This is a genomic window from Salmonella sp. SAL04196 (assembly GCF_046550835.1).
Taxonomy (GTDB): domain Bacteria; phylum Pseudomonadota; class Gammaproteobacteria; order Enterobacterales; family Enterobacteriaceae; genus Salmonella; species Salmonella enterica.
The window spans coordinates 1719439-1775497 of sequence record NZ_JBGDXE010000001.1; the positions used below are offsets into that span (position 1 = coordinate 1719439).

Below are 56059 nucleotides of genomic sequence, written 5' to 3' on the forward strand. Positions count from 1 at the left end.
GCCGAAGGAAGCGACGCGCAAATCCATGGGCCAGATTCAGGGCGCATTGGTGGGTATCGCGATGGTACTGTCGGCGGTATTTATTCCGATGGCCTTCTTTGGCGGCTCAACCGGGGCAATTTATCGTCAGTTCTCTATCACCATCGTATCGGCGATGGCGCTGTCGGTGCTGGTCGCGCTGATCCTGACGCCCGCGCTGTGCGCGACGATGCTCAAACCCGTCGCCAAAGGCGATCATGGCGAAGGGAAAAAAGGCTTTTTCGGCTGGTTTAACCGCCTGTTTGATAAGAGCACGCATCACTACACCGATAGCGTAGGCAATATTCTGCGCAGCACCGGGCGTTATCTGCTGCTCTATCTCATTATCGTCGTCGGTATGGCTTATCTGTTCGTTCGTCTGCCAAGCTCTTTCTTGCCGGATGAAGACCAGGGCGTATTCCTGACAATGGTCCAGCTCCCCGCCGGCGCGACGCAAGAGCGCACGCAAAAAGTGCTGGATGAGGTCACGGATTACTATCTGAACAAAGAGAAAGCCAACGTTGAATCGGTATTCGCCGTCAACGGCTTCGGTTTTGCAGGGCGCGGTCAGAATACCGGTATTGCATTCGTGTCGTTGAAAGACTGGGCCGATCGTCCAGGCGAAAAAAACAAGGTTGAAGCGATTACCCAGCGGGCAACCGCAGCGTTTTCACAAATTAAAGATGCGATGGTCTTCGCCTTTAACCTGCCGGCGATTGTTGAACTGGGCACCGCAACCGGGTTTGACTTCGAGTTGATTGACCAGGCGGGACTTGGTCATGAAAAACTGACCCAGGCGCGTAATCAGTTGTTCGGCGAGGTAGCGAAATATCCTGATCTGCTGGTAGGCGTTCGACCTAACGGCCTGGAGGATACGCCGCAGTTTAAAATCGATATCGACCAGGAAAAAGCTCAGGCGCTGGGCGTGTCTATTAGCGACATCAATACCACGCTGGGCGCAGCATGGGGCGGCAGCTATGTAAACGACTTTATCGATCGCGGTCGTGTGAAGAAAGTTTACGTGATGTCCGAAGCGAAATACCGCATGTTGCCGGATGATATTAACGACTGGTACGTTCGTGGTAGCGATGGTCAGATGGTGCCGTTCTCCGCATTCTCCTCTTCCCGCTGGGAATATGGTTCGCCGCGTCTGGAACGCTATAACGGTCTGCCTTCGATGGAAATTCTGGGTCAGGCGGCGCCAGGCAAGAGTACCGGTGAAGCGATGGCGATGATGGAAAAACTGGCCAGCAAGCTGCCGTCAGGCATTGGGTATGACTGGACCGGGATGTCCTACCAGGAGCGGTTGTCCGGCAACCAGGCCCCTGCCCTGTATGCTATCTCGCTGATCGTCGTCTTCCTGTGTCTGGCGGCATTGTATGAGAGCTGGTCTATCCCGTTCTCCGTAATGCTGGTTGTTCCGCTTGGGGTTATCGGCGCGCTGCTGGCTGCGACCTTCCGCGGACTGACTAACGACGTTTACTTCCAGGTGGGCCTGCTCACAACCATTGGGTTGTCGGCGAAGAACGCGATACTTATCGTCGAATTCGCCAAAGACTTAATGGATAAAGAAGGGAAAGGTCTGGTAGAAGCGACGCTGGAGGCCGTCCGGATGCGTTTGCGCCCGATTCTGATGACCTCGTTAGCGTTCATGCTGGGGGTTATGCCGCTGGTTATCAGTTCCGGCGCGGGTTCCGGCGCGCAGAATGCGGTAGGTACTGGCGTACTGGGCGGGATGGTAACGGCAACCGTACTGGCTATTTTCTTCGTACCGGTCTTCTTCGTGGTGGTACGCCGCCGCTTTAGCCGTAAAAGCGAAGATATTGAGCATAGTCATTCGACAGAACATCGCTGATTTGCTCACTGTAGATAAGGCCGCGCAAGCGGCCTTTTTTACGCAAAAATCATAAAATACGCTTATTGTTAGATTGATTATTTTTTGCCATATTAATAAAAGGTATAATCCTTACTGCGTTAAAGGCTTTTCTTAGGAAAGTTGGCCATTTCTTAATTCAGCCATTAATTAAGAAATATTAAGAATATTCCTGGCTATTTTCTCCTGTCAGAGTCTATTGTTTTAGCCTGAAAAGCTAAAAAACGTTAACCCAATGATTACACAAACAATAAAACTGGTTCCTTTTTAGGCGACCGACGATCACTGTTAAAATTCGAAAAAGTATGGCAACACGCGGCTTTCACGCAATTGTAATTTTTCGTAATATGACGATGAAAAGTTTTTTAGAGTAGATTATAGTTAAATCATAAGGTGACGTGGGAAGTACCAGGTTAGTTAGTTGTATCCATCCCGAAGGTGTTCGGTTAGTTTAAGCCACTAAAAAGGGGATGCATTATGGACGAATACTCACCCAAAAGACATGATATAGCACAGCTTAAATTTCTTTGCGAAACCCTGTATCATGACTGTCTTGCAAACCTTGAAGAAAGCAACCATGGCTGGGTTAATGACCCGACCTCAGCAGTCAACCTGCAGCTCAATGAGCTGATAGAGCATATTGCAACTTTCGCTCTTAATTATAAAATTAAGTACAATGAAGACAATAAATTGATTGCGCAGATAGATGAATATCTGGACGACACCTTTATGTTGTTCAGCAGCTATGGTATTAATACGCAGGATTTGCAAAAATGGCGTAAATCGGGCAACCGCCTGTTCCGTTGTTTCGTCAACGCCACCAGGGCTAATCCTGTTAGTTTGTCTTGTTAAAAATTATTACAATCATAGGTAGAATTTATGTCTGATAAACCATTAACTAAAACTGATTATTTGATGCGTTTACGGCGCTGTCAGACAATTGACACTCTGGAGCGCGTCATTGAGAAAAATAAATATGAATTGTCCGACAATGAGCTGGCTGTATTTTACTCAGCTGCGGATCACCGTCTTGCAGAATTGACAATGAACAAACTCTACGACAAGATCCCCTCTTCAGTATGGAAATTCATTCGTTAATCACGCTACATTACTTTTTAGAGAACACGCAGGTGTTATCTGCCTCCTCGTTCTGGCTAATAACACAACGGGCTATTATAAAACAGTGATATAGATCACATACCAATAGCAGGGAACGTTCCCTCTAATACTTTATTATTGCTTCTATTGCGATAATATCCACCAAGGGGAGCGCGCGATGAGTGACGAAAAACAAAAAATGATCGCTGGGGCACTGTATTGCCCGACCGATGAAACTTTATGCCAGGATCGACTGCGGGCGCGTCAACTCATCCATCAATACAATTATACTACGCCTGATGAAATAAATAAGCGTCAGGCGATTTTACGCGACCTGTTGGGTCGATGCGAAGACGCCTATATTGAACCTTCCTTTCGTTGCGACTACGGCTATAATATTTTTCTTGGTCACTCCTTTTACGCTAACTTCGACTGCGTCATGCTTGATGTTTGCCCAATTCATATTGGCGATAATTGTATGCTCGCGCCAGGGGTACATATCTATACCGCCACGCACCCGCTGGACGCCGTCGAACGCAACAGCGGCAGAGAATTCGGTAAACCCGTCACTATTGGAAATAACGTCTGGATAGGCGGACGAGCCGTCGTTAATCCTGGCGTAACCATCGGCGATAACGTCGTCGTCGCTTCAGGCGCTGTGGTGACAAAAAACGTACCGCCAGACGTCGTGGTAGGCGGAAACCCGGCGCGAATCATTAAAAAATTGTAGCCAAAATGATAACTGTTATGCTAATTCGGGGCTAATCTGTTACTTTTTTCACGTTACACCTCCCTTTAAAATGGGCTGTTATTACCTCCTATGTCGCAGAAATCATGAAGGCAAAAGATGACAGAGATACAGCGCCTGCTTAGCGAAACTATTGATGACTTAAACGTCCGTGAAAAACGCGATAACAGGCCGCGTTTTAGTATCAGTTTTATCCGCAAGCATCCTGGGTTATTTATCGCGATGTATGCGGCCTGGTTTGCGACGCTGGCGGTCATGCTGCAATCAGAAACGCTGGTGGGGTCAGTGTGGCTGTTAGTGGTGTTATTTATCGCATTTAATGGCTTCTTCTTTTTCGACATCGCCCCGCGTTATCACTATAACGACATCGATGTGCTGGACCTCCGGGTCTGTTACAACGGCGAATGGTACAACACCCGCTTTGTTCCCCCCACGCTCATTGAGACGATTCTTCAATCTCCACAGGTGGATAATGAACATAAAGTCCAGCTGCAAAAAATGGTTGCCCGTAAGGGCGAACTTTCCTTCTACGATATTTTTACGCTGGCCCGCGCAGAAGCCAGCCGGTAATAAAAAAGTGCGCACCCTCCCTGGTACGCACTGCTTTCCCTGAACTGTTGTTTTTTTAACGCCTTTTTTTACGCCCCTGAACCGCCTTAAAACGCGGATTTGTTTTACAAATCACGTATAAGCGTCCTTTGCGTTTGACTATCTGGCAATCCGGATGCCGTTGTTTTGCATTGCGAAGTGAGTTTAACACCTGCATTTCATTTACCCCCTTTTAGCGCCGATAAAATGACCGAAACGTTTCTGGAAGCGTGCGGCGCTACTTTCGCTATCAAACGTTTTCTGTCTACCGGTATAAAAAGGATGCGATTTTGATGACACATCAATAGTGACATACGGATATGTCACGCCGTCCAGTTCGATTTCACGTTCAGTTTTGATAGTTGATCCCACTTTCACATATTCATTTGCGCTGGTGTCGTGAAATACGACGGTGCGGTATACAGGATGAATATCAGGTTTCATTGCGCCCTCTCAATTATGTTATAACATAACAGTAAAATACGCTATCAACGCTCCTTTTTCAACCGGTAAACATTCACGATCTCTTCCTGGCGGCAAAAGCAATGTGGCGTAACGCGTTAGTCTGGCCCCTATATCTGTAAAATCGATAAAATAGCTTTATCATTCGAGGGCGCGATTTACGATCGGATATACTTTCTCTACGCTGTGTTTATAAGGACATCACTGTGACAACACGACATCTGGTCAGCCTGGTAACGGGAGTGCTTATCCTGTCTGTCCTTTTCCCGATAGGATTGAGTCTGTGGCTGGCGCACCGTCAAGTTGAAAAAAGGTTTAACGAAGAGCTGGATATCTTCTCGTCCCGGGTGGCGCTACGTACAGAAAGGGTCAGTGACCAGGCAAAAGCCGCGTTAACGCATATTGCCTCCTTTAAAGGCGAGCCCTGCAGCAGCGCCCATTTACTCGCCATGCGCCGCGTGTCTTATAGCTTTCGGTATGTCCAGGAAGTTCTGTATCTTAAAAATTCGATTCCCGTTTGCTCCTCACTTGAAAAAGAGAGCCATATTCCCGCTTTCCCTCCGCCCATGAAAATCACTCGCGACGGTTATCGCGCCTGGTTTACGGCGCAAAACGATCTGGGTATAAAACGCTATATGGCGGCACTCGGGAGCGACAGCTATATCGTGATGATCGACCCGGCGTCCTTTATCGATGTGATTCCGTTTGGCGCATGGCCGATTGACGTCGCTATTATTGGCCGGGAACGCAATACTGTGGTTGCCAGCAGCGGTAACCTTGACCTCGCTATTCTTCCGCTCATTCACCATGAGACGCCCCTGCGGCTGGAAAACCGAGGCATTCAGTATGCTATTCACCCCTTTCCGGAAATGGGCATTACTATCGTAAGCTGGGCACCGACCGCTCCGCTGGAAAGGAGCTGGTATCGACAGGCATTTATCTGGCTACCGGCGGGCATCGTAACGGGTCTGCTGGCTGCGGCCTTTATTCTGCGTATTTTGCGTCGGCTACAGTCGCCCCGCCACCGTCTCCAGGATGCGATAGACAATCGCGAAATTAACGTACACTATCAGCCTATTGTCTCCCTGAGCAGCGGAAAAATTGTCGGTGCCGAAGCTTTAGCTCGCTGGCAACAGGCGGACGGCACCTTCCTTTCGCCGGAAATTTTTATCGCGCTGGCTGAACAAACCGGGCTCACGGAGCCGCTAACCCGGCTAATCATCGAAACCGTTTTTGAAGACATGGGGAGTTGGTTAAAGTCCCATCCCGAACAACATATTTCAATCAATCTTGAGGCATCCGATCTGGCGTCGGAAACGTTGCCGACGCTGTTAAGCACGCTGCTGAACCGTAGCCAAATTTCTCCGTCGCAAATCGCGCTTGAATTAACGGAACGCGAGTTCGCCGATCCGAAAACCAGCGCGCCCATTGTCGCCAGATACCGTAACGCGGGACATTCAATTTATATTGATGACTTTGGCACCGGCTATTCCAGCCTCAGCTACTTACAAAATCTGGATGTGGATGTCCTTAAAATTGATAAATCTTTTGTCGATGCGCTGGAATATAAAAACGTCACGCCGCATATTATTGAAATGGCGAAAACGCTCAAACTTAAGATGGTCGCAGAAGGCATCGAAACGATCAGGCAAGAACAGTGGCTACGCCAGCATGGCGTGCATTATGGTCAGGGCTGGTTATACAGTAAACCCCTACCCGCTACGGCATTTATTCTTTGGGCGGAACAGCGGCTATAACGTCGCACAGCAGAAAAAAACAGTGTGGAGAGGCACAAATGGGTGGGGGCCCTGCCAGCTACATCCCGGCACACGCGTCATCTGCCTTGGCTGCTTCCTTCCGGACCTGACCTGGTAAACAGAGTAGCGTTGCGGGAGAACCAACAGAGCCCCCATTGAGAGCGTTGTGAACCAACGCGCAGGCGCATTATCACTGCTATATCGTGCAATTGCAACCCATCAGGCATCGGATGCTGGTTTCTTGCGCATCCGGGCTTTCCTCCCCCCTTATTCCAGATTATCCTGAAGCATTAACGCAGGATTCTATTATGGATATTCAGGACACTTTTCCTCAACGCGTCTGGCAAATCGTCGCCTCGATCCCGGAAGGATTTGTCACGACCTACGGTGATGTCGCCCGGCTTGCCGGTTCGCCTCGGGCGGCGCGTCAGGTCGGCGGAGTTTTAAAACGTCTGCCGGAAGGCAGCACTTTACCATGGCATCGGGTGGTGAACCGCCACGGCGCGATATCACTTACCGGGCCGGATCTACAGCGGCAACGTCAGGCATTACTGGCGGAAGGCGTGGTGGTGTCGGGAAGCGGACAAATCGATTTACAACGCTATCGCTGGGTGTATTAACCCTCTCCGTAACGGAGAGGGTTGGCGCAGGATTAATACTGGGTAGGCGCAGGAACGGCAGAAGACGGATTGACCTGGGTCGGTGAGGTCGATGGAACCGTCGTCGTCGCACCGCCGCTGGCCTGCACAGGCACCGCCGTTTGCTGTACCGGTACCAGCGTCAGATCCGCTTTAGTGCCGCCATTGTTAATCACCGGTTTCACGCTATCGGTAATAAATACCAGCTTATTATCAACGGTGATGGCCGCGCTCAGGAGAATGCGCGCGTTAGGTTGAATATCTGATGGGTTAAACGGCAACACAAAACTGAAAGGCGCCTGTTTACCTTCGGTACGTACCGCTTTTTGCGACAGCACCTTAGACGGCGCATCAGCCAGCGAAGCATCTGAAAGCGTCACGGTCAGCACCGCATCTGGCGGCAGAGCGACCTTCTGGCGGATCCAGACGGTACCGGAAACATTGGGTTGCTGAATAGTAGACTGGTTAGCTGTAATCGACATGTTAGGGTTTGGCGCAGGCGTCTGGATATCAGCGCTTTTATCAGCGCAGGCCGCCAGAGATATCGCAACCGCTAAACCACTTACGATGTGCACGAGTTTCATTCAATTCTCCTTATCATCAATGCACCAGCAGGCCTTTCCCCCCGCCGGAAGAGTGGTTAACAGAAACATAACGTGATTAAGTGTGGCACATGTCACTCATTTTTGCCTGGAATTGGTCTGTTATTCAGACTTTTGTACCCATCGGACCACTTGCAAAATTGCGTTATACTCTGCCCTACCTCGCTTCGGCATCGTTGTCACCTGGAGAGTATGTATGAGTCAGACACTGAATAATTTGCTGACATTATTGAATCTGGAAAAAATTGAAGAAGGACTCTTTCGGGGCCAAAGTGAAGACTTAGGGCTGCGCCAGGTATTTGGTGGTCAGGTGGTGGGCCAGGCACTCTATGCCGCCAAAGAAACGGTGCCGGAAGCACGACTGGTGCATTCATTCCACAGCTATTTTCTGCGGCCGGGCGATAGCCAAAAACCCATTATCTATGACGTAGAAGTGCTGCGCGATGGGAATAGCTTCAGCGCCCGCCGCGTTGCCGCTATTCAGAACGGGAAACCCATCTTTTACATGACCGCCTCATTCCAGGCGCCGGAACCGGGTTTCGAACATCAAAAAACCATGCCGACGGCAGTCGGGCCGGAAGGACTACCGTCAGAAACGGAAATCGCGCAATCGCTGGCGCATTTACTGCCGCCGATTCTGAAAGAAAAGTTTCTCTGCGATCGCCCGCTGGAAATTCGTCCCGTCGAATTTCACAATCCGTTGAAAGGTCACGTCGCCGCGCCTGTGCGTCAGGTATGGATTCGCGCCAACGGCACCGTTCCGGATGACATTCGCGTCCATCAATATTTACTGGGATACGCCTCGGATCTGAATTTCCTTCCCGTCGCGCTTCAGTCTCACGGCATCGGTTTTCTGGAAAAGGGCATTCAGATCGCCACTATCGATCACTCTATGTGGTTCCATCGTCCGTTCAATTTTAATGAATGGCTACTTTATAGCGTGGAGAGCACTTCCGCCTCCAGCGCCCGGGGCTTTGTTCGCGGCGAGTTTTATACTCAGGATGGCGCGCTGGTCGCTTCAACCGTGCAGGAAGGGGTAATGCGCAATCACAATTAAAAAACATGCCGCTATGCGGCGTTAATGGCCTGATGACGCTGCGCTTATCCGGCCTACGGTAAACTGGATAAGCGCAGCGCCATCAGGCATGTTGCGCAATCACGCGTTATACGCATTCTCGCCGTGACTGTTCACATCCAGCCCCTCGCGCTCCTGCTCTTCCGGTACACGCAGTCCAACAAGGATATCCGCCAGTTTGTAACCAACAAACGCGACAACGCCGGACCAGACGACCGTAATAGCAATACTTTCCAGCTGTACCATCACCTGATGTCCCATCGTAACGCCGTCGACAAAGCCAACGCCGCCCAGCGAACTGGCGGCAAAAACGCCGGTCAGGATACAGCCGACTATTCCGCAAACACCGTGAACGCCAAATACGTCGCACGGATCATCTACCCGTAACAGACGTTTAAGCATGGTGACTCCCCACAATCCCGCCAGACCCGCAATAACGCCGATAACCAGCGCGCCGCCAACGCCAACATAGCCACAGGCTGGCGTCACGCCGACCAGACCGGCAATCGCGCCGGAACACGCCCCTAGCAGGGAAGGCTTACCGCGTAGCGTCCACTCGCCGATAATCCACCCCAGAATCGCGGCGGCGGTCGCCACCACGGTGTTCACAAAGGCCAGCGCTGCTATCTCGTTTGCGCTCCCCGCAGAACCCGCGTTAAATCCAAACCAGCCGATATACAGAATCGCAGTACCGGTAAAGACCATCGGCAGGTTATGGGGTTTAAATGCTTCTTTCCCAAAGCCGACGCGTTTGCCAATTAAATAAGCCCCTACCAGCCCGGCGATAGCGGCGTTAATATGCACCACCGTACCACCGGCAAAATCCAGCGCGCCGTGAGCAGCCAGCAGGCCGCCGCCCCACACCATGTGCGCAATCGGGATATAAGAGAGCGTGAACCACACCACGACAAAAATCAGTACCGCCGAAAAACGAATACGCTCCGCCAGCGCGCCGACAATCAGCCCGACGGTAATACAGGCGAAAGATCCCTGAAACGCGACATGAATATACTGATAAATCGTACCCGTTACCGCCGTCAACGCGATATTCTTCAACATCGCCCCATCGGTATTACCGAAGAAATGATTCCCTTCGCCAAAAGCCAGCGAATAGCCGTACACCACCCATAAAATACAGACCAGCGCAAAGGTGACGGTCACTTGCGTTAACATTGACAGCACGTTCTTAGCGCGAATTAATCCGCCGTAAAACAGCGCGATACCCGGTATCGTCATGAACAGCACCAGCGCGGTGCAAATCATCATAAAAGCACTATCCGCTTTATCGGCAACCGCCGGCGCGGCTATCGTTAGCCCAGGCAGCAGCGCCAGTGAAGCCAGTGTGGTTTTTATCATCGCTATCTTCATTTTTTCATTTCCTGTTGCTGTGTGGCGGGTCTTACAGCGCTGCTTCGTCAGCTTCGCCGGTACGAATCCGAATAACGCGCATGAGCTCCGCGACGAAAATTTTGCCGTCGCCAATTTTTCCGGTGTAAGCCGCTTTACTGATGATATCGATCACCTCTTCCAGTTGGTCGTCGGCGATAGCCACATCAATTTTGACCTTCGGCAGGAAATTCACGCTGTACTCCGCGCCGCGATACAGTTCGGCGTGTCCTTTCTGACGGCCAAACCCTTTCACTTCGGTGACGGTCAGTCCCTGAATGCCAATGGAAGAAAGCGCCTCCCGCACGTCCTCCAGCTTGAACGGTTTGATAATTACGGTAACCAGCTTCATAGAACCCTCCAGTCAGAATTAGGTAACGGCTGCCGCCGCGCATGGACTCTTCAGAATGGATATTGCAAAGGATGTGCCAGAAGCTGGCGAGCGAGGAAAAGCGCAGTTAGCGGCGCGTCTTTATATTGACGCGCCCCAAAATCGAAGCAGGGAAAGAAAAACGCACCACAACGGTGCATAATGGGCGAGGCTTTGCCCTGTGGCGCCAAACCTTATGCCGCAGGGCCGGGTTCTTCGTGTACGCTGGCGGCTAACTCCTCGCCAACTAACTGTAATTGATACATTTGCCAGTAGCGCCCTTGCGCCGCCAGCAATTGTTGATGCGTCCCGCGCTCCACCGCCTGGCCGCGATGGAGAACCAGAATGGTATCCGCCTCCACGATTGTCGATAGCCGATGGGCAATAACCACCAGCGTGGTGCGCTCGCGAATCGCCGCCAGCGCCTGCTGTATCGCCTGCTCAGTGCCGGAATCGATGCTGGCCGTCGCTTCATCAAGAATTAATATTTGCGGGGCGTCAACCAGCACGCGCGCCAGCGCCAATAGCTGTTTTTGCCCGACGGACAGCGTATTTCCCTGCTCGCCGAGATGCGTATGCAGCCCGTCGCTCAGGCCGCGCGCCAGGTCCGCCAGTTGTACCGTTTCCAGCGCCTGCCACACCTGCGCCTCGGAGACATCGCGCCCCAGCGTCACATTAGCCAGAAAGGTATCCGCCATCACTACCGGGTCCTGTTGAACCATCGCCACGCCCTGGCGTAAAACGCGATGATTAAGAGAGGCGATTTCTCGTCCATCCAGCCGAATTTCGCCTTGTGTCAGGGGGTAATACCCCATTAATAAGCTGGCGAGCGTGCTCTTCCCGCTGCCGGTGTGCCCCACCAGAGCCACAAAGCTACGGGACGGTACTGAGAGCGTAATGTCCTGTAAAACAAGATTATCGTCGCGGTAAGCAAACGACAGATGATCAATATCAATCGCCCCGCTTTGTAACGGCCTGTCGTCGCTGCCATAGCGCTGGCGCGGGCGATCCATCAGTTCAAAAACACGTTCTCCCGCCACAACCGCCTGCTGTAGCATGGATTGCTGGGTGGTCAGTTCAATGAGCGGCTCGTTCAGACGTGACAAATAGCTAATGAACGCATACAGCACCCCGACCTCAATCGTGCCGGCAGACGTAAAGCTGAAAAGCATCAACAAACCGCATAAAATGAGCGCGGAAAAGAGGCTAAGCAGCGGACGCAATAAAAAGCCGTCTAAGCGTAGCGTCTGCATCCGCGCCATGTAGTGCGAGCGGCTGGCCTCGCCCATGCGTTCGCCGAAGCGCGCCTGCTGGCGAAACTGCTGGATTACGCTCATCCCGTTGATGATTTCGTTAAAGCCGTCGTTAATATCCGCCAGATATGCCCGCACGCGGCGTACAATCGGCGTGCTGTAGCGCTGATAAATGATCATCACGGTCAATACCGCCGGAAAAATCAAAATCGCCACCAGCGCCATCCGCCAGTCAAGGCTGAACATAGCGACCAGCATGGCGCCGATCAACGCCGCGCTACGTAATACCGTCGCGACGACCGTGACGTACAGATCGCGGATGACTTCCGTATCGTTGGTCACACGTGAAATTAATTGTCCGACAGGCTGCGTGTCGAAGGCGCTTAGCGGCTGGCGCAAGGCGGCATCCATGACGTCCGTGCGCAAGGACTGAACCACGCCAACGGCCGCCCGGTTAAATAATAAAGACTGGGCGTAATGCAGACCCGCCGCCAGAAATTGTAGCCCCACATAGGCGGCCGCCAGCCCCGCGACCTTGCCCAACGGTAAATGGTGGCGGGCCACCATGTTATCAATGAAATAGCTGATCAGCAGCGGACCGCTAACTTCCGCCGCCGCCGCAATCCACAGCATCATCACCGCGACAGAGAGCGGTTTTCGCCATGGCGAGCCATACGCCAGTAACCGTTTCAGCGTCGGCCATAGCTGTCCAAAACTACGCATTCGCCGCCTCCTCGCCGCGTTCCGGCGCGTCATCCAGCGCGGCCTCCAGTTGCTGATAGCGATACATATCGCGATACCAGCCAATCTGCTGCGCCAGTTGATCGTGATCGCCGCGCTGAACAACATGACCATGTTGCATAACGATAATTTCATTGGCGTCGGTCAGCGCGGATAAACGATGCGCGCTGATGATGACCGTACGCCCTTCGCCCCACTGGCGCAAATTATGCAAAATCTGATGCTCCGTGCGACCATCTACTGCTGAGAGCGCATCATCAAGAAGCAGAATTTCCGCATTCAACAGCAGCGCTCTGGCAATCGAGATACGCTGTTTTTGCCCTCCCGATAACATGACGCCACGTTCACCTACCTGCGTGTCGTAGCCCTGAGGCAAACGGAGAATATCCTCATGTACGCTGGCTAAACGCGCCACCTGTTCAATCTCTTCCTGGGTCGCCTCCGGGCGTCCGAGCGCAATATTATTGGCAATAGAGTCCGAGAACAAAAACGGCGTCTGGCTGACGACCGCCAGTCGGCTACGCCAGCTATCCAGTTGCAGATGCGTCAACGGCATGTCATGGAATCGGATTTCTCCCTGCGTCACATCAAAATGGCGCTGGATAAGCGACAAGATTGTGCTTTTCCCCGCGCCGGTCGGACCGCATATCCCCAGCATCTGACCCGGTTTAAGGCGAAAGTTCACATTCTCCAGCGCCGGATGCGTCGTTTGCGGATAGCAAAACTCACGAATGGCCGCCGTCAGTTCGCCGCGCCCCGCCGGGACCGGCTCTTCACCATCCTTAACTACCGGCGCTTCCGCCAGCATGGCGCGGATGCGGCTGTAAGCGGCGCTACCCCGCTCCACGATATTAAACATCCAGGCCAGCGCCAGCATCGGCCAAATCATCAACCCCAGATACATCATAAAGCTGGTGAGTTCGCCCAGCGTCAGGCTGCCGTTAACCACCATCCAGCTTCCGCCGCTAATCGCGAGCAGGTTCGCCATGCCAATGGCGATGTAAATGGTTGGATCAAAACGCGCGTCAATACGCGCCACGCGCATATTTTTCTTGCCGGTATCTTCGGCATCCGCCGCAAACAGCGAAGACTGGCGGTCCTCCAGACCAAACGCTTTGATCATGCGGATGCTGGTCAGACTCTCCTGCGTGCGGTCGTTCAGGCTGGAGAAGGCGGCCTGCGCCAGTTTGAAATAATCATGCAGCCGATCGCCGTAACGTTTGATCATCAGCGCCATAATCGGCATCGGCAACAGCGCTAATAGCGTTAGCTGCCAGCTAATTTGCGTCGACATGACAATCAGTACCGCGCAGCCCATTACCAGCGAGTCAACCAGCGTCAGAACGCCCTCACCCGCCGCAAATACGACGCGATCCACATCATTCGTCGCGCGCGCGATAAGATCGCCCGTTCGATGGCGCTGATAAAATTCAGGATGCTGACGGCTCAGCTGGCGATAATAATCTTCACGCAGTTCGACGGCTAATTGATAAGAAGCGCCAAATAGCAGCACGCGCCAGACATAGCGCAACAAATAGACCACTACGGCGATCAGGGCAATGGTGCCAATCCACATCGCTATTCGGCCTGGAGTAAAATGCTGTGCGGTTACGCCATCCACGACAATCCCCACCACTTTGGGCGGGATCAGCTGAAGCATCGCAATAAGCATAAGCAGGGCCACCGCGCCAAGATAGCGACGCCATTCCCGGCGAAAGTACCAGCTTAATTGAGCAAATAATCGCACGCGTTATTTCCTGATATGATTTCCGGCAATACCGGGAGAATTATTCAATGGGCAGAGATGTGGTGTACTTAATCTGTTCCATCGCAAAACTGGAGGTGACGTCTGACAGTCCCGGGACGCTATTGACCAGACGTTTATAGAAGTCGTCATACCGCTTCATGTCGGCCACCTGAACTCGCATCAGATAGTCGTATTCCCCCGCCATCCGCCAGAAGCCAAGCACTTCCGGCATCTCAGAGACGACGGTCACGAACCGACAGTACCATTCACTGCTGTGGTGCTGCGTTTTTATCAACACAAAAGCGGTTAACCCCAGCCCCAGTTTTTCCGGGTCCAGCAGCGCGACCCTGCCAAGCAGGATACCGTCATCTTCCAGGCGTTTAAGCCGCTTCCAGCAAGGTGTTGTCGTCAGATTAACGGCATCCGCCAGCGCCTGCAAAGAGAGGGTACAGTCCTGCTGCAATAAGCAAAGCAGTTTACGGTCAATTTTATCTAACATACCCACCCCATAGAGAATATTTTTCTCCTTACATTGTAATTTAAAGGTCAAATAGCAACAATTTTTTCCGTACTTTTCGCTACTCTTGGCACAAAATGATAAATGGATATTAATGATGAGTAGCAATTGGGTTAAAAATGCCATTAATGAAATTAACGCTGACCACCAGCGCTCGGCGGATACGCATCTTATTCGTTTGCCCCTGTCGGCATTTCCGGGTATCCAGCTTTACCTGAAAGACGAAAGCACGCATCCCACCGGTAGCCTCAAGCATCGTCTGGCGCGCTCGCTGTTCCTTTATGGGCTGTGCAATGGCTGGATTAAAGAAGGCACTCCGATTATTGAAGCGTCATCAGGCTCAACGGCGATTTCCGAAGCCTGGTTCGCGCGTTTACTGGGACTGCCGTTCATCGCCGTCATGCCCGCCTGTACCGCAAAACGTAAAATCGAACAGATTCAATTTTACGGCGGCCACTGTCATTTTGTGGAGAGCGCCTGCGAAATTTATGCCGCCTCCGAGCGGCTGGCGCATGAACTGAACGGTCACTATATGGACCAGTTTACCTACGCAGAACGAGCTACCGACTGGCGGGGCAACAATAATATTGCCGACAGTATTTTCCGCCAGATGCGCAACGAACCCCATCCGGTACCGCGATTTATCGTCATGAGCGCCGGAACGGGCGGAACCTCTGCGACGATTGGGCGCTATATTCGCTGCCAGGGCTATGATACTCAGCTCATGGTGGTGGATCCGGAAAATTCCGTCTTTTTACCTTACTGGCAGGATCGCGACGCTTCATTACGCAGCCCGGTGGGCAGTAAAATTGAAGGAATTGGTCGTCCGCGAGTAGAGCCTTCTTTTATTCCGGATGTCGTGGATGAGATGCTGCGCGTGCCGGACGCCGCCAGCGTTGCCACCGCACACTGGCTGGAAACGCAGCTAGGCCGTAAAGTCGGCGCCTCTACCGGCACGAATATGTGGGGAGCGCTGCAGCTTGCGGCCCGGATGCGCGAGGCTGGAGAAACCGGCGCTATCGTGACGTTATTGTGCGATAGCGGCGATCGCTATCTGGATACCTATTACCATCCGTCCTGGGTTAGCGACCATATCGGCGATTTGACGCCGTGGTCAGCGGCCATCGCAAAATTACTTACCGGCGACTAGAAACAAAAAAAAGCCAGACTGAATGTCTGGCTTGCTGGAAGAGATCTCTCATTCGGGGGAATAAGGTAGATGCGGATTGTCCAGCCAATGCGTCAAAAAGTGTGATACCGCTTGATTACCACAATGTCCGATAACCGAAAGGTGTGGCAGCGCGGCGATAAGCTGCGGCATGGCATTGCCCATAATGAGCCCCCGCCCGACGCTGCCCAGCATTTCCCGATCGTTCATCGCGTCGCCAAACGCCATGCAATCTGCCAGTGAAAGCCCTAAATGGTTGCTCAATACCGCCAGCGCCGATCCTTTATTGCACCCCAGCGGTAGCACTTCCAGGCAGTCGACGGCAGAGAAACAGAGGTGAGCGCGTTCTTCCAGCGCCTCATTGAGCTGAATGCGCAAACGGATCAGATCGTCATGATCGCCGCAAAAACAGATCTTCGTCACCTGATGGGCCGGAATGCTTTTTATATCGATAACCTGATAACGAAAGCCGCTGTAGACGTGCGCCTGGAGTAGCGCGGGGATCTCCTGGCCTGTAAACCAGCCGTTGTCATTAAACACATGCATACTGGCTCGGGTATCCCAGGCATGGTGCATCACCGTATCGGCAACCTGAGGATCGAGATCCTGACGATGCAGCACGTCGCCTTCCAGCGAGTGAATTCGCGTCCCGTTACCGGTAATAAGATAAGCATCCAGTGAAAGCGTCCCCAGAATATGCCGCATCTCCAGCACATGACGACCCGTAGCGAATGTCAGAGTGATATCGCGTTCGCGCAGACGCGCCAGCGTGGCGATCGTTTCTCTACCCAAATGGTGATCGGGCATTAATAACGTGCCATCCATATCAAATGCTGCCAGACGGGCCATCTCTTTCTCCACACTGTGACGCGGTTAACTTGTTGTTCAGTATTACCTGAGATATACGGAAGTAATAGTGAACAGATAAAAGGAAGTGTTCCGGGTTTTATGAGGCTACTGAATCGGCTTAATCAATATCAACGCCTCTGGCAGCCTTCCGCCGGGGAAACGCAACATGTCACCGTTAGCGAACTGGCCGAACGCTGTTTTTGTAGCGAGCGCCATCTTCGAACGCTGCTGCGTCAGGCCCAGCAGGCAGGTTGGCTAAGATGGGAGGCGCAGTCCGGGCGCGGGAAACGTGGACGGCTCCAGTTTCTGGTCACGCCGGAATCGCTCCGCACCGCCATGATGGAACAGGCGCTGGAAAAAGGGCAGCAGCTCAACGTACTGGAACTGGCGCAGCTGGCGCCTGGCGAGTTACGGGCGATGCTCCAGCCTTTTATGGGCGGCCAATGGCAAAACGATACGCCGACATTGCGTATTCCCTACTATCGTCCGCTTGATCCGCTGCAGCCGGGTTTCCTGCCAGGACGCGCGGAACAGCATCTCGCAGGGCAAGTTTTTTCCGGGTTAACGCGCTTCGACCGCGATAGCCAATATCCTTGCGGGGATCTGGCGCATCACTGGAAGGTTTCCGCCGACGGTTTACGCTGGGATTTTTATATTCGCTCCACGCTGCACTGGCATAATGGCGATGCGGTGGATACCGCGCAGCTACACGAACGCCTGGAAAGGCTGCTTACCCTACCCGCGCTAAGCAAATTGTTTATTAGCGTCGCACGGATCGAAGTAACGCATCCTCAGTGCCTGACCTTTCTCCTTCACCGACCTGATTACTGGCTGGCGCATCGTCTGGCGAGCTATTGTAGCGGTCTGGCGCATCCTGACCTGCCGCTTATCGGCACCGGTCCTTTTCGCCTGGCGTTGTTCACGCCGGAACTGGTGCGTCTGGAAAGTCATGACCATTATCACCTCAGCCATCCGCTGCTGAAAGCGATTGAATTCTGGATCACCCCGCAACTGTTTGCCCAGGATCTGGGCACCAGTTGCCGCCATCCGGTGCAGATTGCCATCGGCAAACCGGAAGAGCTGGCGACGCTGAGTCAGGTAAGTAGTGGTATCAGCCTTGGCTTTTGTTATTTAACCCTCAAAAAGGGCTCACGGCTCAACGTACAGCAGGCGCGGCGTCTGATACATATTATCCATCATACTTCGCTGCTAAAAACCTTGCCGGTAGATGAGAACTTGATTATGCCAAGTCAGGGGCTACTACCCGGCTGGACAATCCCGCAATGGCAGGACGTTGATGAAACGCCATTGCCGAAAAAACTTACCCTGGCGTACCACCTTCCCGTAGAGCTGCATACGATGGCGGAACAGCTTCGACATTACCTGGCGACGCTCGGCTGTGAGTTAACGTTGATTTTTCATAATGCCAAAAACTGGGATAACTGCCCTGCGTTGGCGCAAGCGGATCTGATGATGGGCGACAGGCTGATCGGCGAAGCGCCGGAATATACGCTGGAGCAGTGGCTACGTTGCGATCAGATCTGGTCACATGTCCTGGACGCGCCTGCGTTTTCCCATCTGCAGGCTACGCTTGACGCTCTACAAATTCAGCCCAATGAAAAAGATCGCCGCGCCGCGCTACAACAAGTTTTTGCCAACCTGATGGATGACGCCACACTTACGCCGCTGTTTAATTATCACTATCGCATCAGCGCCCCACCGGGCGTTAACGGCGTTCGACTCACCCCTCGCGGCTGGTTTGAATTTAGCGAAGCCTGGCTTCCGCCGCCTTCGCCGTGAAGAAGCTGGTCGGGATTATCCGTACGCGTTACCATATTGGCTTTCGTCATTGATCAGGATAACTATGAAACGCGCCGTTGTTGTATTTAGTGGAGGTCAGGACTCCACCACTTGTCTGGCGCAAGCGCGGCATCAGTATGATGAAGTGCATTGTGTCACGTTTGATTATGGTCAGCGCCACCGCGCAGAGATTGATGTCGCGCGCGCGCTGGCGTTAAAACTTGGCGCACGCGCGCATAAAGTGCTGGATGTCACTTTGCTGAACGAACTGGCGGTCAGCAGCCTGACGCGGGATAGCATTCCGGTGCCGGACTATGAACCGAACGCTGACGGTATCCCCAACACTTTCGTACCGGGACGCAATATTCTCTTTCTGACGCTGGCGGCGATTTACGCTTATCAGGTCAAAGCCGAGGCGGTGATCACCGGTGTTTGCGAGACCGATTTTTCCGGCTATCCAGACTGTCGCGATGAGTTCGTCAAAGCGCTGAATCACGCGGTGAATCTGGGCATGGCGAAAGATATCCGTTTCGAAACGCCCTTAATGTGGATTGATAAAGCTGAAACCTGGGCGCTGGCCGATTATTGGGGCCAACTGGATTTGGTTCGCGAAGAGACGCTGACCTGCTATAACGGCATTAAAGGCGATGGCTGTGGTCATTGCGCGGCCTGTAATCTGCGCGCTAACGGCCTGAATCATTATCTGTCGAATAAAGCGGCGGTGATGGCGGCGATGAAGCAAAAAACCGGGTTAAGGTGATTGTTTTGCCGGATGGCGGTGCATGCACCTTATCCGGCCTGGCGATATTCACCATGGTCAATATCGCCAGGCCGGATCAGTTCAACGCCATCAGACAGCGAGGGGCGTTATTGCACCATCTGTTCCAGCTTTTCACGCAATTCGCCTTCCAGCGGCAGCGCTTTTTGCGTTTTTAAATCAATACAAACAAACGTGATGAGCGCATCGGCCACCACCTGCCCTTCTGGCTCCAGCGTAATCGTCTGGCTTAATACGCCGCTTTTACCGTTAAGCTGTTGTACCTGGCTGGTCACGGTCAGTAGATCGCTCAATACCGCCGGGCGACGGTAATTTATGTTGATGTTTACCACCACAAAAGCAATATTGCGGGCCGTCATCCACTGAAAGCTGTCGCTGTTTTCCAGCCCATCCCAACGGGCCTCTTCCAGAAACTCCAGATAGCGGGCATTATTAACATGTTGATAAACATCAAGATGATATCCACGAACTTTGATTTGTGTTTGCATAGCGCAATAACCTTACGTTGTTGTTATAAGTAAACGACAAGTACAGAGGTCATAACTGGTATGACCTCTACAGTCTGGCAAATTTTTGCCACTGTGCAAGTGATTACAATGTTAAAACTGCCAGATTACGCTCCACCAGCGCGCTTCCCATTCCCGGCACCTGCTTTAAATCATCCACCGTTTTAAAAGGACCATACTCCTCCCGATAGCTCACAATAGCCTGCGCTTTTTTCAGCCCAACGCCGTTCATCACCCGCGCCAGATCCTCCGCAGACGCGGTATTAATGCTCACCCTGGTACCTTCATCATCGCTGGCTTTAGTAGGTAATGCCGCTTTGGCGGAGGATGAAGAAGGCGTATCCGCTTTTGTTTCCACCGCTGCATTTTTTGCGACAGGCGTCGCCGCCAGTGCGCTATGGGCCATGCCCGCGCAGGTTAAAGAAAGTGTAATAAGCAGTGCTTTAATTCCGTGTTTCATACTGTTTTCTCCTTGTTTGTTAACAGTGCAGCCACGATAGCGGGGCGGAGAAAAACGAACAAACGGCAATTCTCAGAAATGGAAAAGGCCGCGAAAGCGGCCTTTGTGGGATACAACGTTTTGCAATTTTTTGCGAAGCGCCTCGACGATTACTGCTGTTCCAGAGCGTCGCCGATTTTGATTTTCGCCTCTTTACGCAGATTACTCATCAGCGCTTCAAAGACAATTTGCGCATTGTTCTGCGTGATGCCCTGCACCATCGCTTTTTTCTGCGCTTCCGGCATGGCACCCGCTTTCACCTCGTCAAACGCCAGCAGAACGACGTTACCCTGCATATCGTTCGCCACGCCATAAACTGGCTTATCTTTCGTCGGAAGGCTTAATGCAAAGGCCGCCTGACTCACCGGATCCTGACTGGTACGACTTAACGTTTTAGGCTCGCCAAAACTCAGACCCGCCGCTTTCATCGCTTCCGCGCCTTTGCCCGCTTTCAGCTCGACCAGCAGTTTTTCCGCATCCAGCTTCGCCTGTTGTTCCGCTTTGTTATGCTTCACCAGGGCAGTGACCTGTTCTTTCACTTCTGCCAACGGCTTCACGGCTTCAGGTTTATGTTCGCTCACGCGTACAACAAAAGCCCGGTCGCCATCCACGGTGATAATGTCTGAATTCGGCCCCGGCGTACCGTTTTCGCCTACCAGACCGCCATTAAAGATAGCATCGGCTACCGGTTTGAAGTTCAGCTCTTCCGGTAAGGTGTCACGGCTAAACCAGCCGGTTTCAACGGCTTTTACGCCAGCGACCTGTTCAGCGCCTGCTAACGACTCATTGTCGTTGCTTGCCGCATCGCTCACTTTCTGCTGCAACGCATAGTAAGCATCCAGCGCTTTTTCTTGTTTCACTTTCGCGGCAATGTCGTCGCGAACCTCGCTTAACGGTTTCACTTTGGCAGGCTGAATATCATCCAGACGCGCCACCAGAAAACCGACAGACGACTTAATCACACCAGATATCTGGCCTTTTTCTTTTAATCCGGCGTTTTTCAGTTCCGGCACCGTGGCAGACTCTTCCAGCCAGCCCATATCGCCGCCATTACGCGCAGAGATGATATCGGTAGATTTCTCTTTCGCCAGCGTGGCGAAATCTTCACCCTTGTTCAGCGCATCCAGTACCGCTTTCGCATCATCTTCCGTTTTGGTCTGAATAATGCTGTAACGAATGCGCTCCGGCTGAGTAAACTGATCTACATGCTGGTCATAATAGGCCTGAATATCCGCATCGCTGACCGGTGCCTGCATCGTCGCGGCATCCAGCTTGATATAGCTTACGCGGAACTGTTCCGGCGTCATAAAGCGGGCTTTATTCTGATCGTAGTAGCTGGACACTTCCTGATCGGTCACCTGCTGCTTCGCCGCCAGCGCATTGACATCAATAACGGCTTCACGCACCACGCGCTGTTGAGAGACTAATGCCGCCAGTTCGTCGGTTTCCCCTTTCAGCATAAAATCAGTACCGGCCACGCCGTTGATCAGTTGCTGAGTGGTAAGCTGGTTACGCAGCGCCTGAGCGTACTGATCGGCGGTCATTCCCATCTGATTCACAATCGCGTTATAGCGGTTGTTGTCAAACTTACCGTCCACCTGAAAAGCGGGAGTGGCGAAAATCGCCTGCTTTACCTGCTCATCGCTGATGCCCAGTTTCAGTTCGCGGGAATATTGATCCAACAGCGCTTCATCTATCAGACGATTCAGCACCTGCTGGCGCAGGCTTTTCATATAACCTTCGTTGGCCGCCAGTTCAGAATACCTGTCGCCCAACTGCTGCTGCATACGGTTACGTTCGTTATTAAACGCATTCTCAAACTGTGCCCGGCTGATTTCCTGGCCATTCACTTTTGCGGCGTAGTTATTGCTTCCGCCAATCAGGTAACCACTAACGCCGGTCAAAATGAACGACACGATAATGATAACGAAAATAATCTTGAGCACGAGACTGTTTGCAGCCGTGCGTAAGCTGTCCATCATGGTGTAACCACACTCCGCTGTAGGTGACTTTACACTTTATCTTTCAGGCGGCTTCTCTGCTGGCTACCGAGTGATTCGCTCAGTTGCCGCGTCGACGCAACCTGAATGATTTGCGTATATAGACTTCACGCGCATCGCATTTTCTGAACGCGGCGCGCAAAAGCCTATTGTGACAAGAAACGAGGGCAATTGTCAGCCCGCAACGCGCAGAAAGTCCCGAATCGTCAATAAAAAAGGCACATCAGTTGATGCGCCCTTGTACTTTGTCACATCCCCCGAGGGGATCACGCTTAGTTTACCGCGTCTTTCAGCGCTTTACCTGCACGGAAACTCGGCACTTTGGCTGCGGCGATGGTGATCTCTTTACCTGTTTGCGGGTTGCGACCAGTACGGGCAGCACGCTCTTTAACAGCAAAAGTACCAAAGCCTACCAGTGCAACGTCATCCCCTTCTTTCAGAGATTCGGTAACAGAAGCAATAATCGCGTCTAACGCACGTCCAGCCGCAGCCTTAGAGATATCAGCCCCTGCAGCAATTTTTTCGATCAGTTGAGATTTATTCACTCTTCTCTTCCTCTTTATAATTTATATCGCACCTGAATCCTTCGAAGTACGACCGCGCAGCAGTTATATCAGGCCTGCCACGCCCTTACAACACCCGTTAATGGTGGCAGACCCAATCAACCATCTAAATTAGCTATACAAAAAAAGGCTGGCAAGTCCGAAATAGCCTGCCAGCCCTGTTTTTATTAGCGCTATTTGCGCGAGGTCACTATTTTGCGGTTACAACCTGCATTCCAGACGGTTCGTTTTGCAGAGCAAGCGTCAGAACTTCCTCAATACGCTTAACCGGGTGAATATCCAGATCGGCAATCACGTTGTCCGGAATTTCCTCCAGGTCACGTTTATTTTCGAATGGAATTAAGACCGTTTTAATCCCGCCGCGATGCGCCGCCAACAGTTTTTCTTTCAGGCCGCCGATCGGCAACACCTGACCGCGCAGCGTGATCTCACCGGTCATTGCCACATCTGCGCGCACCGGATTACCGGTCAGGCAGGAAACCAGCGCGGTACACATCGCGATACCGGCACTTGGACCGTCTTTCGGCGTTGCGCCTTCCGGCACGTGAACGTGGATATCGCGTTTTTCGTAAAAGTCCGGATTAATACCCAGTTTTTCCGCGCGCGCGCGCACCACGGTCAGCGCCGCCTGAATGGATTCCTGCATCACTTCACCGAGCGAACCGGTGTAGGTCAGCTTGCCTTTGCCCGGTACGCAGGCGGTTTCGATGGTCAACAGATCGCCGCCCACTTCCGTCCACGCCAACCCCGTCACCTGACCTACGCGGTTTTCGCTATCCGCGCGGCCATAATCAAAGCGCTGCACACCGAGGTAGTCGTGCAGATTATCGCCGTTAATTTCGATATGTTTTAACGACTTATCGAGCAACAGTTGTTTAACCGCTTTGCGGCACAGTTTGGAGATTTCACGCTCCAGACTACGCACGCCCGCTTCACGCGTGTAATAGCGAATAATACCGATAATCGCGCTATCGTCGACCGTCAGTTCGCCTTTCTTCAGCGCGTTACGCTCGATCTGCTTCGGCAGCAGGTGACGTTTAGCAATATTCAGCTTCTCGTCTTCGGTATAACCGGACAGACGGATCACTTCCATACGATCCAGCAGCGGCGCCGGAATGTTCATGGAGTTGGAGGTGGCGACGAACATCACATCGCTGAGATCGTAATCCACTTCCAGGTAATGATCGCTGAACGCCACGTTCTGCTCTGGATCCAGCACTTCCAGCAGTGCGGAAGCCGGATCGCCGCGCATGTCCGAGGACATTTTGTCGATCTCATCGAGCAGGAACAGTGGGTTTTTAACCCCCACTTTGGCCATTTTTTGGATCAGTTTGCCCGGCATAGAGCCAATGTAAGTCCGGCGATGACCGCGGATTTCCGCTTCATCACGCACGCCGCCCAGCGCCATACGGATGTATTTACGCCCTGTTGCTTTAGCGATGGACTGGCCCAACGAGGTTTTACCTACCCCCGGCGGCCCCACCAGACACAGGATCGGCCCCTTGATTTTATTTACACGGCTTTGAACCGCGAGATACTCAAGGATGCGGTCTTTCACGCGCTCCAGACCATAATGGTCAGTATCGAGGATTTCCTGCGCCTGACGCAGGTCTTTTTTGACCTTGCTACGCGCATTCCACGGCACCTGCACCATCCAGTCGATGTAGCCGCGCACCACGGTCGCTTCCGCCGACATCGGAGACATCATTTTCAGCTTCTGCAGTTCCGCTTCCGCTTTCTCTTTCGCCTCTTTCGGCATTTTCGCCGCGTCGATCTTACGCTTCAGCGCTTCGTTTTCGTCCGGCGCGTCGTCCATCTCGCCAAGTTCTTTCTGAATCGCTTTCATTTGCTCGTTCAGATAGTACTCGCGCTGGGATTTCTCCATCTGCTTTTTCACGCGGTTGCGAATGCGTTTCTCAACCTGCAGCAGATCGATTTCAGATTCCATCATCGCCATCAGATATTCCAGACGTTCGTTAACGTCGGACATCTCCAGTACGGACTGTTTATCCGCCAGTTTCAGCGGCATATGCGCGGCGATGGTGTCAGCCAGACGTGCAGGGTCGTCAATGCTATTGAGTGACGTCAGCACTTCCGGCGGAATTTTTTTGTTCAGCTTGATGTAGCCTTCGAACTGGCTGATAGCGGTACGCACCAGCACTTCTTGTTCTCGCTCATCAATGGCTGGCGAATCAAGGTACTCCGCCTTCGCGGAGAAATGTTCGCCGTTGTCAGACAGCGCGGAAATACGCGCGCGCTGTAACCCCTCGACCAGCACTTTTACGGTGCCGTCAGGCAGTTTCAACATCTGCAAAATAGAGGCCACGGTCCCGACGGTGAAAAGATCGTTTACACCCGGCTCATCCGTTGATGCTTCCTTCTGGGCGACCAGCATGATTTTTTTATCATGGTCCATAGCCGCTTCCAGACAACGGATAGATTTTTCCCGCCCTACAAATAAGGGTATGACCATGTGCGGATAAACCACCACATCGCGCAAGGGCAATACGGGGATTTCAATGCGTTCAGAACGCTCAGGATTCATAGAGCTCTCTCTTAGTTTAGTGTCCGCCAGGTAATCAGATAGTATAGCTGTGCTCCATACCACCTATAACATGTACGTCAGTATATGGGGATGTTTCCCACACATTCAACGGCGTGTTTACAGGAAAAACGAAAGGGGAGATAAAATCCCCCCTTTTTTGGCTAACTGATTGTATGAATGTTTAATTATTCGCCAGAAGCCTGCGCTTCCGGTTTGCCGTAAATCAGCAACGGCTTACTCTGACCGGCAATAACGGACTCGTCGATCACCACTTTTTCGACGTCTTCCATAGATGGCAAATCGTACATGGTATCCAGCAGCGCCGCTTCGACGATAGAACGCAGGCCACGGGCGCCGGTTTTACGCGCCATTGCTTTCCTGGCGATAGCGTCCAGCGCTTCGTCACGGAATTCCAGATCGACGCCTTCCAGGTTAAACAGCGCCTGATACTGCTTGGTCAGCGCATTTTTCGGCTCTTTCAGGATTTGAATCAGCGCTTCTTCGCTGAGTTCGTTCAGCGTCGCCACCACTGGCAGACGACCGATAAACTCAGGAATCAGACCAAATTTGATCAAATCTTCCGGTTCAACCTGCGACAACAGCTCGCCTTCGCTGGCTTTGTCGGACTTCGCTTTCACCGTCGCGCCAAAACCAATGCCGGAGCCGGTTTCAACACGGTTAGCGATCACTTTATCCAGACCGGCAAACGCGCCGCCGCAGATAAACAGAATCTTAGAGGTATCTACCTGTAAGAATTCCTGCTGCGGATGTTTGCGACCGCCCTGCGGTGGAACCGCGGCGACGGTGCCTTCGATCAGTTTCAGCAACGCCTGCTGTACGCCTTCGCCGGAAACGTCGCGGGTAATGGACGGATTGTCTGATTTACGCGAAATCTTATCGATTTCATCAATGTAGACAATCCCACGCTGCGCTTTTTGCACGTCGTAGTCGCATTTCTGCAACAGTTTCTGAATGATATTCTCGACGTCTTCACCCACGTAACCCGCTTCGGTCAGCGTGGTCGCATCCGCCATAGTGAACGGCACATCCAGCAAGCGCGCCAGCGTTTCCGCCAGCAGCGTTTTACCGGAGCCGGTCGGTCCAATCAGCAGAATGTTGCTTTTGCCTAACTCGACGCCATTGCTGGTATCGCCGTTACGCAGACGCTTGTAGTGGTTATAGACCGCCACCGCCAGCACTTTTTTCGCCTGCTCCTGGCCGATAACGTAATCGTCCAGGTGAGTACGAATTTCATGCGGCGTCGGCAGCGCACTACGTTCACGGTGCGGAGCAACTTCTTTAATTTCTTCGCGAATAATGTCGTTACATAAATCGACGCATTCGTCGCAGATATACACGGATGGACCGGCAATCAGCTTGCGCACTTCATGCTGGCTTTTGCCGCAAAAAGAGCAGTACAACAATTTGCCCGAGCCATCTTTGCGTTTATCTGTCATGAGTCAAAACCTCTTCTTTGTTCTTTGTGCCGCACACGACGACGCAAATGCCATTCTCAGGCGCAAGCCGCTAATCAGCGTTGTGCCGCCCTTCATTAGTATATACACAAAATCATTCGAGCTACATCAAGGCGGCAACTCAGCGACTCCGCAGCGCTTACATAAGTAAGTCACCGGGAGGCGCGCTGGCAGCCAACACCGAGGTAGCGTGAAGGATGAAGTGTATAGCGGCACACTTGCGTCCAGGGCATCAATTACGATGGGTCAAAATTGAGTCAACCAAACCGTACTCTACCGCTTCAGGCGCGGAGAGGAAGCGATCGCGCTCAGTATCACGTTCAATCTGCTCAAGAGATTGACCCGTATGGTGCGCCATAAGTTCATTCATGCGCCCTTTTACTTTCAAAATTTCGCGGGCGTGAATTTCAATATCCGTCGCCTGGCCCTGGTAGCCGCCCAGCGGCTGGTGGATCATGACGCGAGAGTTCGGCAAGCAGAAACGTTTGCCTTTCGCCCCGGCAGTCAGCAAAAACGCCCCCATAGAGGCCGCCTGTCCCATACAAATGGTGCTGACGTCTGGCTTAATAAACTGCATGGTGTCATAGATGGACATCCCCGCAGTAATTACGCCGCCAGGAGAATTAATGTACAGATAGATATCTTTTTCCGGGTTTTCCGCTTCCAGGAACAGCATCTGCGCCACGATCAGGTTAGCCATATGGTCTTCGACCTGGCCGGTCAGAAATATGACGCGTTCCTTAAGTAGACGAGAATAGATATCAAAAGAGCGCTCACCGCGTGAGGTCTGTTCAATGACCATCGGCACCAGCGCCATATGAGGGGCCAAATTATCTCGTTCTCCGCTGTATGACATTTCCGTCTCCTGGATAAAAATTGAAAAAACCTGCTGTACTGATTGTAACCTGATGGACGGATTATCAGCCAGTCCCTCTGTAATGGGTACGGCATCGCCATAATTCAAGCATAACAATCTTTTGCTCTAACGCTAACACTGAAACGCGGTTTTCGCACCCTTACCATGCAAAATGCGTGACAAAAAAAACCCGTCACTGAAAGGTGACGGGTTTTTGTGCAAATTTCGTGCTTTTAACGCGAAAAATTACGCCTGCTGGTTCATCAGCTCATTGAAGGAAGTGGCTTTTTCAGACACTTTCGCTTTTGCCAGAACCGCTTCAACAGCCTGTTCTTCCAGAGCGACGTTACGCATATTGTCCATCAGCTCTTTATTTTTGCTGTAGAACTCAATCACTTCTTTCGGATCTTCGTAAGCAGACGCCATCTCTTCGATCAGGCCTTTAACACGTTCTTCGTCCGCTTTCAGCTCGTTGGTACGAATGACTTCGCCGAGCAGCAGACCTACAACTACACGACGCTTAGCCTGTTCTTCGAACAGTTCGCGCGGCAGCTCCAGAGCCTGTTTCTCGTTACCACCAAAACGCTGCGCAGCCTGACGACGCAGAACGTCGATTTCGCTGTCGATCAGCGCAGACGGTACGTCGATGTCGTTAGCTTTTACCAGACCTTCGATCGCCTGAGACTTAACGCGGTTACGTACCGCGCCTTTCAGCTCGCGCTCCATGTTTTTACGCACTTCAGCGCGCAGACCGGCTACGGAACCATCTTCAACGCCGAAACGTTTGATGAATTCTTCGGTCAGTTCCGGCAGTTCGCGTTCTTCAACTTTCTTCAGGTTGATAACGAACTTAGCCGCTTTACCTTTCAGGTTTTCAGCATGGTACTCTTCCGGGAAGGTCACATCGATAGTGAACTCTTCGCCAGCTTTGTGGCCTTTAACGCCGTCTTCAAAGCCCGGAATCATACGCCCCTGGCCCATCGCCAGAACGAAATCGGTCGCTTTGCCGCCTTCGAACTCTTCGCCGTCTACAGAGCCGGTGAAGTCGATGGTCACGCGGTCTTCCGCATCAGCAGCGCCGTCTTTTTCTTTCCAGGTCGCCTGCTGCTTACGCAGGGTGTCCAGCATCACATCAACGTCAGCGTCGGTGACTTCAACAACCGGTTTTTCAACTTCGATGGACTCGAGGCCGGTCAGTTCAACTTCCGGATAGACTTCAAACTCGACGGAGTAAGTGAAGTCTTCACCCACTTTGTATTCGCCCGGAACATAGTTCGGCGCGCCTGCCGGGTTAATTTTTTCTTTGATGATCGCGTCAACGAAGTTGCGGCTCATCAGATCGCCCAGCACGTCCTGGCGAACAGAAGCGCCATAACGCTGAGCGACGATATTCATCGGTACTTTGCCTTTACGGAAGCCGTCAATACGTACTTTTTTCGCTACGTTGACCAGCTCGCTTTTTACAGCGGTCTCGATGCTGTCAGCAGCGATTGTAATCGTTACACGGCGGCCAAGGCCCTGAGTGGTTTCAACTGAAACTTGCATCTTGTTACCTCAAAAAATCACAGTGCTCGGTCAACTCTACTCCGCAAGCACGTGCTATTTGCTTCGCGGAACCGGGATGTTCTCATAATCAATCACATTCCCTGTCGTCAGAATCATCCCGAAGACGTTCATATATAAGACGGCGCATTATAGCGGCATCACTTTTGTGAGTCGAGAACGGTGATTGTGCGATGCTGCGGCGGTTTTCACAATTCTCGGCTAATTTTTGTCTGAATACTGTACGACATGCTCAAAATTCAGACAAAACAAAACGGCCCGCAGGCCGTTTTCACATAATTCTGTAGCAACATACTGGAAAAGCGGAGGTAGTTGCAAATCCGTTTTGCTACGCGATGCTTCCCGCGCCGCGACAAGGAGGCGACGCGAAGATAGTATCCTGCAATCCTTCCCACTCTTTGAGGGTATAAGTATGCAGTGCCAGCGCATGTACGGTTGTGGAAAGTTCCGCCGTTAACGTACCGTAAATCATCCGATGACGATTAAGAAAACGTTCGCCTGTAAAGCGATCGCTCACCAGCACGACCTTAAAATGGCTTTCCGATCCTGCTGGAACATTGTGACGATAGCTTTCATCCACAACTTCGAGAAACACGGGGTCGAACGCTGTCCTTAATTTTTCTTCTATTTGCTCACGTATCATCATGAAAATCTCCTCCGACAACGCTGTGATGTCACCCATCCCTTTAAATACTAGCCGCTTTTACCGTTTCCATTACAGCATGACAACAAAAATTTAGCTTTCGTCTGATTATTTCAGCCAAACGTATGAAGTTTACTGCCTTAATCATTCTTTTAGCGCTCAAAATCCCCGCTCGCGCCGTTATCAATACCAAATCGGACATTACGACGAATTTACCTGCGTTGACCACTTCCCCTCGCCGTTAGCGGTGTTATGATGGCGGGAATTTTTACCTATCACGTTTTAAGCGTCATTGAGAGCCTGAATATGTTAAAAAAACTTCTCTTTCCGTTAGTCGCTCTGTTTATGCTGGCAGGATGCGCCACACCGCCGACGACCATTGACGTCGCGCCGAAGATCACCTTGCCACAGCAGGATCCGAGCCTGATGGGCGTCACCGTTAGCATTACCGGCGCGGACCAACGCCAGGATCAAGCGTTAGCGAAAGTCACGCGTAACAACCAGCTGGTAACGTTAACCGCCTCCCGCGATTTACGCTTCCTGTTACAAGAAGTCCTGGAAAAACAGATGACGGCGCGGGGCTATATGATCGGGCCTAACGGCGCGGTTAATCTGCAGATTATTGTTAACCAACTGTATGCTGATGTTTCCCAGGGCAGCGTGCGCTACAACATCGCGACCAAAGCGGATATCGCGATTATTGCGACCGCGGCAAATGGCAACAAGATGACCAAAAACTATCGCGCCAACTACTCTATTGAAGGGGCATTCCAGGCCTCTAACCAGAATATTGCCGACGCGGTGAACAGTGTTCTGACCGATACTATCGCTGATATGTCTCAGGACACCAGTATTCACGATTTTATCAAGCAAAACGCCCGTTAATAGCAACAACAAGACCCGGCAGAAGCCGGGTCTGTAGATGCCTATGTCAAGTCAATATTTACGTATTTTCCAGCAACCGCGTTCAGCCATTCTGCTGATATTGGGTTTTGCCTCCGGCCTCCCGCTGGCGCTCACCTCCGGTACGCTACAGGCGTGGATGACCGTCGAGAATATCGATCTTAAAACGATTGGCTTCTTCTCGCTGGTTGGTCAGGCCTATGTGTTTAAGTTTCTCTGGTCCCCGCTGATGGACCGCTACACGCCGCCTTTTTTAGGTCGTCGTCGCGGTTGGTTACTCGCCACCCAACTGTTGTTACTGGCGGCGATTGCGGCGATGGGCTTTCTTGAACCCGGCACGCAGCTACGCTGGATGGCGGCGCTGGCGGTGGTGATTGCTTTTTGCTCCGCCTCGCAGGATATCGTGTTCGACGCCTGGAAAACCGATGTTTTACCCGCAGAAGAACGCGGCGCTGGCGCGGCAATCAGCGTGCTTGGCTACCGGTTGGGGATGCTGGTTTCCGGCGGACTGGCGCTATGGCTGGCCGATCGCTGGCTCGGCTGGCAGGGCATGTACTGGCTGATGGCGGCATTGCTGATCCCCTGCATTATCGCCACCTTACTGGCGCCGGAACCGACCGATAGTATCCCGTCCCCGAAATCGCTGGAACAGGCCGTCGTCGCGCCGCTACGCGATTTCTTTGGCCGTAATAACGCCTGGCTGATTTTACTGCTCATTGTGCTTTATAAACTGGGTGACGCCTTCGCCATGAGCCTGACCACCACCTTTTTGATTCGCGGCGTCGGCTTTGACGCCGGCGAAGTCGGCGTGGTCAATAAAACGCTGGGCCTGTTGGCGACAATCGTCGGCGCGTTATACGGCGGCATATTAATGCAGCGTCTTTCGCTGTTTCGCGCGCTGCTGATTTTCGGCATTTTGCAAGGCGCGTCCAACGCCGGTTACTGGTTGCTCTCCATTACCAATAAAAACATGTTCAGCATGGGCGCGGCGGTCTTTTTCGAAAATCTGTGCGGCGGGATGGGGACTGCCGCCTTTGTCGCCTTATTAATGACGCTATGTAATAAGTCGTTTTCCGCAACACAGTTTGCCCTACTGTCGGCCCTCTCCGCAGTAGGCCGCGTTTATGTTGGTCCTGTAGCGGGCTGGTTCGTTGAAGCGCACGGCTGGCCGACATTCTACCTCTTCTCGGTTGTCGCCGCCGTTCCCGGGCTGTTACTGTTGCTGGTCTGTCGGCAAACGCTGGAATATAGCTGGCAGAGCGAGCGTTTCATTCCCCGCACGCAATACCGTGGCGCCTACAATTTCGCGCTTTCAATCCTGCTCGCGGGCGTCGCTTTGCTGGCGGTATGGGTACTCCTGCTGACCATGAACGCGGTGGATTACACCAACTTCTCATTCCTGCCCGGATTGCTTGAGACCGCGGTAGTGGTTGCCGTGTGCGGCATTGTCTTTGGCGGGTTGCTGGACTACCTGGCGCTACGAAAAACACGCCTGCTCTAAAACATTATTTGCCGTTGTAATAACGACCCGGAATTATAACGGCTAAATAACCATCAATTGATAAAAAATATATTTGTCTTTTTGTGCGCAACAGAATTTTGGAAATTATTGGTAATTTCTACGCTACCTATTTTCTTTACACGATTCAGCCGATTAAATTTAAATTTCCGCCGTTGATTGTCCTTTTATTGATAATAAATTGTTAAGTAATTGTTTTATTTTTACATTGGTTATACCAATTATCCCTCAACATCCCACTTACAGACCTCATCCGTTATAACGCAAAGTTTCAACAGTGTCTTAAAGTTATTTCGACATACTTGGCAACATATGTGACATGCGCGGCAGAACTTGGTAACACAGAACCAATCATGTTTACAGTAATGTAACCTTACCGTAAAATGCCCCTACACTTTAAACGCCACCAGGTCCCGTGGAATTGAGGTCGTTAAATGAGACTCAGGAAATACAATAAAAGTTTGGGATGGTTGTCATTAATTGCAGGCACTGCATTACTCAGTGGCTGTAATTCTGCGCTGCTGGATCCCAAAGGACAGATTGGACTGGAGCAACGTTCGCTGATACTGACGGCATTTGGCCTGATGTTGATTGTCGTTATTCCCGCCATCTTGATGGCTGTTGGTTTCGCCTGGAAGTATCGTGCGAGTAATAAGGATGCGAAGTATAGCCCGAACTGGTCACACTCCAATAAAGTGGAAGCCGTGGTCTGGACGGTGCCTATCTTGATCATCATTTTCCTTGCCGTACTGACCTGGAAAACCACGCACGCGCTTGAACCAAGCAAGCCGCTGGCGCATGACGAAAAACCGATCACCATCGAAGTGGTTTCCATGGACTGGAAATGGTTCTTCATCTATCCGGAGCAGGGTATCGCCACCGTCAACGAGATCGCCTTCCCGGCGAACACGCCGGTTTATTTCAAAGTGACCTCCAACTCCGTGATGAACTCCTTCTTTATCCCGCGTCTGGGTAGCCAGATTTATGCCATGGCCGGTATGCAAACACGTTTGCATCTCATCGCCAACGAACCCGGAACCTACGATGGCATCTCCGCCAGCTATAGCGGCCCGGGCTTCTCTGGTATGAAGTTTAAAGCTATCGCCACCAAAGACCGCGCAGAATTCGACCAATGGGTCGCAAAAGCGAAGCAGTCTCCGAACACCATGAATGATATGGCGGCGTTCGAGAAAGTGGCTATGCCAAGCGAGTACAACAAGGTGGAATATTTCTCCAGCGTGAAACCAGATTTGTTCAAGGACGTTATTAACAAATTCATGGACCACGGTAAGAGCATGGACATGACCCAACCTGAAGGTGGGCACAGCTCGCATGAAGGAATGGAAGGTATGGACATGAGCCACGCGGAATCCGCCAACTCCAAGGGTTGAGGAAGATAAGATGTTCGGAAAATTATCACTGGATGCAGTACCGTTCCATGAACCTATCGTCATGGTAACGATCGCTGCAATTATCGTCGGGGGACTGGCGATACTGGCAGCGATTACTTACTTCGGTAAGTGGACCTACCTATGGAAAGAGTGGTTAACGTCGGTTGACCATAAACGCCTCGGCATCATGTATATCATCGTCGCAATTGTGATGCTGTTACGTGGTTTCGCCGATGCCATCATGATGCGTAGCCAGCAGGCGCTTGCCTCCGCAGGCGAAGCGGGTTTTCTACCGCCGCACCACTACGATCAGATCTTTACCGCTCACGGCGTAATCATGATCTTCTTCGTGGCGATGCCCTTCGTTATCGGTCTGATGAACCTGGTGGTTCCGCTGCAGATCGGCGCGCGCGACGTTGCGTTCCCTTTCCTGAACAACCTGAGCTTCTGGTTCACCGTTGTCGGCGTTATCCTGGTTAACCTCTCACTGGGCGTGGGTGAATTCGCGCAGACAGGGTGGCTGGCTTATCCGCCGCTATCGGGAATAGAGTACAGTCCCAGCGTCGGGGTCGATTACTGGATATGGGCGTTGCAACTCTCGGGTATTGGTACGACGTTAACCGGTATCAACTTCTTCGTGACGATCCTGAAGATGCGTGCGCCGGGTATGACAATGTTCAAGATGCCGGTCTTTACCTGGGCCTCTTTGTGCGCCAACGTACTGATCATCGCCTCTTTCCCGATTCTGACGGTTACCGTCGCGTTGCTGACCCTGGATCGCTATCTGGGCACCCATTTCTTTACCAACGATATGGGCGGCAACATGATGATGTACATCAACCTGATTTGGGCCTGGGGCCATCCGGAAGTGTACATTCTGATTCTGCCGGTCTTCGGGGTATTCTCCGAAATCGCAGCGACCTTCTCGCGTAAACGTCTGTTCGGCTATACCTCGCTGGTTTGGGCGACCGTCTGTATTACCGTACTGTCGTTTATCGTTTGGCTGCACCACTTCTTCACGATGGGCGCGGGCGCGAACGTTAACGCCTTCTTCGGTATCACCACCATGATTATCGCCATCCCGACCGGGGTGAAGATCTTCAACTGGTTGTTCACCATGTATCAGGGCCGTATTGTCTTCCATTCCGCAATGATGTGGACCATCGGCTTTATCGTGACCTTCTCGGTCGGCGGTATGACCGGCGTTCTGCTGGCGGTACCGGGCGCGGACTTCGTCCTGCACAACAGTCTGTTCCTGATTGCGCACTTCCATAACGTGATCATCGGCGGCGTGGTGTTTGGCTGCTTCGCGGGTATGACCTACTGGTGGCCGAAGGCGTTTGGCTTCAAGCTGAACGAAACCTGGGGTAAACGCGCCTTCTGGTTCTGGATTATCGGTTTCTTTGTAGCCTTTATGCCGCTGTACGTACTGGGCTTCATGGGCATGACCCGTCGCCTCAGCCAGCAAATTGATCCGCAGTTCCATACGATGCTGATGGTTGCCGCCGCCGGTGCCGCGCTGATTGCGCTGGGTATCCTGTGCCAACTGATTCAGATCTTCGTTTCTATTCGCGACCGCGATCAGAACCGCGATCTGACCGGCGACCCATGGGGTGGCCGTACGCTGGAGTGGTCAACCTCGTCTCCGCCGCCGTTCTATAACTTTGCCGTTGTGCCGCACGTTCACGAACGTGACGCCTTCTGGGAAATGAAAGAAAAAGGCGAAGCGTACCAACAGCCTGGACAGTATGAAGAGATTCATATGCCGAAAAATAGTGGTGCCGGTATTGTTATCGCCGCCTTCGCGACGGTATTTGGCTTCGCCATGATCTGGCATATCTGGTGGCTGGCGATAGTGGGTTTCGCAGGCATGATCATCAGCTGGATTGTAAAAAGCTTTGATGAAGATGTGGATTACTACGTGCCGGTCCCGGAAGTCGAAAAACTGGAAAACCAGCATTTCGATGAGATTACTAAGGCAGGGCTGAAAAATGGCAACTGATACTTTAACGCACGCGACTGCCCACGCGCACGAACACGGGCACCATGACGCAGGCCAGAACAAAATCTTCGGATTTTGGGTCTACCTGATGAGCGACTGCATTCTGTTCTCTATTCTGTTTGCTACCTATGCCGTTCTGGTGAACGGCACCGCTGGCGGCCCGACAGGTAAGGACATTTTCGAACTGCCGTTCGTTCTGGTTGAAACCTTCCTGCTGTTATTTAGCTCCATTACCTACGGCATGGCGGCGATCGCCATGCACAAGAACAACAAGAGCCAGGTTATCTCCTGGTTGGCGTTGACCTTCTTGTTTGGCGCCGGATTTATCGGGATGGAACTCTATGAATTCCATCACCTGATTGTTAACGGTATGGGCCCGGATCGCAGCGGCTTCCTGTCTGCGTTCTTCGCGCTGGTCGGCACGCACGGTCTGCACGTCACTTCCGGTTTGATCTGGATGGCGGTGCTGATGGTGCAAGTTGCCCGTCGCGGTCTGACCAGCACTAACCGTACCCGCATCATGTGCCTGAGCCTGTTCTGGCACTTCCTGGATGTGATTTGGATTTGCGTATTCACTGTTGTTTATCTGATGGGGGCGATGTAATGAGTCATTCTACCGAGAGCGGCGGCGCATCCCACGGCAGCGTAAAAACGTACATGACCGGCTTTATCCTGTCGGTCATCCTGACGGTTATTCCATTCTGGATGGTGATGACCGGCGCTGCCTCTCCGGCCGTTATTCTGGGATCTATCCTGGCAATGGCAGTGGTGCAGATTTTGGTGCATCTGGTGTGTTTCCTGCACATGAACACCAAATCTGATGAAGGCTGGAACATGACGGCCTTCATCTTTACCGTGCTGATCATCGCCATCCTGGTTGTGGGCTCCATCTGGATTATGTGGAACCTCAACTACAACATGATGATGCACTAAGAGCGGCGAGTATGATGTTTAAGCAATACCTGCAAGTAACGAAACCAGGCATCATCTTTGGCAACCTGATCTCGGTGATCGGGGGATTTCTGCTGGCCTCAAAGGGCAGCATTGACTATCCCCTGTTCATTTATACGCTGGTCGGGGTGTCACTGGTTGTGGCGTCGGGTTGTGTATTTAACAACTACATCGACAGGGATATTGACAGGAAGATGGAAAGGACCAAGAATCGGGTGCTGGTCAAAGGCCTGATTTCTCCTGGCGTCTCGCTAGTATACGCCACCCTGCTGGGTATTGCTGGCTTTATGCTGCTGTGGTTTGGCGCTAATCCTCTGGCCTGCTGGCTGGGGGTGATGGGCTTTGTGGTCTACGTTGGCGTGTACAGCTTGTACATGAAGCGTCACTCCGTCTACGGAACGCTGATTGGTTCTCTCTCCGGCGCAGCGCCGCCGGTGATTGGCTACTGCGCCGTAACGGGCGACTTTGACAGCGGCGCGGCGATCCTGCTGGCTATTTTCAGCCTCTGGCAGATGCCGCACTCTTACGCCATCGCCATTTTCCGCTTTAAGGACTATCAGGCGGCCAATATCCCGGTTCTGCCGGTGGTAAAAGGAATCTCAGTCGCTAAAAACCACATCACGCTGTACATCATTGCGTTTGCCGTTGCAACGCTAATGCTAACGTTGGGCGGTTATGCCGGTTACAAATACCTGGTGGTCGCCGCGGCGGTCAGCGTTTGGTGGCTCGGCATGGCGCTACGCGGTTACAAAGTGGAAGATGATAAGGTCTGGGCGCGCAAGCTGTTCGGCTTCTCTATCATTGCGATTACCGCGCTGAGTATCATGATGTCCGTTGATTTTATGGTGCCGAATTCGCAGAATCTGCTGACTTACGTCTGGTAAGTTCATCGTCACCTCTTCTATGCCGGATGGCGGCTTATGCCTTATCCGGCCTACAAAAGCACGTTACCTGTAGGCCGGATAAGCGACGTGAGTATCGCCATCCGGCATTTTTCGTCTCTCGTGGCCTACCCTCACCACCACAACATTTGTTAATAAAGCGCATATTTACCCAACCAACCTGGCGCTTTACACTAGGTGCGAATTTCATACAGAGGTGGCAATGAACGATTATAAAATGACGCCAGGGGAGCTGCGTGCCACATGGGGTTTAGGGACCGTCTTTTCGTTGCGTATGCTGGGCATGTTTATGGTTCTACCGGTACTGACCACATACGGTATGGCGCTACAGGGCGCCAGCGAAGCATTAATCGGCATTGCGATCGGCATTTACGGGCTGGCGCAGGCTATCTTTCAAATTCCCTTTGGACTGCTGTCCGACCGCATTGGCCGTAAGCCGCTGATTGTCGGCGGACTGGCGGTATTTGTCGCGGGCAGCGTCATTGCCGCGCTCTCCCACTCAATCTGGGGCATTATTCTGGGGCGAGCGCTACAGGGGTCCGGCGCTATTGCCGCCGCCGTCATGGCGCTCCTGTCTGACCTGACCCGAGAGCAAAACCGCACCAAAGCGATGGCGTTTATCGGCGTCAGCTTTGGTATCACCTTCGCGATTGCGATGGTATTAGGGCCGATTGTTACCCATAGTCTGGGATTGAACGCGTTGTTCTGGATGATCGCCGCCCTCGCCACCCTGGGCATTCTTCTGACGATCTGGGTGGTTCCCAACAGTACCAACCATGTGCTGAATCGCGAATCCGGGATGGTCAAAGGCAGCTTCAGTAAAGTGCTGGCGGAGCCGAGGCTGCTCAAGCTCAATTTCGGCATTATGTGTCTGCATATTTTATTGATGTCCACCTTTGTCGCCCTGCCCGGCCAGCTTGCCGATGCCGGTTTCCCTGCCGCCGAACACTGGAAGGTGTATCTGGCAACCATGGTGATCGCCTTTGCCGCCGTCGTGCCTTTTATCATCTATGCTGAAGTCAAACGGCGGATGAAGCAGGTATTCCTGTTCTGCGTGGGGCTCATTATCGTCGCGGAAATCGTGTTGTGGGGAGCGGGCCAGCATTTCTGGGAGCTGGTGATTGGCGTACAACTCTTTTTCCTTGCCTTTAATTTGATGGAGGCGCTGCTGCCTTCTCTTATTAGCAAAGAGTCGCCCGCGGGGTATAAAGGAACGGCGATGGGCGTCTATTCTACCAGTCAGTTTCTTGGCGTGGCGCTTGGCGGCTCGCTGGGCGGCTGGATAGACGGTACGTTTGATGGGCAAACCGTTTTTCTTGCCGGGGCCGTACTGGCGATGGTATGGCTGGCGGTGGCAAGTACCATGAAAGAGCCGCCCTATGTCAGCAGCCTGCGTGTGGAAATTCCAGCGGATATCGTTGCTGACGACAGGCTAAAACAGCGACTGTTGGCAATGAAAGGCGTAAGCGAAGCGCTGATCGTGGCGGAAGAGCATTCCGCTTACGTCAAAATCGACAGCAAAGTGACCAATCGCTTTGAAGTTGAACAGCTTATCAGCAAAGGATGAATGCAGCATTGCCGGATGGCGACGAAGCTCTATCCGGCATAACAACTTAATCGCGGAAGTTTTTGAACTGGAACGGCTGGCCCAAATCGCCGCCGCGAACCAGCGCCATTACCGATTGCAGATCGTCACGTGATTTGCCCGTCACGCGAATCTCTTCCCCCTGAATTTGCGCCTGCACCTTCAGTTTGCTGTCTTTAATCAGCTTGACGATTTTCTTCTGCACGGCGCTTTCAATGCCCTGCTTCAGCTTCGCTTCCACATACCAGGTTTTACCGCTATGCACGAACTCGTCCGGTACATCCAGCGAAGCGCCTTCAATACCGCGTTTAAGCAGCTTGGCGCGCAGAATATCGAGCAACTGATTGACCTGGAAATCGGACTCGCTCAGCACCTTGATGGTTTTATTGGCATCGTTCAGTTCAATAGTCGCCTCTACGCCACGAAAGTCAAAACGAGACTCAACCTCGCGAACCGCGTTATCCACGCCGTTACGCGCTTCCTGCAGATCAACTTCAGAAACAATATCGAAAGATGGCATCTTTTCTTCTCCCTTCATTTTCGTTGCGTTGCATAATACCTGCAACGAGGCTTAACGAGAAGCTTAGCTGATGACGCTATAATTAGCGCCATAACACCTGGCGCTGTTGCAGGTGAGGAGGAACAATGAAAATTACTGTACTGGGATGCGGAGCCTTAGGACAACTTTGGCTTTCGGCACTGTGCAAACACGGACATGACGTACAGGGCTGGCTACGGGTGCCACAACCTTATTGCAGCGTAAATCTGATCGATACCGATGGTTCCTTTTTCAACGAATCACTGACGGCAAACGATCCGGATTTTTTGGCGAAGAGCGAACTGTTATTAGTCACGCTGAAAGCGTGGCAGGTTTCCGACGCAGTACGAACCCTGGCGTCAACCCTACCGGTGACATCGCCTATCCTGCTCATTCATAATGGAATGGGAACCATAGAAGAACTGCAAAATATCCAACAGCCGATGTTGATGGGGACTATCACCCATGCTGCGCGCCGCGACGGTAATATCATTATTCATGTCGCTAACGGTACTACGCATATTGGCCCGGCACGCGAGCAAGACGGCGATTACAGTTATCTCGCCGATATCCTGCAGGGGGTACTGCCCGATGTCGCCTGGCATAACAATATCCGCGCAGAGATGTGGCGCAAACTGGCGGTCAACTGTGTTATCAACCCGCTCACCGCGCTTTGGAACTGCCCGAACGGCGAGCTGCGCCATCATACTGATGAAATCAACGCGATTTGCGAAGAGGTCGCCGCCGTGATTGAACGTGAAGGCTACCACACATCGGCAGACGATTTACGCTATTATGTTGAGCAAGTGATTGACAGTACGGCAGAAAACATCTCATCCATGTTGCAGGACGTGCGCGCCATGCGCCATACCGAAATTGACTACATCACCGGTTATTTACTCAAGCGCGCCCGCGTGCACGGTCTCGCCGTTCCGGAAAATAGCCGCCTGTTTGAAATGGTAAAGCGAAAGGAGAGTGAGTATGAGCGCTCAGGCACTGGTATGCCTCGCCCCTGGTAGTGAAGAGACCGAAGCGGTCACCACTATCGATCTGCTGGTTCGCGGCGGAATCCACGTCACTACCGCCAGCGTCGCCAGCGATGGCAACCTGACGATTGTCTGCTCGCGCGGTGTAAAGCTGCTGGCGGATGCGCCGCTGGTTGAAGTTGCCGACGGCGATTATGACATCATCGTGTTGCCCGGCGGAATTAAAGGCGCCGAGTGCTTTCGCGACAGCCCGCTGCTGGTCGAAACCGTAAAACAGTTTCACCGCTCCGGGCGCATTGTCGCAGCCATTTGCGCCGCAGCCGCCACAGTGCTCGTGCCGCACGATATCTTCCCTATCGGCAATATGACCGGTTTTCCGGCGCTGAAAGATAAGATCCCCGCTGAACAGTGGCAGGATAAGCGTGTGGTGTGGGATGCGCGGGTAAAATTATTAACCAGCCAGGGACCGGGTACCGCTATCGATTTTGGCTTGAAAATCATCGACCTGTTGGCTGGTCGTGAAAAAGCGCATGAAGTGGCTTCGCAACTGGTGATGGCGGCGGGGATTTATAACTACTACGAATAAGAATGATTGCCGGATGGCGGCGTAAACACCTTATCCGGCCTACAAAACGGTACAGTCTGTAGGCCGAATAAGCGGCAGCGCCATCCGGCAGTTATTTTACGGGCGTTCGCCCTGCGCCAGACGCGCATTAATATGCGCAATCACCCCAGGTAAATCCGCCAGTGAATCCACCACGTAATGCGCCCCGGCGGCGTACAGCTTGCTGGCCGCGTGCTCGCGGCGGACCGCAACGTCCTCTTTCGACATTGTTTGATAGGCGTCCCATGTTGCGCCGAATTCGTTACCCGATACCGCCAGCCCCACCGTCCACATACCCGCGTTAAGCCCCTCGCTAATGCCCGGCGCGGCATCATCTACCTTCACACAGTGCGCGACCGCATCAATGCCCAGCGCAATCACGTTTTGCAGCGCCATCCACGGCCCCGGGCGACCACCCGCGGCCAGGTCGTCCGTTGCCACCCAATGATCCGGACGATAACCATGCTCAGCGGCGGCGGGGACCAGGCGCTCCATCACCGCTCGTGGGTAACCGGAGCAGGAGCCTATCTTGATACCCTCGGCTCGTAGCGCCGCGATCGTGTCGATAACTCCGGCAATAGGAGAAGAAAAATCGACAACTTTAGCAATCTGTAACGGCATGAAGGCGGCATAGATGGCATCAATATCTGCTGCACTCATGGAGCGGCCAAACTTTGCCTGCCAGCGCGCGTCAACAGCAGGTAATTTTCCCAGCGCTTCAATGTGTTGCCATTTACCCAGCCCCATTGGCACGCGTGCTTCGGCGAGGGTGATCTCCACATCAAATGCCTGACGGAACGCCTCGACGAAAATTTGCGTCGGCGCGAAGGAGCCAAAATCGACGGTGGTGCCCGCCCAGTCGAGAATAACAGCGTGAATACGGTTCATCATGGTTCCTTATTTCGTCCAGTACATGGCGGTACGAATGGCGGTCAGCAGGGCAGTGATATCGGCGGCATATACTTCACCAATGTTGCCGATGCGAAAGCAGTCGCTTTGCGACACTTTGCCTGGATAGATAACAAAGCCCTGCTCTTTGAGGCGGCGATAAAATTCGCTAAAGCGATACTGCGGGTCTTCCGGTGAATAAAAGGCGGTGATAATGGGCGAATGAAGTTCGTCATCCAACAGCGTGTTAAAGCCCAGCGCCCGCATTCCGGCCACCAGGCTGCGCTGATTTTGCTGATAGCGTTGATGACGTGCCGCCACGCCACCTTCTTCCGCCAGCTCTTTCAACGCCTGGGCAAACGCCAGGACGGTATGAGTGGGCGAAGTAAAACGCCATTTGCCGTGGTTATCCTCCATGCAGCGCCACTGGGCGTAGAGATCTAACGACAGCGAGCGGGAACGCCCTTTGCACGCGGCCAGTTTTTGCTCGCGGGCAATCACGAAGGCAAAACCCGGCACGCCCTGAATGCATTTATTGGCGGAGCTGATCAGATAATCGATGTGTAATGCTGCAATATCCATGGGGATGCCGCCGAAGCTGCTCATGGCGTCAACGATGTAGGTTTTGCCATAGCGATGCGCCAGAGCGCCCACCTCATCAATGGGGTTGAGCATCCCGGTGGTCGTTTCGCTATGCACCATGGCGATATGGCTGATCGTCGGGTCGGCGTTGAGGATCGCGTCGATCGCCTGTACGTCCGGGCGCACAACTTCGCCGCAGTCGTAAGCGTGATGGGCGATACCCATAAGGCCGGCCATCTCGACCATTCGTGCGCCGTATGCACCGTTGCTGACGATCAGCACCTTATCCTGCGGCCCCAATGCGCTGCCCAGTACGGCTTCCACAGCATAGCTGCCGCTGCCTTGCAGCAGTACGGAGGTGTAGCCTTCGGAGGCCGTTGCCAGTGCGGTCAACTGCTGGCGGATCTGTTCTACCACGCCGATATTGTAATCATCATCCCAGGTACAGCTATCGAACAACATCGCTTCTTTCACGGTGCGAGAGGTGGTGAGCGGGCCAGGAGTCAGCAGCAGATAGTTACGCGAAGTCATGTTATTTACCTTTGGTCTATACCAGATTGCATTTATCATGACGATCTTTGCCGCGACGGGTCAAAGAGAAAATCGCGCTGCAACAAAAAATTCATCTCTGCTTGTATAATGGCGGCAGGTAAAACGGAAGCGAGTAAGCATGAAATCTATCCCGGGCGATATCCCGCAGTACCTGTTGATCAAGGCGCAGCTTCAGGCGCGTATTCAGAGCGGTGCGTTGAAAAGCGGTGATAAACTGCCGTCTGAACGCGAACTGTGCGCGATCTTCAACACCACGCGCATTACTATTCGCGAAAGCCTGGCGCAGCTGGAGTCCAGTGGGCTTATCTGGCGCGCCGATCGTCGCGGTTGGTTCGTTACGCCGGAACGCCTGTGGCTGGATCCGACCCAGAACACCAACTTCCATAAGCTTTGCCGCGAGCAGGGGCGGGAGCCAAAAACCGCGCTACTGAGCGGCGTGTTAACCACAGTGCCTGTCGAGGTCATGGAGTCCCTCCAGCTCCAGCCGTTTGATCAAATTTATCTGCTGACCCGTCTGCGTTACGCCGATGGCCGCGCCGTGTGCTACTGCGAAAACCATTGTTTGCCCGCCCGCGTGCCTGAGCTGCTGCAGTACGATCTCAACGGCAGCCTGACCGAGGTATACGAGTCGCACTACAACCTCGTCTATACCAGCATGCATCTGTCATTCTACCCCACCGCCATGCCTGCGCAGGCCGCACAGGCGCTGGGAGTTATGGAAGGGCGCCCGGCGCTGTTGCTGCGCCGTCTGAACTACGATCAACACGGGCGAGTGCTGGATCTGGATATCGAATACTGGCGTCACGACAGCCTGCGCATTGAGGTAGATACCCACTAGCGGATGCGCCGGATGTTGGCTGCGAGCCTTATCCGGCCTGTCAATCGTATCGTCTCACGGCTATCCGGATAAGCGCAGCATCATCCAGCGTGGACTGATTTATTTCTTTTTCATCGTTTTGTCACATAAGCCGTTTAGCGTAAAAAGCAAACCTGGTATAGGCCAGAAAATGCAACGTACGCTATGAGGCTATTACGATGAAACTTTCCCGACTTGCTCTGCTGTCTGCCTTCGCTCTCGCCAGCGCCCCGTCATGGGCGGAATCAGTGGTCACAGTGTACTCCATCGACGGGCTGCACGATGGCGATAACAGCTGGTACCAGGTGCAGTTTGACGCATTCACTAAAGCGACCGGCATTACCGTACGCTATGTTGAAGGCGGTGGTGGCGTGGTAGTGGAACGTCTGGCAAAAGAGCGTACGAATCCGCAAGCCGACGTGCTGGTAACCGCGCCGCCATTCATTCAGCGCGCCGCCGCCGAAAAGCTGCTGGCGAACTTTAACACCGACGCCGCATCGGCTATCCCCGATGCCAACAACCTTTATTCGCCGCTGGTAAAGAATTATCTGAGCTTTATTTACAACAGCAAGCTGCTGAAAACTGCCCCGGCGAGCTGGCAGGATCTGCTTGACGGTAAATTCAAAAATAAACTCCAGTATTCCACGCCAGGTCAGGCCGCTGATGGCACGGCGGTCATGCTGCAGGCTTTCCACAGCTTCGGCAGTAAAGATGCCGGTTTTGCGTATCTCGGCAAGCTGCAGGCCAATAACGTCGGGCCATCTGCCTCTACCGGCAAGCTAACCGCGCTGGTTAATAAAGGTGAAATCTACGTCGCTAACGGCGACCTGCAAATGAACCTCGCGCAGATGGAACGTAACCCGAACGTGAAAATCTTCTGGCCGGCCAACGACAAAGGCGAGCGCAGCGCGCTGGCCATCCCTTATGTCATTGGCCTGGTCCAGGGGGCGCCGCAGAGTGAAAACGGTAAAAAGCTGATTAACTTCCTGCTGAGTAAAGAAGCGCAGACTCGCGTCAGCGAACTCTCCTGGGGAATGCCGGTACGCAGCGACGTGACGCCTAGCGACGAACATTACAAGGCCGCCACTGCCGCGTTAGAAGGCGTGCAGAGCTGGCAGCCCAATTGGGATGACGTAGCCGTTTCGCTGTCGGCAGATATTAGCCGTTGGCACAAAGTGACCGAAAGCGAGTAAGCCTGATGCTGATGAAAACGACCGCCGTTCACGCCCCTGCATCGCAGGGGACATCGGGGATAGTCCTCGACTCGCTGCGCGTTGCGTATCACGGCAACGTGGTGCTTAAACCGCTCTCTTTGACGATTGAACCAGGCGAAGTGCTGGCGCTGATTGGCCCATCAGGATCTGGAAAAACGACGGTGCTGCGTGCGGTTGCGGGCTTTGTGCAACCTGCAGGCGGCCGTATTCTGATTGGCGATACGGACGTCACCCATCTGCCCCCCTATAAACGCGGGTTGGCGATGGTGGTGCAGAACTACGCCTTGTTCCCGCATCTGAAAGTGGAAGACAACGTCGCTTTTGGCCTGCGTGCGCAGAAGCAGCCAAAGGCGCTAATTAATGAGCGTGTAACGCAGGCGCTGAAAACGGTTGGCATGAGTGATTACGCCACCCGTTATCCGCATCAACTTTCCGGCGGCCAGCAGCAACGCGTGGCCATCGCCCGCGCGATTGCCGTGCGCCCACGCGTGCTGTTGCTGGATGAACCACTGTCAGCGCTGGACGCACAGATTCGTCATAATATGGTGGAAGAAATCGCCCGTCTTCACCATGAGCTGCCGGAACTCACTATTCTCTACGTCACCCACGATCAAACGGAAGCGCTCACCCTGGCCGATAAAATCGGCATTATGAAGGATGGCTCGCTGATTGCTCACGGCGAAACCCGCGCGCTATATCAGCATCCGCCCAATCGTTTTGCCGCCGAATTCTTAGGCCGCGCCAATATTCTCTCCGCCATCGCGCTGGGGATAACGGAGGTTCCTGGGCTGGTGGACGTCAGCTGCGGCGGTGCGGTGATTCGCGCGTTCAGCCGGGGCAGCCACCACGGTTACAACAAACTGCTGTGCATTCGTCCTCAGCACCTCAGCCTGACGCCGCGTTCGGCCTACAGCAACCGCTTCAACGCCACACTGCAATCGGTGCACTGGCAGGGCGATTTAACCCATCTGTTGTGTGACGTTGCTGGCGAAACGGTGCGGATGGTGTTGACGCATGTCAATCCACTGCCGCGCGTGGGCGACAAGCTGGCGCTGTGGTTCGAACCGGATGATGCGGTCCTGATTGAGGTATAACCATGTCACTCATTTTACCACTGGAAAAACCGGCGCTTAACCTACGCCCGCTGCTGTGGCTGCTGCTCCCGTTGCTGGTGCTGGCGACGCTGTTTTTCTGGCCTCTGTCGCTCATCGTTGAACAGGCGCTACGCGGTGCCAATGGCGAGATCGGGCTCGAGACCTTCCGCCAGGTGGTCGACTCGAAACGCTTTGTCGGCGCGTTGCTGAACACGTTGCAAATCGCCTTTTTCGCCACCGCCGGTTGCCTGCTGCTGGGCAGCGTGATGTCGCTGATTCTGGTGTTTATTCCTTTCCCCGGCAGCGAGTGGATTGGTCGGGTCGTCGATACTTTTATTGCGCTGCCGACCTTCCTGATTACGCTGGCGTTCACCTTTATTTATGGGTCAGCGGGTCTGCTCAACGGTACGCTGATGAGCCTGTTTGCCTTTGAGCTACCGCCGGTGGATTTTCTCTACTCGATGCAGGGCGTCATTCTGGCGGAGATCACGGTGTTCACTCCGCTGGTGATGCGGCCACTGATGGCCGCGCTGCGGCAAATTGATAAAAGCCAGCTAGAGGCAGCCAGCATTCTGGGGGCGCACCCATTACGGGTGATTGGGCAGGTGATTTTCCCGGCGGCGCTACCGGCGCTGATGGCTGGTGGCAGCCTGTGCCTGCTGTTGACCACTAACGAGTTTGGCATCGTACTGTTTATTGGCGCGAAGGGAGTTAACACCCTGCCGATGATGGTTTACAGCAAAGCGATTCTGGAGTCCGACTATACGGTCGCCTGCATGATTGCGTTGATTAACATTGTCTTGTCGCTGGGGCTGTTCTCCCTCTATCGCCTGGCGGCATCGCGTACCGGCGTAAGGAGCTAGCCATGCTAATTTGGTCACCTAAAGGACGCGCAGCGGCGGGCGTTGTGGCTAGCGTACTGTTTATCGTGTTCTTTTTCCTGCCGCTGGCAGTGATTCTGATGTCCAGCCTTAGCCAGCAGTGGAACGGTATTCTGCCGAGTAGCTTCACGCTGAACCACTTTGTTAACGCTCTGCACGGTGCGGCATGGGACGCCCTACTTGCCAGCCTCACGATTGGCTTTTGCGCCAGCCTGTTTGCGCTGCTTTGCGGCGTTTGGGCGGCGCTGGCGCTGCGTCAATATGGGGTGAAAACGCAGAAATGGTTAAGTATGGTGTTCTATCTGCCGAGTGCCATTCCGTCAGTGTCCGTGGGCCTGGGCATTCTGGTTGCTTTCAGCCAGGGGCCATTGCAAATGAACGGCACCCTATGGATTGTGCTGACAGCGCACTTTGTGCTGATTTCCGCCTTTACCTTCAGTAACGTGTCGACCGGACTGGCGCGAATTTCCGCCGATATTGAAAATGTCGCGTCGAGTCTGGGGGCATCGCCCTGGTATCGTCTGCGTCACGTGACGTTGCCGTTATTGATGCCGTGGATGATGTCAGCGCTGGCGCTGAGTTTATCGCTCTCCATGGGGGAGTTGGGCGCGACAATGATGATTTATCCGCCGGGCTGGACGACGCTACCGGTGGCTATCTTTAGCCTGACCGACCGTGGAAATATCGCCGACGGCGCGGCGCTGACCATTGTGCTGGTGGCCATTACGCTGCTGCTGATGATAAAGCTGGAGCGCATTGCAAAACGGTTGGGGCAGAAATAAAACGGTAGGCCGGGTAGGACATAGCCGCCACCCGGCAAAGGAATTACGGGCGATACACCTTCACATTGGCAAACCCCTGCTCGCGCAGATAGAGCGCCTGCAGGCGACTCATTACGCCGCGTTCGCACCATAGCAGCCAGGTTTTGCTCTGATCGAGGTCGCCAAATTTAGTGCTCAGCTTGTAGAAAGGCAGCGAAACGACGTCGACGCCTTCCACTTTCAGCGGCTTGTCATCCTGCTCATCGACAGAACGGATATCCAGAATCACATCGTTGGCGCCAAAACCGCTCACGGTTTCTACTTCCACCACCTCCTGCTGGGTTTGCTGGGCGATTTCACGAATATCGACGTTGTTCGCTTCTTCTACCACCTTATCGAGAATACTGAAGTCGAAATTTTCTTCTTCGGCTTCAATTTTCGCTTTAATGGCTTTCACCGTCGGACTTTTTGAAATCACGCCACAGTATTCCGGCATCGTACGGGCAAAATCTTCCGTACCAATCTGGCGCGCCAGGTTGATAATGTGCTCTTTATCGTAAGAGATCAGCGGGCGCAGGATCAGCGTGTCAGACACGTTATCGATCAAGCGCAAGTTGGTTAGCGTCTGGCTGGACACCTGGCCCAGCGCTTCGCCGGTCACCAGCGCCTGTACGCCGTAACGTTCCGCCACTTTCGACGCCGCGCGTACCATCATACGTTTGAGCACCACGCCCATCTGGCCGTCGTCAACTTTCTCCAGAATCTCGCCGACCACCGGTTCGAAGTTAATCGCTACAAAACGCACGCGATGGGAGCTGCCAAAGCGGTTCCACAGGTAATGCGCCACCTGGCGAACGCCGATTTCATGCGCCGCGCCGCCGAGGTTAAAGAAGCAGTAGTGTACGCGGCAGCCGCGACGCATCAGCATATAGCTGGAGACGCCGGAGTCAAAACCGCCGGAGATCAGCGACAGCACATCTTCCTGGGTGCCAATCGGGAAACCGCCAATACCTTCATAACGCCCTTTGATCAACAGCAGGCGATCATCTTCCACTTCCAGATGCACCGTCACATCCGGGTTAGTGAGCTTCACGCGCGCCGATTCAATATGCTGATTTAATCCGCCGCCGACATAGCGCTCCACCTCAATGGAGCTAAACTCATGCTTACCGCGACGTTTTACGCGCACGCAGAAGGTTTTGCCTTCAAGCTGCTCGCGATACTGCGCCAACGCTTTCTCGAAAATGTCGTGCATATCGGTGAACGGCACATCTTCGACTTCAAGAATATGGTGAATCCCCGGAATGCGGGTCAGCGCGTCGCGAATCGCCAGACGCTGGTTTTCATCTTTGGCGCGAACTTCAATGTTATCCCAGTGACGGACAACCGCGAGGGTCTCATCGTAGTGCTTTAAAACGTTACGGATGTTCCCGGTTAAAATTTTTATAAAGCGCAAACGCACAGATTGGCTTTTGATAGTGATTTCCGGGAACAATTTAATGATAAACTTCATGGCGGCAATGGTTCTTTAGCAAGCTATCTAAGGCTTGTCGTGGAGAAATAGTACAGCAGCCCATACCTACGGCTGCATCCAGGCGCGGAAGTATATCACTATCACGGACATCTTGCGCATTTCCCCTTACCATTGCGCGTTATTTGCTTATCAGTGTGAGTCCGTTACCATAGACTTGTGCTGCCATTACAGAGAGTCAAACAGTCATCATGCCGAAGAAAAATGAGGCGCCCGCCAGCTTTGAAACTGCGCTGAGCGAGCTGGAACATATTGTTACCCGCCTGGAAAGCGGCGATTTGCCGCTGGAAGACGCGCTGAATGAATTCGAGCGCGGCGTACAACTGGCGCGTCAGGGGCAGGCAAAACTGCAGCAGGCGGAACAGCGCGTGCAAATTTTGCTGTCTGATAATGAAGAGGCTTCACCTGAGCCTTTTATCGCGGATAATGAGTAAATGGACTTTACGCAGCAGCTACAGGCTTGCGTAACGCAAGCGAATCAGGCGCTGAGCCGTTTTATCGCGCCACTGCCCTTTCAGAACACTCCCGTGGTCGAAGCCATGCAGTATGGCGCATTATTAGGCGGTAAACGCCTGCGGCCATTTCTGGTTTACGCCACCGGTCAAATGTTTGGCGTCAGTACGGCAACGCTGGATGCGCCAGCTGCGGCGGTCGAATGCATTCATGCCTATTCGCTGATCCATGACGACCTGCCAGCAATGGACGATGACGATTTGCGTCGCGGCCTGCCGACTTGCCATATTAAATTTGGCGAAGCCAACGCAATCCTGGCGGGAGACGCGTTGCAAACGCTGGCGTTTGCCATTATCAGCGACGCGCCGATGCCGGAAGTCGCCGATCGCGATCGTATCGCGATGATCGCCGAACTGGCGAACGCCAGCGGCATCGCCGGTATGTGCGGCGGTCAGGCATTGGATCTGGCGGCAGAAGGCCAGCGGATCACTCTGGACGCGCTGGAACGCATTCATCGCCATAAGACCGGCGCGCTCATTCGCGCCGCCGTTAGACTTGGCGCGTTGAGCGCGGGCGATAAAGGACGGAATACTCTGCCGATACTTGACCGCTATGCAGAGAGTATCGGCCTTGCCTTCCAGGTTCAGGATGACATTCTGGATGTGGTGGGCGATACTGCAACGTTAGGTAAACGTCAGGGCGCAGACCAGCAGCTTGGCAAAAGTACCTACCCTGCACTTCTGGGTCTTGAGCAAGCCCGGAATAAAGCCCGGGACCTGATAGAGGACGCCCGTCAGTCGTTACATCAGCTGGCCGCGCAATCACTGGACACCTCGGCACTGGAAGCGCTAGCGAACTACATAATCCAGCGTGATAAATAAACCCCATATCCAATGAGCTTGCGATGAGTTTTGATATAGCCAAATACCCTACCCTGGCATTGGTCGACTCCACCCAGGAGTTACGACTGTTACCGAAAGAGAGTCTGCCGAAACTCTGCGACGAGCTACGCCGCTACTTACTCGACAGCGTAAGCCGTTCCAGCGGGCACTTCGCTTCCGGGCTGGGCACGGTAGAACTTACCGTGGCGCTGCATTATGTCTACAACACCCCGTTTGACCAGCTAATCTGGGATGTTGGGCACCAGGCTTATCCACATAAAATCCTTACCGGTCGTCGCGACAAAATCGGCACCATTCGCCAGAAAGGCGGTCTGCACCCGTTCCCGTGGCGCGGAGAAAGCGAATACGATGTGCTGAGCGTTGGGCATTCCTCCACCTCCATCAGCGCCGGTATCGGTATTGCCGTAGCGGCGGAGAAAGAAGGCAAAGATCGCCGCACCGTCTGTGTGATTGGCGACGGCGCCATCACCGCCGGTATGGCGTTTGAAGCAATGAATCACGCAGGCGATATCCGGCCCGACATGCTGGTCATTCTGAACGACAATGAGATGTCGATTTCGGAAAACGTCGGCGCGCTCAACAACCATCTGGCGCAGCTACTTTCCGGTAAGCTTTACTCTTCTCTGCGCGAAGGCGGAAAAAAGGTCTTCTCCGGCGTACCGCCAATTAAAGAACTGCTCAAGCGTACCGAAGAACATATTAAAGGCATGGTTGTGCCGGGAACCCTGTTCGAAGAGCTGGGCTTTAACTACATCGGGCCGGTCGATGGTCACGATGTCATGGGGCTTATCAGCACATTGAAGAACATGCGCGACCTGAAAGGCCCGCAGTTCCTGCATATCATGACCAAGAAAGGCCGCGGCTATGAGCCCGCGGAAAAAGATCCGATCACTTTCCATGCGGTGCCTAAATTTGATCCTTCCAGCGGATGTTTGCCGAAAAGCAGCGGCGGTCTGCCAGGTTATTCAAAAATCTTCGGTGACTGGCTGTGTGAAACCGCCGCCAAAGACAGCAAGCTGATGGCGATCACCCCGGCAATGCGCGAAGGTTCCGGCATGGTGGAATTTTCACGTAAATTCCCGGATCGCTATTTTGACGTCGCCATCGCCGAGCAGCATGCCGTCACCTTCGCCGCAGGCCTGGCGATTGGCGGCTATAAGCCCGTCGTGGCGATCTACTCTACTTTCCTGCAACGCGCCTACGATCAGGTCATCCATGACGTCGCTATCCAGAAACTGCCGGTCATGTTCGCCATCGATCGCGCCGGTATCGTTGGCGCGGATGGACAAACACACCAGGGCGCGTTCGATCTCTCCTATCTGCGCTGCATCCCGGATATGGTGATCATGACGCCAAGCGACGAAAACGAATGTCGCCAGATGTTATTTACCGGGTATCACTATAACGACGGCCCGACGGCAGTACGTTATCCACGCGGTAATGCGCAGGGCGTGGCGCTAACCCCGCTGGAAAAACTGCCTATTGGTAAAGGCCTTGTGAAGCGTCATGGCGAAAAACTGGCGATTCTGAACTTTGGCACCTTAATGCCTGAGGCGGCGAAAGTCGCCGAAGCGCTGAACGCCACGCTGGTCGACATGCGCTTTGTTAAGCCGCTGGACGACACGTTAATTCTGGAGATGGCCGCGCAGCATGACGCGCTGGTGACGCTGGAAGAAAACGCCATTATGGGCGGCGCTGGCAGCGGCGTAAACGAAGTGCTAATGGCCCATCGTAAACCTGTACCTGTGCTGAATATCGGTCTTCCGGATTTCTTTATCCCGCAAGGAACGCAGGAAGAAGCCCGCGCGGAACTGGGGCTTGACGCCGCAGGCATTGAAGCCAAAATCAAGGCCTGGCTGGCATAATCCCCTCTTTGCTCCTGCTATGCTTGAAGAGTGACGGGTATAACAGGAGCGGAGTCATGCAATACAACACGTTAGGAAATACAGATCTTCGGGTGTCCCGCCTTTGTCTGGGCTGCATGACATTCGGCGAGCCGAGTCGCGGCAATCACGCCTGGACGCTTCCCGAAGAGAGCAGCCGTCCCATCATCAAGCGCGCCCTTGAGGGCGGCATTAACTTTTTTGATACCGCCAACAGCTACTCCGACGGCAGCAGCGAAGAGATTGTCGGCCGCGCGCTGCGTGATTTCGCCCGGCGCGACGAGGTGGTGGTAGCGACGAAAGTCTTCCATCGCGTCGGCGATCTGCCGGAAGGATTGTCCCGCGCGCAAATCCTGCGCTCTATTGACGATAGCCTCACCCGTCTGGGAATGGAGTATGTCGATATCCTGCAAATCCACCGCTGGGATTACACCACGCCGATAGAAGAAACTCTGGAAGCGCTAAACGACGTGGTGAAGGCGGGTAAAGCCCGCTATATCGGCGCTTCCTCAATGCACGCCTCACAATTTGCCCAGGCGCTGGCGCTACAAAAACAACACGGCTGGGCGCCGTTTGTCACCATGCAGGATCACTATAACCTGATCTACCGCGAGGAAGAGCGTGAGATGCTACCGCTGTGCTGGCAGGAAGGCGTTGCCGTGATTCCGTGGAGTCCGCTGGCGCGCGGACGCTTAACTCGCCCCTGGGGAGAAACCACGGCCCGCCTGGTCTCGGATGACGTGGGTAAAAATTTATACGATGAAAGCGATAAAAATGATGCGCAAATAGCGGAACGGCTGGCTGGCGTCAGCGAGGCGCTTGGCGCAACGCGAGCGCAGGTCGCGCTGGCCTGGCTGCTCAGCAAACGAGGCGTCGCCGCGCCGATTATCGGCGCTTCGCGTGAAGAGCAGTTAGATGAGTTGCTGAATGCCGTTGATTTAACGCTCAAACCGGAGCAGATTGCCGAACTCGAAACACCGTACAAACAACATCCGGTGGTGGGATTTAAATAATCTGCCATTGCCCGATGGCGCGGCGCTTATCGGGCCTGCGAAATCGACATATTGTTCGGGGAGAGGCCGGATAAGGCGTTTACGCCGCCATCCGGCAACCCCTTTAAATAATACCGAGCGGCCAGTGATGACCGATAAAATACAGTATGCCGGCGGATATCACCCCGGCGACGATATCATCGATCATAATCCCCATGCCGCCGTGCACGTTGCGATCAAACCAACGAATCGGCCAGGGTTTCCACATATCCAGAATGCGGAAAATAATGAACCCGGCAGCCACCCACTGCCAGGCCGTCGTCGGCAACGCCATCAGCGTTATCCACATACCGATAAATTCATCCCAGACAATACTGCCGTGGTCGTGTACGCCCATATCTTTCGCCGTCTGATGGCAAAGATAAACGCCAATGCAGATCCCAAACATCACGACCAGCGAATAAAGCTGCCACGGCAGAAACGTCATCAGATACCAGAAGGGGATCGCCGCCAGCGAGCCCATCGTGCCCGGCACCACGGGGCTCAGCCCGCTGCCAAAGCCGGTAGCGAGCAGGTGCCACGGATTGCGCAAATTCAGGCGGCTTTTCGCAACATCTTTATGGCGTGGCAAAATGGTCATATCCTTTCCAGTCAAAGGTGACAGGCATTCCGTCACGTACAAAATTCAGCCCTTCAATATCTGCGCTCATTTGACCTATGCAGGTAAAGGGAACACCCAGTTGACCAATGGCGACATCCAGCGCGCCACGATTCAGTTCCGGCACCGTAAAGCACAGCTCATAGTCTTCGCCGCCGGAAAGCGCCCAACGCAGCGCCTGCCCGTCATCAACATGGCGCATCATCGCATCGGATTTTGGCAGCGCATCAACATCTACTCTTGCCCCACAGCCGCTGGCCTTGACGATATGCCCCAGATCGGAAATCAAACCATCGGAAAGATCGATAGCCGCGCTGGCGATATCACGCAGCGCCTGGCCGTGTAAAATACGCGGCGTCGGGCGTAAATGCCGTTGAATTAAATAGTGAGCGTCTGTCTCCTCCGACACCTGTAGCCGGTTTTGCAAAACCGCCAGCCCGGCAGCGCTGTCGCCCGGCGTACCGGTGATATAAATCCAGTCGCCCGGCTTCGCGCCAGATCGCTTGAGCGCGCGCCCTGCCGGGATATAACCGTGGATACCCAGCGTCATCGACAGCGGTCCACGCGTGGTGTCGCCGCCAATGAGCTGCATATCGTAGTAATTCAATAGCGCAAACAGACTGTCGCTAAAAGCCTCCAGCCACGGCTCATCCACTTCCGGCAACGTTAACGCCAGCGTTAACCAGGCCGGGTCGGCCCCCATCGCGGCCAGATCGCTTAAATTCACCGCCAACGCTTTATAAGCCAGATCGGCAGGATCGATATTGGGGAGGAAGTGGTTGCCCGCCACCAGCGTATCGGTACTGATCGCCAGGGTCTGCTTTTCAGGAATATTCAGGAGCGCGCAATCGTCGCCAATACCGGTTTCAACATCAAGACGAGAGCTTCTTACACGGTCAAAATAACGGGCAATCAGGGAAAACTCGCCACATGCCATACGTTATGCCTCAGCAGAAAAAAAGAAAAGGCCGGAGACGGCGGGTATCGATCGCCCGCTATCTTTCCGGCCTGTGAATCACTTTTTGTTGGGACGAATCACCGGAGCTGCTTTATCCAGTACGCCGTTGACGAATTTGTGGCTGTCTTCAGCACCAAAGGTTTTCGCCAGTTCAATCGCTTCGTTGATGGCCACTTTATAAGGCACATCGCTGCGTTTTGACAGCTCAAACAACGCAATACGCAGCACGGCTTTTTCAACCTGTCCCAGCTCTTCAAGCAGGCGGGACAGATACGGTTTCATTAAACCATCCAGGTACGCGCTGTTAGTCGCCACCCCGGATAGCAGTTCACGGAAATAGAGAACGTCGACGTCT

At 53.3% G+C, this 56059-nt stretch carries 56 protein-coding genes, 1 other RNA gene and 2 pseudogenes (2 of these 59 running past the window's edge); 32 read left to right on the plus strand and 27 right to left on the minus strand.

Annotation, left to right across the window (positions count from 1 at the left end):
- The 5 genes from acrB to ACLJPE_RS08695 all read left to right on the plus strand — a co-directional run.
- Positions 1-1873: the 3' portion of an efflux RND transporter permease AcrB gene (acrB, locus tag ACLJPE_RS08675; protein ID WP_039512904.1), read on the plus strand. 1277 nt of this gene lie to the left of the window's left edge; 1873 of the gene's 3150 nt are visible here — the last part of the coding sequence; its start codon lies beyond the left edge, outside the window; the stop codon is at positions 1871-1873.
- Positions 1874-2368: 495 nt separating this feature from the next.
- The gene (gene tomB, locus ACLJPE_RS08680) at positions 2369-2743 is read left to right on the plus strand and encodes an Hha toxicity modulator TomB (RefSeq protein ID WP_000344807.1); all 375 of its coding nucleotides are present in this window, start codon (positions 2369-2371) and stop codon (positions 2741-2743) included.
- 27 nt (positions 2744-2770) lie between these two features.
- Entirely contained in the window at positions 2771-2989 is a 219-nt protein-coding gene (locus tag ACLJPE_RS08685) for an HHA domain-containing protein (protein ID WP_001280991.1), read from the plus strand.
- 178 nt (positions 2990-3167) lie between these two features.
- Positions 3168-3719 (plus strand): maltose O-acetyltransferase, encoded by a 552-nt coding sequence (gene maa / locus ACLJPE_RS08690; RefSeq protein WP_001278791.1) that lies wholly within the window; start codon positions 3168-3170, stop codon positions 3717-3719.
- A 117-nt stretch (positions 3720-3836) separates the two neighbouring features.
- On the plus strand, positions 3837-4307 hold the full coding sequence (locus tag ACLJPE_RS08695) for a YlaC family protein (RefSeq protein WP_000136183.1): 471 nt from the start codon (positions 3837-3839) through the stop codon (positions 4305-4307).
- Positions 4308-4362: 55 nt separating this feature from the next.
- Here ACLJPE_RS08695 and ykgO read toward each other — a convergent pair whose 3' ends face one another.
- On the minus strand, positions 4363-4503 hold the full coding sequence (gene ykgO, locus ACLJPE_RS08700) for a type B 50S ribosomal protein L36 (RefSeq protein ID WP_001197749.1): 141 nt from the start codon (positions 4501-4503) through the stop codon (positions 4363-4365).
- 5 nt (positions 4504-4508) lie between these two features.
- Positions 4509-4769, minus strand: coding sequence for a type B 50S ribosomal protein L31 (locus ACLJPE_RS08705; protein ID WP_000801415.1), 261 nt, complete (start codon positions 4767-4769; stop codon positions 4509-4511).
- Between the two features lie 224 nt (positions 4770-4993).
- Here ACLJPE_RS08705 and ACLJPE_RS08710 point away from each other — a divergent pair, with 224 nt between their 5' ends.
- The gene (locus tag ACLJPE_RS08710; RefSeq protein WP_001642888.1) at positions 4994-6544 is read left to right on the plus strand and encodes an EAL domain-containing protein; all 1551 of its coding nucleotides are present in this window, start codon (positions 4994-4996) and stop codon (positions 6542-6544) included.
- A gap of 49 nt (positions 6545-6593) precedes the next feature.
- Here ACLJPE_RS08710 and ffs read toward each other — a convergent pair.
- Positions 6594-6690, minus strand: an RNA gene (gene ffs, locus ACLJPE_RS08715) — signal recognition particle sRNA small type.
- 84 nt (positions 6691-6774) lie between these two features.
- Here ffs and ACLJPE_RS08720 point away from each other — a divergent pair.
- Positions 6775-7164, plus strand: a complete 390-nt coding sequence (locus ACLJPE_RS08720; protein WP_000961285.1) for an MGMT family protein — start codon at positions 6775-6777, stop codon at positions 7162-7164.
- A 32-nt stretch (positions 7165-7196) separates the two neighbouring features.
- On the opposite strand, the gene ACLJPE_RS08725 is transcribed toward ACLJPE_RS08720, so the two are convergent.
- The gene (locus tag ACLJPE_RS08725; RefSeq protein ID WP_000779802.1) at positions 7197-7766 is read right to left on the minus strand and encodes a YbaY family lipoprotein; all 570 of its coding nucleotides are present in this window, start codon (positions 7764-7766) and stop codon (positions 7197-7199) included.
- A 214-nt stretch (positions 7767-7980) separates the two neighbouring features.
- Here ACLJPE_RS08725 and tesB point away from each other — a divergent pair, with 214 nt between their 5' ends.
- A complete protein-coding gene (gene tesB / locus ACLJPE_RS08730) occupies positions 7981-8841 on the plus strand; it encodes an acyl-CoA thioesterase II (protein ID WP_039512896.1) in 861 nt (286 codons plus the stop codon).
- A 99-nt stretch (positions 8842-8940) separates the two neighbouring features.
- Here the strand turns inward: tesB and amtB are convergent, their stop codons facing one another.
- Positions 8941-10227, minus strand: coding sequence for an ammonium transporter AmtB (gene amtB / locus ACLJPE_RS08735; RefSeq protein ID WP_000684917.1), 1287 nt, complete (start codon positions 10225-10227; stop codon positions 8941-8943).
- 31 nt (positions 10228-10258) lie between these two features.
- A complete protein-coding gene (glnK, locus tag ACLJPE_RS08740; RefSeq protein ID WP_000780341.1) occupies positions 10259-10597 on the minus strand; it encodes a P-II family nitrogen regulator in 339 nt (112 codons plus the stop codon).
- Positions 10598-10652: 55 nt separating this feature from the next.
- On the opposite strand from glnK, the gene ACLJPE_RS08745 reads away from it, so the two are divergent.
- Positions 10653-10778 carry a hypothetical protein gene (locus tag ACLJPE_RS08745; protein WP_254888881.1) on the plus strand — a complete coding sequence of 42 codons (126 nt, stop codon included), beginning with the start codon at positions 10653-10655 and terminating at the stop codon, positions 10776-10778.
- A 31-nt stretch (positions 10779-10809) separates the two neighbouring features.
- Here ACLJPE_RS08745 and ACLJPE_RS08750 read toward each other — a convergent pair whose 3' ends face one another.
- The 3 genes from ACLJPE_RS08750 to decR are packed head-to-tail and all read right to left on the minus strand — an operon-like array spanning position 10810 to position 14855.
- Complete coding sequence (locus ACLJPE_RS08750) at positions 10810-12591, minus strand: SmdB family multidrug efflux ABC transporter permease/ATP-binding protein (RefSeq protein ID WP_001256070.1); 1782 nt, start codon at positions 12589-12591, stop codon at positions 10810-10812.
- Entirely contained in the window at positions 12584-14356 is a 1773-nt protein-coding gene (locus ACLJPE_RS08755) for a SmdA family multidrug ABC transporter permease/ATP-binding protein (RefSeq protein ID WP_001235559.1), read from the minus strand. Before ACLJPE_RS08755 ends, ACLJPE_RS08750 begins: the two co-directional genes overlap by 8 nt.
- Positions 14357-14396: 40 nt before the next feature.
- Complete coding sequence (decR, locus tag ACLJPE_RS08760; protein ID WP_000884593.1) at positions 14397-14855, minus strand: DNA-binding transcriptional regulator DecR; 459 nt, start codon at positions 14853-14855, stop codon at positions 14397-14399.
- Between the two features lie 112 nt (positions 14856-14967).
- Here decR and cdsH point away from each other — a divergent pair, with 112 nt between their 5' ends.
- A complete protein-coding gene (gene cdsH, locus ACLJPE_RS08765; RefSeq protein ID WP_000987850.1) occupies positions 14968-16023 on the plus strand; it encodes a cysteine desulfhydrase in 1056 nt (351 codons plus the stop codon).
- Positions 16024-16071: 48 nt separating this feature from the next.
- Here cdsH and cof read toward each other — a convergent pair whose 3' ends face one another.
- Positions 16072-16890, minus strand: a complete 819-nt coding sequence (gene cof, locus ACLJPE_RS08770; protein ID WP_000113030.1) for an HMP-PP phosphatase — start codon at positions 16888-16890, stop codon at positions 16072-16074.
- A 99-nt stretch (positions 16891-16989) separates the two neighbouring features.
- Here cof and ACLJPE_RS08775 point away from each other — a divergent pair, with 99 nt between their 5' ends.
- Together ACLJPE_RS08775 and queC are read left to right on the plus strand one after the other, a co-directional pair.
- Positions 16990-18690: an SgrR family transcriptional regulator gene (locus ACLJPE_RS08775; RefSeq protein ID WP_001238177.1), complete on the plus strand. Its 1701-nt coding sequence runs from the start codon at positions 16990-16992 to the stop codon at positions 18688-18690.
- Between the two features lie 64 nt (positions 18691-18754).
- Complete coding sequence (gene queC, locus ACLJPE_RS08780) at positions 18755-19450, plus strand: 7-cyano-7-deazaguanine synthase QueC (protein WP_000817201.1); 696 nt, start codon at positions 18755-18757, stop codon at positions 19448-19450.
- A 107-nt stretch (positions 19451-19557) separates the two neighbouring features.
- On the opposite strand, the gene fadM is transcribed toward queC, so the two are convergent.
- From fadM to bolA, 9 genes are all read right to left on the minus strand, one after another.
- Positions 19558-19956, minus strand: a complete 399-nt coding sequence (gene fadM / locus ACLJPE_RS08785; protein WP_001194543.1) for a long-chain acyl-CoA thioesterase FadM — start codon at positions 19954-19956, stop codon at positions 19558-19560.
- Between the two features lie 103 nt (positions 19957-20059).
- Positions 20060-20434 (minus strand): helix-hairpin-helix domain-containing protein, encoded by a 375-nt coding sequence (locus ACLJPE_RS08790; protein ID WP_000680324.1) that lies wholly within the window; start codon positions 20432-20434, stop codon positions 20060-20062.
- Between the two features lie 149 nt (positions 20435-20583).
- Positions 20584-22455 carry a peptidylprolyl isomerase gene (gene ppiD, locus ACLJPE_RS08795; RefSeq protein ID WP_000969425.1) on the minus strand — a complete coding sequence of 624 codons (1872 nt, stop codon included), beginning with the start codon at positions 22453-22455 and terminating at the stop codon, positions 20584-20586.
- Positions 22456-22745: 290 nt separating this feature from the next.
- Positions 22746-23036, minus strand: a complete 291-nt coding sequence (hupB, locus tag ACLJPE_RS08800) for a nucleoid-associated protein HU-beta (RefSeq protein ID WP_254888479.1) — start codon at positions 23034-23036, stop codon at positions 22746-22748.
- Between the two features lie 190 nt (positions 23037-23226).
- Complete coding sequence (gene lon, locus ACLJPE_RS08805; RefSeq protein WP_001067723.1) at positions 23227-25581, minus strand: endopeptidase La; 2355 nt, start codon at positions 25579-25581, stop codon at positions 23227-23229.
- A 185-nt stretch (positions 25582-25766) separates the two neighbouring features.
- Positions 25767-27038, minus strand: coding sequence for an ATP-dependent protease ATP-binding subunit ClpX (clpX, locus tag ACLJPE_RS08810; RefSeq protein WP_000130314.1), 1272 nt, complete (start codon positions 27036-27038; stop codon positions 25767-25769).
- 250 nt (positions 27039-27288) lie between these two features.
- Positions 27289-27912 (minus strand): ATP-dependent Clp endopeptidase proteolytic subunit ClpP, encoded by a 624-nt coding sequence (clpP, locus tag ACLJPE_RS08815; RefSeq protein WP_000122257.1) that lies wholly within the window; start codon positions 27910-27912, stop codon positions 27289-27291.
- Positions 27913-28158: 246 nt separating this feature from the next.
- On the minus strand, positions 28159-29457 hold the full coding sequence (gene tig / locus ACLJPE_RS08820) for a trigger factor (protein ID WP_001198406.1): 1299 nt from the start codon (positions 29455-29457) through the stop codon (positions 28159-28161).
- Between the two features lie 346 nt (positions 29458-29803).
- Entirely contained in the window at positions 29804-30121 is a 318-nt protein-coding gene (gene bolA / locus ACLJPE_RS08825) for a transcriptional regulator BolA (protein WP_000973433.1), read from the minus strand.
- A gap of 303 nt (positions 30122-30424) precedes the next feature.
- On the opposite strand from bolA, the gene ACLJPE_RS08830 reads away from it, so the two are divergent.
- From ACLJPE_RS08830 to ACLJPE_RS08865, 8 genes are all read left to right on the plus strand, one after another.
- Positions 30425-31003, plus strand: a complete 579-nt coding sequence (locus tag ACLJPE_RS08830; RefSeq protein ID WP_001539323.1) for a lipoprotein — start codon at positions 30425-30427, stop codon at positions 31001-31003.
- A 43-nt stretch (positions 31004-31046) separates the two neighbouring features.
- Entirely contained in the window at positions 31047-32522 is a 1476-nt protein-coding gene (gene ampG, locus ACLJPE_RS08835; protein WP_023214245.1) for a muropeptide MFS transporter AmpG, read from the plus strand.
- A gap of 452 nt (positions 32523-32974) precedes the next feature.
- On the plus strand, positions 32975-33931 hold the full coding sequence (cyoA, locus tag ACLJPE_RS08840; RefSeq protein WP_023219736.1) for a cytochrome o ubiquinol oxidase subunit II: 957 nt from the start codon (positions 32975-32977) through the stop codon (positions 33929-33931).
- Positions 33932-33941: 10 nt separating this feature from the next.
- Positions 33942-35933, plus strand: coding sequence for a cytochrome o ubiquinol oxidase subunit I (gene cyoB / locus ACLJPE_RS08845; RefSeq protein WP_000467158.1), 1992 nt, complete (start codon positions 33942-33944; stop codon positions 35931-35933).
- Positions 35923-36537: a cytochrome o ubiquinol oxidase subunit III gene (locus ACLJPE_RS08850; protein ID WP_000179833.1), complete on the plus strand. Its 615-nt coding sequence runs from the start codon at positions 35923-35925 to the stop codon at positions 36535-36537. Before cyoB ends, ACLJPE_RS08850 begins: the two co-directional genes overlap by 11 nt.
- Entirely contained in the window at positions 36537-36866 is a 330-nt protein-coding gene (locus ACLJPE_RS08855; RefSeq protein ID WP_000019878.1) for a cytochrome o ubiquinol oxidase subunit IV, read from the plus strand. Before ACLJPE_RS08850 ends, ACLJPE_RS08855 begins: the two co-directional genes overlap by 1 nt.
- 11 nt (positions 36867-36877) lie before the next feature.
- Positions 36878-37768 carry a heme o synthase gene (gene cyoE, locus ACLJPE_RS08860; RefSeq protein ID WP_000971352.1) on the plus strand — a complete coding sequence of 297 codons (891 nt, stop codon included), beginning with the start codon at positions 36878-36880 and terminating at the stop codon, positions 37766-37768.
- Positions 37769-37988: 220 nt separating this feature from the next.
- Positions 37989-39353 (plus strand): MFS transporter, encoded by a 1365-nt coding sequence (locus ACLJPE_RS08865; RefSeq protein WP_001000935.1) that lies wholly within the window; start codon positions 37989-37991, stop codon positions 39351-39353.
- A gap of 46 nt (positions 39354-39399) precedes the next feature.
- Here ACLJPE_RS08865 and ACLJPE_RS08870 read toward each other — a convergent pair whose 3' ends face one another.
- Positions 39400-39891 (minus strand): YajQ family cyclic di-GMP-binding protein, encoded by a 492-nt coding sequence (locus tag ACLJPE_RS08870; protein ID WP_001138913.1) that lies wholly within the window; start codon positions 39889-39891, stop codon positions 39400-39402.
- Positions 39892-40016: 125 nt separating this feature from the next.
- Here ACLJPE_RS08870 and panE point away from each other — a divergent pair, with 125 nt between their 5' ends.
- Both panE and yajL read left to right on the plus strand, forming a co-directional pair.
- On the plus strand, positions 40017-40928 hold the full coding sequence (panE, locus tag ACLJPE_RS08875; protein WP_000705816.1) for a 2-dehydropantoate 2-reductase: 912 nt from the start codon (positions 40017-40019) through the stop codon (positions 40926-40928).
- The gene (gene yajL, locus ACLJPE_RS08880; RefSeq protein WP_001275807.1) at positions 40891-41481 is read left to right on the plus strand and encodes a protein deglycase YajL; all 591 of its coding nucleotides are present in this window, start codon (positions 40891-40893) and stop codon (positions 41479-41481) included. The genes panE and yajL overlap by 38 nt, the downstream gene beginning before the upstream one ends.
- Positions 41482-41489: 8 nt before the next feature.
- Here yajL and ACLJPE_RS08885 read toward each other — a convergent pair.
- The 3 genes and pseudogenes from ACLJPE_RS08885 to phnW form a co-directional block, all read right to left on the minus strand.
- Positions 41490-41572, minus strand: a pseudogene (locus ACLJPE_RS08885) (hypothetical protein); the annotation flags it as partial.
- Positions 41573-41577: 5 nt separating this feature from the next.
- On the minus strand, positions 41578-42387 hold the full coding sequence (phnX, locus tag ACLJPE_RS08890; protein WP_001530701.1) for a phosphonoacetaldehyde hydrolase: 810 nt from the start codon (positions 42385-42387) through the stop codon (positions 41578-41580).
- A 9-nt stretch (positions 42388-42396) separates the two neighbouring features.
- Positions 42397-43500 carry a 2-aminoethylphosphonate--pyruvate transaminase gene (phnW, locus tag ACLJPE_RS08895; protein WP_001527479.1) on the minus strand — a complete coding sequence of 368 codons (1104 nt, stop codon included), beginning with the start codon at positions 43498-43500 and terminating at the stop codon, positions 42397-42399.
- 139 nt (positions 43501-43639) lie between these two features.
- On the opposite strand from phnW, the gene phnR reads away from it, so the two are divergent.
- From phnR to phnV, 5 genes are all read left to right on the plus strand, one after another.
- Positions 43640-44359 (plus strand): phosphonate utilization transcriptional regulator PhnR, encoded by a 720-nt coding sequence (phnR, locus tag ACLJPE_RS08900; RefSeq protein WP_000836273.1) that lies wholly within the window; start codon positions 43640-43642, stop codon positions 44357-44359.
- 197 nt (positions 44360-44556) lie between these two features.
- A complete protein-coding gene (phnS, locus tag ACLJPE_RS08905; RefSeq protein ID WP_000778000.1) occupies positions 44557-45570 on the plus strand; it encodes a 2-aminoethylphosphonate ABC transporter substrate-binding protein in 1014 nt (337 codons plus the stop codon).
- 5 nt (positions 45571-45575) lie between these two features.
- Entirely contained in the window at positions 45576-46685 is a 1110-nt protein-coding gene (gene phnT / locus ACLJPE_RS08910; RefSeq protein ID WP_023257852.1) for a 2-aminoethylphosphonate ABC transport system ATP-binding subunit PhnT, read from the plus strand.
- A 2-nt stretch (positions 46686-46687) separates the two neighbouring features.
- Positions 46688-47548 (plus strand): 2-aminoethylphosphonate ABC transporter permease subunit, encoded by an 861-nt coding sequence (gene phnU, locus ACLJPE_RS08915; RefSeq protein WP_001602773.1) that lies wholly within the window; start codon positions 46688-46690, stop codon positions 47546-47548.
- 2 nt (positions 47549-47550) lie between these two features.
- A complete protein-coding gene (gene phnV, locus ACLJPE_RS08920) occupies positions 47551-48348 on the plus strand; it encodes a 2-aminoethylphosphonate ABC transport system, membrane component PhnV (protein ID WP_023257851.1) in 798 nt (265 codons plus the stop codon).
- 43 nt (positions 48349-48391) lie between these two features.
- Here the strand turns inward: phnV and thiI are convergent, their stop codons facing one another.
- Positions 48392-49840, minus strand: coding sequence for a tRNA uracil 4-sulfurtransferase ThiI (gene thiI, locus ACLJPE_RS08925; RefSeq protein WP_000668648.1), 1449 nt, complete (start codon positions 49838-49840; stop codon positions 48392-48394).
- A 209-nt stretch (positions 49841-50049) separates the two neighbouring features.
- On the opposite strand from thiI, the gene xseB reads away from it, so the two are divergent.
- The 5 genes and pseudogenes from xseB to ACLJPE_RS08950 form a co-directional block, all read left to right on the plus strand.
- Positions 50050-50292: an exodeoxyribonuclease VII small subunit gene (xseB, locus tag ACLJPE_RS08930; RefSeq protein ID WP_001124944.1), complete on the plus strand. Its 243-nt coding sequence runs from the start codon at positions 50050-50052 to the stop codon at positions 50290-50292.
- Positions 50293-51192 (plus strand): (2E,6E)-farnesyl diphosphate synthase, encoded by a 900-nt coding sequence (gene ispA / locus ACLJPE_RS08935; RefSeq protein ID WP_000348074.1) that lies wholly within the window; start codon positions 50293-50295, stop codon positions 51190-51192. It abuts the gene before it with no gap.
- Between the two features lie 23 nt (positions 51193-51215).
- Positions 51216-53078, plus strand: coding sequence for a 1-deoxy-D-xylulose-5-phosphate synthase (dxs, locus tag ACLJPE_RS08940; RefSeq protein WP_000006777.1), 1863 nt, complete (start codon positions 51216-51218; stop codon positions 53076-53078).
- A 56-nt stretch (positions 53079-53134) separates the two neighbouring features.
- A complete protein-coding gene (locus tag ACLJPE_RS08945) occupies positions 53135-54109 on the plus strand; it encodes an aldo/keto reductase (protein ID WP_001199873.1) in 975 nt (324 codons plus the stop codon).
- 7 nt (positions 54110-54116) lie between these two features.
- A pseudogene (locus ACLJPE_RS08950) lies at positions 54117-54205 on the plus strand (hypothetical protein); the annotation flags it as partial.
- A 7-nt stretch (positions 54206-54212) separates the two neighbouring features.
- On the opposite strand, the gene pgpA reads toward ACLJPE_RS08950, so the two are convergent.
- From pgpA to nusB, 3 genes are all read right to left on the minus strand, one after another.
- Complete coding sequence (pgpA, locus tag ACLJPE_RS08955) at positions 54213-54728, minus strand: phosphatidylglycerophosphatase A (RefSeq protein ID WP_023214240.1); 516 nt, start codon at positions 54726-54728, stop codon at positions 54213-54215.
- Complete coding sequence (gene thiL / locus ACLJPE_RS08960; RefSeq protein ID WP_000752146.1) at positions 54706-55683, minus strand: thiamine-phosphate kinase; 978 nt, start codon at positions 55681-55683, stop codon at positions 54706-54708. The genes pgpA and thiL overlap by 23 nt, the downstream gene beginning before the upstream one ends.
- A gap of 78 nt (positions 55684-55761) precedes the next feature.
- On the minus strand, positions 55762-56059 hold the 3' portion of the coding sequence (nusB, locus tag ACLJPE_RS08965; protein ID WP_000801129.1) for a transcription antitermination factor NusB. 122 nt of this gene lie beyond the right edge of the window; the window shows 298 of its 420 coding nt (coding positions 123-420); its start codon lies off the right edge, out of view; its stop codon occupies positions 55762-55764.

Bases quoted from the DNA above. Each gene is read 5' to 3' on its own strand.
- ACLJPE_RS08865 (WP_001000935.1), top strand. From the start codon at position 37,989: ATGAACGATTATAAAATGACGCCAGGGGAGCTGCGTGCCACATGGGGT.
- cdsH (WP_000987850.1), top strand. From the start codon at position 14,968: ATGATGAGTAGCAATTGGGTTAAAAATGCCATTAATGAAATTAACGCT.
- phnV (WP_023257851.1), top strand. From the start codon at position 47,551: ATGCTAATTTGGTCACCTAAAGGACGCGCAGCGGCGGGCGTTGTGGCT.
- ampG (WP_023214245.1), top strand. From the start codon at position 31,047: ATGTCAAGTCAATATTTACGTATTTTCCAGCAACCGCGTTCAGCCATT.
- phnR (WP_000836273.1), top strand. From the start codon at position 43,640: ATGAAATCTATCCCGGGCGATATCCCGCAGTACCTGTTGATCAAGGCG.
- tomB (WP_000344807.1), top strand. From the start codon at position 2,369: ATGGACGAATACTCACCCAAAAGACATGATATAGCACAGCTTAAATTT.
- yajL (WP_001275807.1), top strand. From the start codon at position 40,891: ATGAGCGCTCAGGCACTGGTATGCCTCGCCCCTGGTAGTGAAGAGACC.
- tig (WP_001198406.1), bottom strand. From the start codon at position 29,457: ATGCAAGTTTCAGTTGAAACCACTCAGGGCCTTGGCCGCCGTGTAACG.
- cyoE (WP_000971352.1), top strand. From the start codon at position 36,878: ATGATGTTTAAGCAATACCTGCAAGTAACGAAACCAGGCATCATCTTT.
- ppiD (WP_000969425.1), bottom strand. From the start codon at position 22,455: ATGATGGACAGCTTACGCACGGCTGCAAACAGTCTCGTGCTCAAGATT.
- thiL (WP_000752146.1), bottom strand. From the start codon at position 55,683: ATGGCATGTGGCGAGTTTTCCCTGATTGCCCGTTATTTTGACCGTGTA.
- dxs (WP_000006777.1), top strand. From the start codon at position 51,216: ATGAGTTTTGATATAGCCAAATACCCTACCCTGGCATTGGTCGACTCC.
- ACLJPE_RS08745 (WP_254888881.1), top strand. From the start codon at position 10,653: ATGGATATTGCAAAGGATGTGCCAGAAGCTGGCGAGCGAGGAAAAGCG.
- ispA (WP_000348074.1), top strand. From the start codon at position 50,293: ATGGACTTTACGCAGCAGCTACAGGCTTGCGTAACGCAAGCGAATCAG.
- ACLJPE_RS08685 (WP_001280991.1), top strand. From the start codon at position 2,771: ATGTCTGATAAACCATTAACTAAAACTGATTATTTGATGCGTTTACGG.
- ACLJPE_RS08945 (WP_001199873.1), top strand. From the start codon at position 53,135: ATGCAATACAACACGTTAGGAAATACAGATCTTCGGGTGTCCCGCCTT.
- thiI (WP_000668648.1), bottom strand. From the start codon at position 49,840: ATGAAGTTTATCATTAAATTGTTCCCGGAAATCACTATCAAAAGCCAA.
- phnW (WP_001527479.1), bottom strand. From the start codon at position 43,500: ATGACTTCGCGTAACTATCTGCTGCTGACTCCTGGCCCGCTCACCACC.
- fadM (WP_001194543.1), bottom strand. From the start codon at position 19,956: ATGCAAACACAAATCAAAGTTCGTGGATATCATCTTGATGTTTATCAA.
- tesB (WP_039512896.1), top strand. From the start codon at position 7,981: ATGAGTCAGACACTGAATAATTTGCTGACATTATTGAATCTGGAAAAA.
- amtB (WP_000684917.1), bottom strand. From the start codon at position 10,227: ATGAAGATAGCGATGATAAAAACCACACTGGCTTCACTGGCGCTGCTG.
- decR (WP_000884593.1), bottom strand. From the start codon at position 14,855: ATGTTAGATAAAATTGACCGTAAACTGCTTTGCTTATTGCAGCAGGAC.
- ACLJPE_RS08695 (WP_000136183.1), top strand. From the start codon at position 3,837: ATGACAGAGATACAGCGCCTGCTTAGCGAAACTATTGATGACTTAAAC.
- queC (WP_000817201.1), top strand. From the start codon at position 18,755: ATGAAACGCGCCGTTGTTGTATTTAGTGGAGGTCAGGACTCCACCACT.
- ACLJPE_RS08790 (WP_000680324.1), bottom strand. From the start codon at position 20,434: ATGAAACACGGAATTAAAGCACTGCTTATTACACTTTCTTTAACCTGC.
- ACLJPE_RS08705 (WP_000801415.1), bottom strand. From the start codon at position 4,769: ATGAAACCTGATATTCATCCTGTATACCGCACCGTCGTATTTCACGAC.
- clpX (WP_000130314.1), bottom strand. From the start codon at position 27,038: ATGACAGATAAACGCAAAGATGGCTCGGGCAAATTGTTGTACTGCTCT.
- ACLJPE_RS08750 (WP_001256070.1), bottom strand. From the start codon at position 12,591: ATGCGTAGTTTTGGACAGCTATGGCCGACGCTGAAACGGTTACTGGCG.
- pgpA (WP_023214240.1), bottom strand. From the start codon at position 54,728: ATGACCATTTTGCCACGCCATAAAGATGTTGCGAAAAGCCGCCTGAAT.
- phnS (WP_000778000.1), top strand. From the start codon at position 44,557: ATGAAACTTTCCCGACTTGCTCTGCTGTCTGCCTTCGCTCTCGCCAGC.
- bolA (WP_000973433.1), bottom strand. From the start codon at position 30,121: ATGATGATACGTGAGCAAATAGAAGAAAAATTAAGGACAGCGTTCGAC.
- ykgO (WP_001197749.1), bottom strand. From the start codon at position 4,503: ATGCAGGTGTTAAACTCACTTCGCAATGCAAAACAACGGCATCCGGAT.
- ACLJPE_RS08870 (WP_001138913.1), bottom strand. From the start codon at position 39,891: ATGCCATCTTTCGATATTGTTTCTGAAGTTGATCTGCAGGAAGCGCGT.
- ACLJPE_RS08830 (WP_001539323.1), top strand. From the start codon at position 30,425: ATGTTAAAAAAACTTCTCTTTCCGTTAGTCGCTCTGTTTATGCTGGCA.
- ACLJPE_RS08855 (WP_000019878.1), top strand. From the start codon at position 36,537: ATGAGTCATTCTACCGAGAGCGGCGGCGCATCCCACGGCAGCGTAAAA.
- cyoA (WP_023219736.1), top strand. From the start codon at position 32,975: ATGAGACTCAGGAAATACAATAAAAGTTTGGGATGGTTGTCATTAATT.
- ACLJPE_RS08850 (WP_000179833.1), top strand. From the start codon at position 35,923: ATGGCAACTGATACTTTAACGCACGCGACTGCCCACGCGCACGAACAC.
- lon (WP_001067723.1), bottom strand. From the start codon at position 25,581: ATGAATCCTGAGCGTTCTGAACGCATTGAAATCCCCGTATTGCCCTTG.
- maa (WP_001278791.1), top strand. From the start codon at position 3,168: ATGAGTGACGAAAAACAAAAAATGATCGCTGGGGCACTGTATTGCCCG.
- clpP (WP_000122257.1), bottom strand. From the start codon at position 27,912: ATGTCATACAGCGGAGAACGAGATAATTTGGCCCCTCATATGGCGCTG.
- ACLJPE_RS08725 (WP_000779802.1), bottom strand. From the start codon at position 7,766: ATGAAACTCGTGCACATCGTAAGTGGTTTAGCGGTTGCGATATCTCTG.
- glnK (WP_000780341.1), bottom strand. From the start codon at position 10,597: ATGAAGCTGGTTACCGTAATTATCAAACCGTTCAAGCTGGAGGACGTG.
- phnT (WP_023257852.1), top strand. From the start codon at position 45,576: ATGCTGATGAAAACGACCGCCGTTCACGCCCCTGCATCGCAGGGGACA.
- panE (WP_000705816.1), top strand. From the start codon at position 40,017: ATGAAAATTACTGTACTGGGATGCGGAGCCTTAGGACAACTTTGGCTT.
- cof (WP_000113030.1), bottom strand. From the start codon at position 16,890: ATGGCCCGTCTGGCAGCATTTGATATGGATGGCACGTTATTAATGCCC.
- phnX (WP_001530701.1), bottom strand. From the start codon at position 42,387: ATGAACCGTATTCACGCTGTTATTCTCGACTGGGCGGGCACCACCGTC.
- phnU (WP_001602773.1), top strand. From the start codon at position 46,688: ATGTCACTCATTTTACCACTGGAAAAACCGGCGCTTAACCTACGCCCG.
- xseB (WP_001124944.1), top strand. From the start codon at position 50,050: ATGCCGAAGAAAAATGAGGCGCCCGCCAGCTTTGAAACTGCGCTGAGC.
- cyoB (WP_000467158.1), top strand. From the start codon at position 33,942: ATGTTCGGAAAATTATCACTGGATGCAGTACCGTTCCATGAACCTATC.
- ACLJPE_RS08775 (WP_001238177.1), top strand. From the start codon at position 16,990: ATGAGGCTACTGAATCGGCTTAATCAATATCAACGCCTCTGGCAGCCT.
- ACLJPE_RS08720 (WP_000961285.1), top strand. From the start codon at position 6,775: ATGCTGGTTTCTTGCGCATCCGGGCTTTCCTCCCCCCTTATTCCAGAT.